The following is a 57671-nucleotide window of genomic DNA, read 5'->3' as shown; positions in this document are numbered from 1 at the left end:
TGGTCCCTGGGCATCGGCGCCGATGATTGCTCTGGTCGTCCGCGGAGCCGATTCCCAGCGGTGCAAGAGCTGGGCGGGGTTGTCCAGGTCAATGCCTAACAGGCTGACTAGGCGCACCGATGAAGGCGTCGCGGCGTCATCACCAATACCACCGGTGTGCACGATCGGGGTCAATGACCGGGCCGCCGTCCGCGCTAGTGGCAGGGGCAGGGCATCCAACAGAACCTCGGGGCAGGGCTGGGACGCTGATGCGAGCGACCCCATCGTGGGGTCATCAGCGTCGATGGTAAGGACGGACACCGTTTCTTCGGGCAGCCGGCTGGGGTTGGTGTCGGTGGCGATGACGAAGACTCCGCAGCCGGGGCCACGGGCTAGCAGATCGATCATGCCCGGCAGAGTCCGCCATTGCTGGGCGCCGTCGATCAGCACGAAGAGGTGCTCTTCGAACACCACGTTCCGCCCAGTGTGTGTCAAGGCGGCCCGGGTGTCGATGACCGCTTTAAGCCAGGCCAACCGGGCTATCCGGGTGTCGTCACTGTTCCCAATCAGGGTGTGTGCGCTGTCATCTCCGTCGGTGTGTGGTAACCACCGCACCCATTCCCATTGATCGGATGCTCGGTTATCGCACAGCACCACGATTCGGGACTCCCGAGGCGAGCGGGCGGTCGCCGTTTCAATCAGGATGCTGCGAGCCAACGACGCGGTCGCGGGTGCGGGGCCAGCTAGCCCTAGCACTCCCTGAGAGAGGTCGACGGTGATGGGCGTTGGCGACATGGTTGGTTTTGGTGATTCGTCCTTGGCGCTGTTGTTCTCAATACGCGCGTGGAGAGGTTGTTGCCCGACGCCGATCCTGACGGTGGCGGCATCCGCGTCACTGGGGCGTCGTTCCCAAAGCCTAGCTGTCGGCAGCGTCGCGGTATCGATGGCTTTAACGGGGTTGGAGGCCAGGTGCCATGCGGCCTGGCGCTGGGAGGTGGTGATCGTCGCGAGTTGTTCGGCTGCAGCTTTTGCTTCGACGCGCCAACTGGTTGTGGTCCGGCGTCCGCGGCTTTTGGCCAGGCGTTGGCTGGTCAGATAGGAACCGACAACCATCACGGGGGAAGCGGCGGCCATGATCAGCATGGTCGGCCGTTGCATGACCATCGCCAGGACGACCGCCATCACTACCGGGACAATAGCCGCGATCCACGGCATCGGCGTGCGGTCCGTGGAGGCGGGTTTGTCACCCGGTAACCACAGCACAGGCTCAGTTCGCGGTGGCAGGATGCGTGAGGCTCGGTTGAAGGCCAGGAACCCCGCGCCGTCGGGGTGGATATCAGCATCAGCGACCGGAACGGTGCCGAGCCGGAAGATCGTGGAGCCGATCTGGAAGAAATCCTCGTTGCTGATAGCTGTGGGTTCAGTGATCGTCTGCCCATTGACAATCACGGGCCATTGCTCGCTAGCATCTGGGCGCAATACCAGCAGGACAGGTGCTCCCTTTTCGTCTCCTAGCCGGGCCGTCACGTGATGGCTGGGCAGGACGGTGGCATGCTGGGCGTGTACGAACGGTTCGTTTAATCGCAGATCGGCAGTGTCGGCGTTGCCGATCCGCCAACCGGATGCCGGGATCAACGAGGGGACGATCAACACGGTTTCACCAGCAAACGGGCCGGAGACCGCTTCCAACCGGATTCCCTCAGACCCGGTGCCAGTCTGAGGGTGGGCGGGCGACGGCGCTCGGTGCCCGCTCGGCCGGTCGGTCAAAATTGCGCCGGAACGCAGCGACGACTCGGACACCAAGAGGCCCGGTGCGTCTGCGAAGGCTTGGGACGGTAGGTCCAGGGCCGCTGCGACCTCGGCCACGGTGGTATCGGGGGACACCTTTACCACAACGTCCCGGTGTGACGCGGTAGGGCTGGTTGTGTCGGGGGAGGTGGTGGACGGGCCGGTGACGCTGAGCCGCAGGTTGGTCATGGGCTAGCGCTCAGTCTGCGACGGCGCCGAGAATTCTCGGGTGGACCGGACCGTTGCACGACGGACAAAAACCACGATCCCGGTACCTATCAGGAGCATCGCCACTGCGACACCAGTCACCGGTAGTGGGTTGTTCACGCCGGTCGAGGCGAGTTGGCCTCCGGCACCGTGCCCGGAGGGGCCACCTTCGGCCAATTGGCCGGTGATGGTCATTAACGCTGAACTCATCGCGGTGAAGACCCCGACCGGGGCGGTCTGAGTGATCGCGACTCCTGGGACGGTGATGCCCTGATGGATAACTTTAGTCACGGTCGAAGAATTGGTCACCGAGGGCCGTACCACTGTTTGGTGGGAGTTGGTGATTTGCTGAACCACTGTCGAGGGGTCAGTCTCCACCCCGATGACAACGGTGCTGCTGGCCTGGTCGCCACTGGAGTTGACCACCACATAGGAGAACTGGTCCAGGCCGGTGAAGTCTGCATTCGGGGTGTAGGTCGCGGTCCCGTCAGGGTTGCAGGTCACCTGACCGTGGGCTGGCGTTCCGCATGTGGATACGGTCAGCTGACCACCGTTGGGGTCCACATCGTTGGTCAAGACGTTCACCGTGCCCGTGGTATTGCGTTTCATCGACAGGGTATCGATGGCTGCGATAGGCGGTTTTGAGGCTGCTTTCACATAGCTCAGGGTCAGGGTCGCCGGCTTGGAGGCCTGCCCAAAGGGGTCGGTCACCGTAAAGTCGATAGTGACCGTTCCGGTGAAATCCGGGGCCGGTGTAAAAACAAACCCGCGGACCGGATCTAGCGACACCTGCCCGGCGCCGGGGGGATTGACACCGACAGCGTTGAATGTCGGGCCTGCAGTAGCCGAGCATCCCGGACAGGTGTAGGTGATGTCAGTGAAGGGTACTGTCGCCTGGGTACCCTCAGAAAAGGGCACATCATAGGTGCGTGAGTCGGCCGTCGGGGGCGCCGGCGGGTTCATCGTCACGTTGAACACCAAGTCGATGGGGACCGACGAGCCAGCAGGGGTCACCTCGATCATCACCGGCTGTTGAGCCGTCGCGGGGTTGTATCCCAGCGAGGTGAAGGTGATCGTCCCGTCTGGGGCGCAGGTGACCGATAACTCTGGACTGGTCGGGACTTTGGGGCACGCCGTGATCGTCACCCCGGAGGTAACGGAAGACTGTGTCGAACCGAGATAGTCCACGGAGACCGCAGTTACTAAGGGATTGCCCCCGCCACCCGAGCCGCCACCAGGGGCCGCAAAAGCTGGAGTGCTGACCGGGCCGAGCAGAAACCCTGCCGCCACTAAACCGATGACGCCCCAGCGGCGCAGTATCGACAACTTCATGCTTTCCTCATTCCCCCAACGGACAGCAACCTCATTATGACGAATGAGGTGAGTCCGAGGATGCCCAACCATTGGCGGCATATCGCGCCGCGCACCACCTTACCCAGTTAAGACGCTGCTTGTGAAGCAATTATCCTTCTTCAGGAGAAAGTCATAGCAAAAAGTCCAGACGAAAACGCAATTACTTGGTGGTACGTTTCGCGTTTGTTGGTGACGCGCGTTTGTCCTTTACACTGAGAATCATCTCAACGCACATTTGTCACGAGATCATTGGTGCTACCGGGCTCGATGCTTGATAGGGGAGGTTATGGACACTGTGCAGCAACGGAACCGCTCATCGGTTTCGGGTGCGGAAATGCTCGGCTCGTTACGCAACAACGAGTTATTTCCTGACACGGAGATTCCCTCCAACGATCGGAAACGAGCACTCCAAAGCTCTGAGTCGTTTCTGCCCGAGCTGGAAGAATCAGGCAATAGTGTCACCCCGCTGTGGAGGAGGCCAGCCATATTGGTCTCCGCGGGCATGGCACTGGTGGTTCTGATCGTCGCGGCGGTCCTGATCATTGCCCAGGTCAATTCCCAGAAGCCACCAGCCGTATCGAACCTGACAGCGACACCTGGTGCGGCGAATGTTGATCTGCGCTGGGACGGACCCGACGTCCCTTACAGCGTGTTGCTACTCAAAGACAACAAGATTGTCGCGGACCTGACGTACCTAGTTCGCGGACGCGAAGCCTGGATTCCGAAAACTGCGGCTCTTGCACCAGCGGGAGCCTGCTATCTCATTCGGCCAGCCACGGTTGCCTCCACCACGGCGGCACCCTCCACTGACACCGACCTCGCTACACAGGGCGCAGCGAAAGTATGCCCCAAACCCTAACCCTTCCCGCTACGACCGGAAAGCTGTCACCGCGCATGAATGATCACACCAAAACACGGCATAGCGCGGCTCGCGCCGCGGGCGTCGTCGCACTCGCAGTGGTCGGGTTTCTCCTCGCCGGGTGTACCCCGCAGGCCTCGACCCCGGCGACTTCGAACCAGAGCACCAGCGAACTCACCAGCACCTCCCCGGTTACGGCCAGCGCCAGTGCTACCCCGAACGGAATCGAGAAACTAAACGGGTCCGACATCGTGGCACAAACCATCACCAACGCGTTGGTTGCCAAGTCCGTGCACCTCACCGGTTCCTTCACCGCACCCGCATCCGCCAATACCGCTACCCCCAGCCCAACCCCGGCGCCCCACTCCGAGGCGGTCACCATCGACCTGACCGGCTCTGCAACCAAATTCACCGCAACCTTCATCGTTGGGGATCGCAGCATTGAAATGCGCCGTCTCAACAACGTCATCTACATGAAAACCAACCAACAAGCAGCGCTCCAACTCGGCGAACCACGCCTGGCCCAAGGATTCGTCAAATACGGTGTAGAGGACCCCATGGTCAAATCCTGGCTCGCCTTCACTGACGCACCGACCATGATCAAAAACATCCTGCAAGCCGACGTACCCGGACTCACCTATACCACCGGATCGGTCACCACCTCGGGGAATGTCCCGGCCATTCAGGCCCTCATAACTGAAAACAATCGACTTGCAGGCACTTTGCTGGTGGCAACCACCGGGAAGCCATACCCGCTCAGGCTCACCATGGCGGATGAGACCGGAACCGCTGACTTCACCATGACCGGCTGGGCAATGCCGCCGGTCGTGACCACACCCGCCGCGAACGAAATGGCGCCCTAATACTATTTTTCAGATTTTCTCACGTTTAGTCTTGTGAAATTCATATTGATCGGGTTAACGTGAACAAATCAATAGATTAACGTCCGGCTCTTTGGGGGCTGGTTCACCGTTTGGTGACCGAAAGGGATACACATCATGGCCGAGTACAAAGTTACTTCTGAGCAGCTTTCTCATGTTTCGACGCAGCTGTCGTCGGGGTCTGCGGATATTGAGGGGAAGTTGTCGAATCTGAACGCGCAGGTCAAGGCGTTGATTGATAACGATTGGCAGGGTGGGGCATCGACCTCGTTCAATGACTTGTATGAGCAGTTTCATCGTGCGGGCATGGATTTGAAATCGGCCCTGGATGGTATTTCTCACCAACTTGGTGCTGCGGCTCGTGAGTACGAGCAAACCGAACACAACGTGACTAGCGGTTTCCGCTCCTAACCCACTGGTGCCGCGGCACATCATGCCCCCAGAACGATCCAGGAATGATCAGAAGGGGACTGGTGACGTCGGTGATGCCCATAGGCGTCACCGGCGAAGACCGTCACCGCTGGTGTGGTGACGTTAGTGTTTTTGAATTTGCCCGTACCGTTTCTCAGCCTAAAAATGTTTGTGGTTATCCGTGTCGGGTTTGAGGCGAGAGGAACTTGCGGGTTTGAGTGTTGGGGGTGTTTGAGTGAGTGAATTTCAGGTCGCTTCGGAAGCGATACGTGGTGCCGGGTCGGGCACCGGATCGTTGGTGGCTGAGTTCGAAGCACGATTGACGCAGTGTAACCAGGTCGCTTCGGCGTTGGTTGGCGGGTCGTGGTCTGGTCCCGCTTCGGAAGCATTCGGGACTGGGTGGGCTGAATGGTCTCAAGGTGCTGCGGAAGTCCATCAAGCCTTGGCTGGAATCGCCCGCCTGTTAGGCGAAGCCGCGATCACTTACGAAACCACCGAATCCACGGTCACCAATGCCTCCGCTAGTTCTTCGGTAGTTTCCGCCACTCCTTCACTTGGCTCTTCTGCGTCGGTGGGTGGCCGGTGGTGACGCGGTTTGAGATCGTGACCGAGGACTTGGAACACACCATTGGGTCGTTGTCCTCGATGGCAGTGTTTTGCGAGTCTCTACTGGCCGAGGTCGACAAGTTAGCCGCTGCGGTGTCTGATCATTGGTCGGGTGAGGCGCATGCCCAGTTCCTGGCCTTGCACGCTGAATGGGCTCACGGCGCCGCAACCATGAATGAGGGCTTGAAAAAGATTCACACCGCAGCTTCGGTGTCGTCGGCGAATTATCAGGGCGCGATCAATGCCGTGTCGAAGGGCTGGTGAGGTTTTCGTGGTTTCTTTGGTTATTGATACGCAGGCGTATACGGATGCGGAGTCGGCGGCTTCGGGTGCTGCGGCGGTGGTGTCGGACGCCTTGGCTGCCGCGGCTGCGGGGTTGTCTGGGTCGGCTCAGATGGGAGGTTCGGATCAGAACGGTCGTTCCTGGGCTGCTGATTATGACCACGCTGCGGCACAAGTCTTTCAGTGCGGTGCGACGTTGCAGGAGGCGTTGGGTCAGGCAGCAACGAATCTGGGTAAGAGTGCTTTTTATTATTATCAGGCTGAACACGCGAATGCTGGGTTGATGTTGGGTGGGTTGAGTTTGCCGGCGGCGTATCCGCCGTCGATGTGTTTGGCTGTTCCGTCCGCGTCTGGGGGGACCCCGAATTTCCCGAAGACGAATCCGGTCTTCGAATGGTTCGAACAAATGGTCGCGAACCTGATTGGTGATCTGTGGCCTGATGGGGATCGTGACAAACTTGATGCCGCCGCGAACACCTGGGATGCTCTGGCTGCCGGGTTTGGTACGGCGGCGACTGACCTGGAGAAGATCAGTACGGCTCTGGGTGGGGTGTCGAGTCCGGAAATCCCGAAAGTTGATGCCGCGGTCGCTAATCTGAAAAGCCTTGCTACGAGCCTGGAGACCACGGCGAGGGCGTTAGGACAGGCTTGTCGGGATCTTTCCGGGAAAATTAATTATGTCCATACTCAAACCGAGATCACTCTTGGTATCACGATCGCGGCGGTGGGGGTGACTGTCGCGGCCGGGCTTGGACTGACGGTTTTCACTTTCGGGATCTCTGATGTTGCTGCTGGTGGTGCGGTCGCTGGTGAAGCGGCTGGGGCTGCGGCGACTATTACTGGGTTCATTGCTGAGTTCGCTGCGTTCGTTAGCAGTACGGTGGGTGGAGTTGTTGCCGCGGGTGCTGAACTTATCGGGGCTAGTGCTGGGGCGGCTGCGTTGGTTGGGTCTACCGTCGGGGAAGCGACCGCTGGGGCTGTGTTGTGGGGTACTGCGTCTGCGGCTGAGAACACTATCGTTACCGCGATCACTGAGCCTGGTGCGAGCCTGAGCGACGCGTATGTTAACGGATTCATTACCGGTGCCATCCCTGGTGGTCTCCTCAAAGGCGCCGGAGGGCTCGCTGGTGCTCTGGGCACCAAAACCGCCCTCGACACAGCTGAGCAAGCTAACCTGATGAGTGAGCTTGAAGCCCAGGGGGTAAAGTTCAATGCAGAAAAGATCGTCAATATCTTCCGTGATCCCCATGGGAAGGTCATCTTCCTCGAAGAAGGAAATAATGCCTCAGGTCTTCAGCATATCTTGAATAAACACGGTACGCAGTTCGCGGCTGAAGGGATCTCCGAAGGAGAGATCTCTTCAGCTATCGAGACCGCGATCACTCAGGGCAAGATCGTGGGTACGCAAGGAAAAGGCGTCACCCCGCGTATAATTTATGAATACATCTTCAACGGAGAGATCCATAAGATGGCTATTACAGTTTCAGGCAATGGATACATTGTCGGAATAAACCCGGGCTAGAAGGCGACGTTATGAGATCAAATAATTTCGATAATAATTTGCCTCTCGACGTCGGTGTGGATGCGGAGGTCGGGTGCTGGGGTGTGTGGATCACGGGTCAGGGTCAGGCGAATTATGACATTGGCGGTAGTGAACTTGGGTTGGATGCCGGTTTGGTAAGTGACATCAACGATTGGGCAGATGAGCTTACTAAGGCTTTCAATTGGGATGATCCGGCAGCGACAGGACCAATGCGCACAGGGTTCTTGGAGGATGGTGTAGAACTCGGGCGGCGGGTGAGGCAGCAGCTTCCGCCCGCGTGGACAGTTTGGGTGCGTGATCCGGAGACCTACAAACGTATTGAACTGCCTTCTGTGTCATAACAGCCAAGGACGGCCTCCTGAAAGGATGCCCATATTGGAAATGGTCGTCCGATAATGGGTTCGACCCTAACAAAGCAACCCTTCCGAACACTCTAATTCGTTGATCGTGATCTTCAAATATTGTGCATGGGTTTTTGAAGGAGGTGCGGTGATGAATATTCGTGAACTCAATGAGCGGTTAGTCAAGATGGACCGGCGGCCGGTGAATGACACTCCCGGCGTGTTGGATCCCTACGGCAATAATTTGTGGCAGCGCGAAGACGGTAAGTGGGTGATCGCCAGCAGCGACGATCGCGGTGGCGTGGCCTATCACCATGGGCCGATGAAGCCCGGTGGTGGGGCGGATATCATGACTTTCGATACCGCTGATGCGGCTTGCGACTACATCTGGAAGAAAGCAACGGCTCCTCGTCCGGTGGTGGAACCTTCCAAATACACCCCGGAGGAGAAGGAAGTCCTACGGAAGAAACGCATTGAGCGTTACGAAGCGGGGTTGAAGGCTGCTACGGAAACCACTGAGAGAGACATTCGTGAGCTCAATGAGAAGCTCGTGCGGGCCGGTGAACGGCCGATCAATGATTGGCCGGTGAAGGCTTCTGCCGAGGGCTTCGACCCGTCTGCCCTGAGTTTACGCCAGTTCCCGGGGAAGGGCTGGTACATCATGATCGGTGATGGTAGCGATGGTAGCGATTCCGTGCAGGAATCAACCAGACTCTTCGCCACGACCGCGGACGCGTGCGACTACATTTGGCAAGAAGCCACCGGTTCCGTCGAAAAATAGCGTCTTCAGGGTCCAGGGTGGAAGAAGACGCAGCGACATCCAACTCCCCTCCACGAGGGTAAAGGCAACGCCGTGAATGTCAACGAACTGAAGAATGCAGATGCGATTCGTGTTATCCCCTTAGCCCCGAGCTCCTCCGCGTCGCTGAGCAGAACGACAATGTTATTGTCCTCGGCCTGCCAGGGTATCTGTTGGTTCTCAAGCTGTAGGGGTATCTTGACGGTTGGTTCATTGAAGATCGAGGACAGAGTTTCGCCGTTTTTTGAGGGGCGAACGCGACACGATACCAGCCATCGAAATGGAAGCCTCCCGGTATTCACTGCCCTGGATTAGTTGAAACACCCCAAACCCGAATCCCACATCGAGTCGACTCCGGAGAGGGTCTGTCGTGAGAAGTGAACTCGGCGAGTTAGAGCCGCGAAATATCCGCCGCATTCGGCTTTTATGAGGCGCGCTCGAAAGACGAATTCAAAAGACAACAATCACCGGCTAAACCTGAAGCCCTCGAAGTGGTTCGTTACTATGGAAAGCTACGCCTTTAGCAGTTCCATGCAGACCTACCTTGCCTCGGCGTCAGGACTTTTAGCGAAGAGACAGCCCCGGATGCTGTGTGGCACCGAGTGTTCTCCGCCAACGATGACTCATCCTAGATGACGGAAACAGCAGCATTGAAGTACCTTGCGTATGTTCTGTTGCCTGATAGTTGTTGTTGGAACGTTAAGATGCGTGATCGATGATTGTGTCCCGACGCTGTCTGGCAATTGTCGTGTGACCGCGCGATACCCTACAAGCACTCAATTGCTATGCGCAAAAATCCGGGATTTCCTGCATTTCTAGTCTAAGTCGCACCTGTTCTCATCGTCCTTCCGCAATTGGTCATTCATTATCGACAGCCGGGCTGCGGCGCCGTCCAGGTCGAGGCCGATTTCTACCCACTGATGACACCGTATGGGGAACCTCTTGCGGGACGGCGATGGCGAGTGTTGAAGGTGGTGAGTGCTTCGGTGTTGCTGGCGGCTGTGATTATGGGTTGTGTTCGTGAGCGTCGGTTCGTTCATAGTTGAGATTGCCTTCTTCTGTGGCGCTAACTGATCTTTTGCGGGGTTTGTGAAACGCGTAGACAACAGCCCAGGCAGCAATGATGGTGACCAGGACAATTGTCGGTAGAATTATTGCGTTTGATGCCAGCGGGCTCGCAGCCCCGTCCCCGGCGAACATGAGTGGCAGATCGATGATGTTGATGGCGATGAAACCGGTCAGCAGTCGGAGGCTACCTCGATAGTACGCCCAACAAGCAATACAGAAGGCCAGTTCGATGGCGAAGTCCAGCCACGGTATGGATTGAAGGTCCAAGCCAATACCTGGTGTCGGCATCCAGGGTGCGATTTGGATGTTCGGTTCATGTTGGATCACGTCCAGAACAATGTGGCTGACGAAGACCCACCCGAAAATGGTCGCCACGTCCTTACGTTCGAAAACAAATCGCAGGAGTGCCCAGAGGAGGACGCCACCGACGATACCGGTGAGGAGGCTGTGCGAGTACGGCAGATACTCCAGGTGAAGCATGCCTCCCGCGTCGACAGTGGAATGCTCAATGCCAAGGTAGTTGAAGATTACCCATAACAGTTCACTGCCTTGCGCGGCCACCATGAGACCGATCAGTGAAGCGGACGGGTTCATTCTCTTAGCAGCCAGAGCAATAGCCGTGTGAGCCGGTGCGTACATGATGAGCATCTCCAATACGAAATACGAGCAACTCTGGTCTCAGCCAAACTGGCCCAACCCTATCAACGTTGACTGCGCAGAGCCACGCACTCCGCAGGGGAACAGATTATGGAATGCTGGCGTTGCTTTGCTAATGAGTCACGAGTGCTTAGGCGGTGGCTTTTCCTTTAGTCCTGCCATCCAGGCCCGAACGCGTAAATTTCGCTGAGTTGAAATTGAGCATGAAGTGGTTTGATCCAGGGGCACGCCCGACAATGACTACATTGAGCAGTCCTTGGAGTCGACGTGACAACCATGGTGAGGAACATACCTCTGCCCCGGACACCTCGGACTCTGATCGCGGTTGTGATTCTCCTGACCGTGACCCTGATCACCCGAGGAGTGGCACTGTTCAACAACCGGACGATCACCTTCCAGGCCACGCCCAATAAGGTCGCGCTAAACGACGGCGTTTGCCTCACTAGGGCGGGCGAGAGGCAGGAACTGTGCTGCATCGGGAGCTTCACCAAAGACAGTCACGCCGTCGAGGGCGACAAGGTCGACGTCCAGGTCGTCCGCGATGCCGTATACGCTGGCGTGCAGGTCTACCTGATCACCGACCAGTCCAAGTAGGGATGCAGGCAGGAACCTCACGGAAGTCATTATCCGCCGTGGTGATGCACCCTACGCCAGGCTCGACAGGCCAGTCAGCGTCAATCCAAGAGTTCATGCGCTCGACGAGAGCTCCACGACTGTCCTGAACGACGTTAGGCACGACCCCGGAGTTCTTGTGGCTCACGGTCTCACCGAAGCCAGGTGATTGCGGACCGCGCCATCCGAGACATCGAAGCGCAGCACTTCCGATGATTGGGAGCCCGACTGGCCGAGACGCCTCATCGGGCCGCTTCTGTGCCTGCCGAGTGCCGGGAAGCGGCCCCGCGGGGTCAATGGCTGCTCCGACTGGCCCGCTGTGGCTCCCGAGCGTAGCCCTCGGACAGGGAGGGTACCACCGGGGGCAGAGTTGGAAGGTGCTCTCGAAACTTCCACCATTTCAGATGTACTAGAACACCTGACATCGGTTGAAACTGATGTGGGTGGCGAGTTTGGATAGCGTCCATCTCCTTCTCCGTCAGCGGCGCTCGGATGGCTCTCGTTGGGTTCGACAGCAGCCCTGGCTCAAGTTCGGACACCACAAACTGCTCTCATTCGCGGTGCTCGTTTCGCCCTACCCCATACGAAACTCGGCTGTTTAAGGCGACGTTGGGCGTCCAGCTTCGGTGCATTAAGTCCATCAGCAGAAACTGCAGGTCAGCGTTCTTTGTTCTGTCCCCTTGCAACCCGATTGCGCCTTTGGGGCTGGAGGGGAGGCAGGGCGCGTCGCCTTCTCCAGCGATGCCCGGAGACGCCCGCCCCGCGAGCGAATCTCGCGACGAAGGTGAGTTCCGTTCGGGTTAGAGGCTTAGCAGTGTGCCGCCGTCGACACCGAGTATCTGCCCGGTGGTGAATCCCGCCATAGGTGACGCGAAGTAGGCAACTGCTTCCGCGATCTCCGGTAGTTGGCCCGGGCGTCCCGTTGCGACCAGACACGGAGCTGATCGCGACGATTCGCCCACCTGGGCGGGGCCTGACGGGCAGCAGAGCTTCACTCATCAGCAGCACGGGGGCTGCCACTCCGTCATCGGGAAAGTGCGCAGCGGCAAGGATTTTCCTCGTATCGACAAAGGCAGCGACCGATTCGGGTAACTCGGAGGGTGCTAGCAGATGAGCGGCCAGACCCACGGCCTTTGCGGAGGCTACACGACGTGTTATCTCGGCCGCACCGGTCTCCGACGTCGTGAGTTCTAAACCGCCGGCCTGGGTGAAGCCAACCCCGGCGGCTAAGTAGCTCGCAGCTGAGGTTTGGGCGAGTTCGGTTAGCAGTGGGAGGTCGTTATACAGACCCACGAAGCCCGGAGCGAAAGTTGTTGATCCCAGCGGACTGTCAACTGCTTGCTCCAGCACCGTCACCCGTACGCCGTCGTAGGCCGCAAGTTCGTGGGCAAGGCTGACCCCGACAATGCCAGCGCCAACGACAATAACTTCCCGAGTTGCCTGCATGCCTACCTCCGTGAAGCGCCGTCGGATTTCTTCCAGTATGAGGATGGCTGGATGGTCCTGCAATTTAGCTCGACTGCCAGTTCGATTCCGCCGATTTTCTGGAGAGATCCTCGTGGCAAAATTTGAATTTTCGGAGTACTTATTCACTCAGAGTGAAAATAAAGATGATGTTGAATATCCGGGAATTTTGGGCAAAATATTATCGGAACCTCCTGACTGCATTTTCGCCTTGCTTTTAAGCGATAGGACGTTCAGAATGAAGCGACGGGCTGGGGTGCCTGTTTCCACAGCGAAGCCACAGTCGCTTTGCGTGGATGTATCACTTTAAGGGGATTACACCGATGCAACGGCACTTAGCGAAGCCTAAAAATAGGCATTTTTTCAGGCAACGAATAGTCAGTCCGATTGTCTCCCTATCGTTGGTCGCTGCGGCCACTTTTGGGCTCGGCGTAGCGACCGTCGTAACGACGGCCGAGCCGGCTGCTGCGGATGCGTATTCTTCCCCACAGACTTACAACGCTCAGGCCGATTCCTATATCACCAGCCTGAGCGCCGCTCTGGTGGCTCTCAACGGCAATATCACGGTGACCAAGTCGATTGCCACTGCGCAGAGCGTCGCTCAATCCTCGGCGGCGGTGCAGTTGCTTTCCGGTGCTTTGCAGGGCGTGACCGTTCCCTTGACGGCTGCCTCCCAGACGTCTCCACCAGACCACACCACGCCGTCGACCGCTGGGTTGAACAGCTTCGGTATCCCTGGCGCCTTGACGATTGATGCACTGGCAGGCACGGCGCTAACCCACGGTTATGCCAGCGCCTGTCCCAGCCCGACGACGACTCCGCAGGCTGATGCGGACCTCGCCAAATTTACCCAAGCCCCCGGACACCCCCCGATCTTTGCGGCAGGCTCGCGTCTGCTCTCCAAATCGATTGGCAAGATGGCTGGGATGGACGTACTTAACGGCATCATTATGGATGCCGGTGCTTTCACTAACTACGATGTGACTTCGCTGGCTCCCATCGGTGCTGCAGCTGATTCCTTCGGAATTCAGTCGACCTCCACCGCTGAAGTTGCAGGCATCAGCATCCTGGGCGGAGCCGCCGCTTTCTCCTGGAGCGGGTTCTACCCTTATGTGAAGGCAGTTGCCGGTGGCACCCCTGGGACGGCGAGTACCGACTACGCACTCCCTGCGGTTCAGGTAAAGATTGCGGGAATAACTCAGAACCTCTCACCGGGACAAACCTACGGCTTCAACATCCCCCTGGTTGGTGGGTTCTCTGTAACAGTTGGCCAGCCGACTCAGAATGTTGTCAGTGCCGATGGAACTCACGCCGAAATCACTGTTCCGCTGCTGAAGATCACGGTTAACGCACTGGGCCTGGCTTCCACTACCTATGACATCCTGCCAATGCACGCGGTGGCCAATATGACTCCGGGGACAACTGCCCCGGGAATCCAGTGTGATCCGGTACTCACCTCGATCAGCCCGAATCAGGGTCCGACGACGGGCGGCCAGACCGTGACTATCACCGGTCAGAACTTCGCTCAGGGAGCCACCACGGTGACAATCGGTGGCATCACGATCCCGGCTAATCAGGTGACTGTTGCTTCTGATGGCAAGTCGCTGACTTTCGTGACCCCGCCTCACGCTGAAGGTCCGGTGCCGGTAACGGTGACCACCCCAGAAGGGACAACTTCTCCAGGGACCTATACCTATATACCGCCTAAACCGGTGATTACCGGGCCGACTAATGGCTCAAATACCTCTGATACCACTCCTACAATCACTGGCTCTGGCTATGTCGGTTCGACCGAAGTAGTCAAGGACGGCAACGGCAATACTGTCTGCACCGCGACAGTGGTTCCCAACCCAGCCGATCCGAGCAATCTGAGTAATGGCATTTGGAGCTGTACGCCAACTACTCCGATGCCGGCCGGAAGCAACACGATCACCGCCACCCAGACCAGTCCGCTCGGGAACGTCTCGGTCTCCAATCCAGTCACCTTCATCATCAATGCACCAGGCACAGCTGCTTTGACGACGACGAAGTCTGCTGCGTTGGTGGATGGTAATGGTAATGGTTTGGCTGATGTGGGTGAGTCGGTGAACTATACGATTACGGCGAAGAACACTGGTTCGGTGTCTTTGAATAATGTGGTGGTGTCTGATCCGAAGATTACGGGTGCTCCGAATAATGGGGTGTTGACGTGTGTTCCGGGTTCTTCGGGTTCGTTGGCTCCGGGTGCTTCGATGGTTTGTACTGGGTCGTATGTGGTGACTCAGGCGGATGTTGATGCTGGTTCGGTGGTGAATACGGCGTCTGCGACGGGTGTGAATCCTGCTGATCCTTCGACGCCGCCTACTTCTACTCCGGGTTCTTCGACGGTTCCTGCGGATACTGCGGGTGCTTTGACGACGACGAAGTCTGCTGCGTTGGTGGATGGTAATGGTAATGGTTTGGCTGATGTGGGTGAGTCGGTGAACTATACGATTACGGCGAAGAACACTGGTTCGGTGTCTTTGAATAATGTGGTGGTGTCTGATCCGAAGATTACGGGTGCTCCGAATAATGGGGTGTTGACGTGTGTTCCGGGTTCTTCGGGTTCGTTGGCTCCGGGTGCTTCGATGGTTTGTACTGGGTCGTATGTGGTGACTCAGGCGGATGTTGATGCTGGTTCGGTGGTGAATACGGCGTCTGCGACGGGTGTGAATCCTGCTGATCCTTCGACGCCGCCGACGTCTACTCCGGGTTCTTCGACGGTTCCTGCGGATACTGCGGGTGCTTTGACGACGACGAAGTCTGCTGCGTTGGTGGATGGTAATGGTAATGGTTTGGCTGATGTGGGTGAGTCGGTGAACTATACGATTACGGCGAAGAACACTGGTTCGGTGTCTTTGAATAATGTGGTGGTGTCTGATCCGAAGATTACGGGTGCTCCGAATAATGGGGTGTTGACGTGTGTTCCGGGTTCTTCGGGTTCGTTGGCTCCGGGTGCTTCGATGGTTTGTACTGGGTCGTATGTGGTGACTCAGGCGGATGTTGATGCTGGTTCGGTGGTGAATACGGCGTCTGCGACGGGTGTGAATCCTGCTGATCCTTCGACGCCTCCTACTTCTACTCCGGGTTCTTCGACGGTTCCTGCGGATACTGCGGGTGCTTTGACGACGACGAAGTCTGCTGCGTTGGTGGATGGTAATGGTAATGGTTTGGCTGATGTGGGTGAGTCGGTGAACTATACGATTACGGCGAAGAACACTGGTTCGGTGTCTTTGAATAATGTGGTGGTGTCTGATCCGAAGATTACGGGTGCTCCGAATAATGGGGTGTTGACGTGTGTTCCGGGTTCTTCGGGTTCGTTGGCTCCGGGTGCTTCGATGGTTTGTACTGGGTCGTATGTGGTGACTCAGGCGGATGTTGATGCTGGTTCGGTGGTGAATACGGCGTCTGCGACGGGTGTGAATCCTGCTGATCCTTCGACGCCGCCTACTTCTACTCCGGGTTCTTCGACGGTTCCTGCGGATACTGCGGGTGCTTTGACGACGACGAAGTCTGCTGCGTTGGTGGATGGTAATGGTAATGGTTTGGCTGATGTGGGTGAGTCGGTGAACTATACGATTACGGCGAAGAACACTGGTTCGGTGTCTTTGAATAATGTGGTGGTGTCTGATCCGAAGATTACGGGTGCTCCGAATAATGGGGTGTTGACGTGTGTTCCGGGTTCTTCGGGTTCGTTGGCTCCGGGTGCTTCGATGGTTTGTACTGGGTCGTATGTGGTGACTCAGGCGGATGTTGATGCTGGTTCGGTGGTGAATACGGCGTCTGCGACGGGTGTGAATCCTGCTGATCCTTCGACGCCGCCGACGTCTACTCCGGGTTCTTCGACGGTTCCTGCGGATACTGCGGGTGCTTTGACGACGACGAAGTCTGCTGCGTTGGTGGATGGTAATGGTAATGGTTTGGCTGATGTGGGTGAGTCGGTGAACTATACGATTACGGCGAAGAACACTGGTTCGGTGTCTTTGAATAATGTGGTGGTGTCTGATCCGAAGATTACGGGTGCTCCGAATAATGGGGTGTTGACGTGTGTTCCGGGTTCTTCGGGTTCGTTGGCTCCGGGTGCTTCGATGGTTTGTACTGGGTCGTATGTGGTGACTCAGGCGGATGTTGATGCTGGTTCGGTGGTGAATACGGCGTCTGCGACGGGTGTGAATCCTGCTGATCCTTCGACGCCTCCTACTTCTACTCCGGGTTCTTCGACGGTTCCTGCGGATACTGCGGGTGCTTTGACGACGACGAAGTCTGCTGCGTTGGTGGATGGTAATGGTAATGGTTTGGCTGATGTGGGTGAGTCGGTGAACTATACGATTACGGCGAAGAACACTGGTTCGGTGTCTTTGAATAATGTGGTGGTGTCTGATCCGAAGATTACGGGTGCTCCGAATAATGGGGTGTTGACGTGTGTTCCGGGTTCTTCGGGTTCGTTGGCTCCGGGTGCTTCGATGGTTTGTACTGGGTCGTATGTGGTGACTCAGGCGGATGTTGATGCTGGTTCGGTGGTGAATACGGCGTCTGCGACGGGTGTGAATCCTGCTGATCCTTCGACGCCGCCGACGTCTACTCCGGGTTCTTCGACGGTTCCTGCGGATACTGCGGGTGCTTTGACGACGACGAAGTCTGCTGCGTTGGTGGATGGTAATGGTAATGGTTTGGCTGATGTGGGTGAGTCGGTGAACTATACGATTACGGCGAAGAACACTGGTTCGGTGTCTTTGAATAATGTGGTGGTGTCTGATCCGAAGATTACGGGTGCTCCGAATAATGGGGTGTTGACGTGTGTTCCGGGTTCTTCGGGTTCGTTGGCTCCGGGTGCTTCGATGGTTTGTACTGGGTCGTATGTGGTGACTCAGGCGGATGTTGATGCTGGTTCGGTGGTGAATACGGCGTCTGCGACGGGTGTGAATCCTGCTGATCCTTCGACGCCGCCGACGTCTACTCCGGGTTCTTCGACGGTTCCTGCGGATACTGCGGGTGCTTTGACGACGACGAAGTCTGCTGCGTTGGTGGATGGTAATGGTAATGGTTTGGCTGATGTGGGTGAGTCGGTGAACTATACGATTACGGCGAAGAACACTGGTTCGGTGTCTTTGAATAATGTGGTGGTGTCTGATCCGAAGATTACGGGTGCTCCGAATAATGGGGTGTTGACGTGTGTTCCGGGTTCTTCGGGTTCGTTGGCTCCGGGTGCTTCGATGGTTTGTACTGGGTCGTATGTGGTGACTCAGGCGGATGTTGATGCTGGTTCGGTGGTGAATACGGCGTCTGCGACGGGTGTGAATCCTGCTGATCCTTCGACGCCGCCTACTTCTACTCCGGGTTCTTCGACGGTTCCTGCGGATACTGCGGGTGCTTTGACGACGACGAAGTCTGCTGCGTTGGTGGATGGTAATGGTAATGGTTTGGCTGATGTGGGTGAGTCGGTGAACTATACGATTACGGCGAAGAACACTGGTTCGGTGTCTTTGAATAATGTGGTGGTGTCTGATCCGAAGATTACGGGTGCTCCGAATAATGGGGTGTTGACGTGTGTTCCGGGTTCTTCGGGTTCGTTGGCTCCGGGTGCTTCGATGGTTTGTACTGGGTCGTATGTGGTGACTCAGGCGGATGTTGATGCTGGTTCGGTGGTGAATACGGCGTCTGCGACGGGTGTGAATCCTGCTGATCCTTCGACGCCTCCTACTTCTACTCCGGGTTCTTCGACGGTTCCTGCGGATACTGCGGGTGCTTTGACGACGACGAAGTCTGCTGCGTTGGTGGATGGTAATGGTAATGGTTTGGCTGATGTGGGTGAGTCGGTGAACTATACGATTACGGCGAAGAACACTGGTTCGGTGTCTTTGAATAATGTGGTGGTGTCTGATCCGAAGATTACGGGTGCTCCGAATAATGGGGTGTTGACGTGTGTTCCGGGTTCTTCGGGTTCGTTGGCTCCGGGTGCTTCGATGGTTTGTACTGGGTCGTATGTGGTGACTCAGGCGGATGTTGATGCTGGTTCGGTGGTGAATACGGCGTCTGCGACGGGTGTGAATCCTGCTGATCCTTCGACGCCGCCTACTTCTACTCCGGGTTCTTCGACGGTTCCTGCGGATACTGCGGGTGCTTTGACGACGACGAAGTCTGCTGCGTTGGTGGATGGTAATGGTAATGGTTTGGCTGATGTGGGTGAGTCGGTGAACTATACGATTACGGCGAAGAACACTGGTTCGGTGTCTTTGAATAATGTGGTGGTGTCTGATCCGAAGATTACGGGTGCTCCGAATAATGGGGTGTTGACGTGTGTTCCGGGTTCTTCGGGTTCGTTGGCTCCGGGTGCTTCGATGGTTTGTACTGGGTCGTATGTGGTGACTCAGGCGGATGTTGATGCTGGTTCGGTGGTGAATACGGCGTCTGCGACGGGTGTGAATCCTGCTGATCCTTCGACGCCGCCGACGTCTACTCCGGGTTCTTCGACGGTTCCTGCGGATACTGCGGGTGCTTTGACGACGACGAAGTCTGCTGCGTTGGTGGATGGTAATGGTAATGGTTTGGCTGATGTGGGTGAGTCGGTGAACTATACGATTACGGCGAAGAACACTGGTTCGGTGTCTTTGAATAATGTGGTGGTGTCTGATCCGAAGATTACGGGTGCTCCGAATAATGGGGTGTTGACGTGTGTTCCGGGTTCTTCGGGTTCGTTGGCTCCGGGTGCTTCGATGGTTTGTACTGGGTCGTATGTGGTGACTCAGGCGGATGTTGATGCTGGTTCGGTGGTGAATACGGCGTCTGCGACGGGTGTGAATCCTGCTGATCCTTCGACGCCGCCGACGTCTACTCCGGGTTCTTCGACGGTTCCTGCGGATACTGCGGGTGCTTTGACGACGACGAAGTCTGCTGCGTTGGTGGATGGTAATGGTAATGGTTTGGCTGATGTGGGTGAGTCGGTGAACTATACGATTACGGCGAAGAACACTGGTTCGGTGTCTTTGAATAATGTGGTGGTGTCTGATCCGAAGATTACGGGTGCTCCGAATAATGGGGTGTTGACGTGTGTTCCGGGTTCTTCGGGTTCGTTGGCTCCGGGTGCTTCGATGGTTTGTACTGGGTCGTATGTGGTGACTCAGGCGGATGTTGATGCTGGTTCGGTGGTGAATACGGCGTCTGCGACGGGTGTGAATCCTGCTGATCCTTCGACGCCGCCGACGTCTACTCCGGGTTCTTCGACGGTTCCTGCGGATACTGCGGGTGCTTTGACGACGACGAAGTCTGCTGCGTTGGTGGATGGTAATGGTAATGGTTTGGCTGATGTGGGTGAGTCGGTGAACTATACGATTACGGCGAAGAACACTGGTTCGGTGTCTTTGAATAATGTGGTGGTGTCTGATCCGAAGATTACGGGTGCTCCGAATAATGGGGTGTTGACGTGTGTTCCGGGTTCTTCGGGTTCGTTGGCTCCGGGTGCTTCGATGGTTTGTACTGGGTCGTATGTGGTGACTCAGGCGGATGTTGATGCTGGTTCGGTGGTGAATACGGCGTCTGCGACGGGTGTGAATCCTGCTGATCCTTCGACGCCGCCGACGTCTACTCCGGGTTCTTCGACGGTTCCTGCGGATACTGCGGGTGCTTTGACGACGACGAAGTCTGCTGCGTTGGTGGATGGTAATGGTAATGGTTTGGCTGATGTGGGTGAGTCGGTGAACTATACGATTACGGCGAAGAACACTGGTTCGGTGTCTTTGAATAATGTGGTGGTGTCTGATCCGAAGATTACGGGTGCTCCGAATAATGGGGTGTTGACGTGTGTTCCGGGTTCTTCGGGTTCGTTGGCTCCGGGTGCTTCGATGGTTTGTACTGGGTCGTATGTGGTGACTCAGGCGGATGTTGATGCTGGTTCGGTGGTGAATACGGCGTCTGCGACGGGTGTGAATCCTGCTGATCCTTCGACGCCGCCGACTTCTACTCCGGGTTCTTCGACGGTTCCTGCGGATACTGCGGGTGCTTTGACGACGACGAAGTCTGCTGCGTTGGTGGATGGTAATGGTAATGGTTTGGCTGATGTGGGTGAGTCGGTGAACTATACGATTACGGCGAAGAACACTGGTTCGGTGTCTTTGAATAATGTGGTGGTGTCTGATCCGAAGATTACGGGTGCTCCGAATAATGGGGTGTTGACGTGTGTTCCGGGTTCTTCGGGTTCGTTGGCTCCGGGTGCTTCGATGGTTTGTACTGGGTCGTATGTGGTGACTCAGGCGGATGTTGATGCTGGTTCGGTGGTGAATACGGCGTCTGCGACGGGTGTGAATCCTGCTGATCCTTCGACGCCTCCTACTTCTACTCCGGGTTCTTCGACGGTTCCTGCGGATACTGCGGGTGCTTTGACGACGACGAAGTCTGCTGCGTTGGTGGATGGTAATGGTAATGGTTTGGCTGATGTGGGTGAGTCGGTGAACTATACGATTACGGCGAAGAACACTGGTTCGGTGTCTTTGAATAATGTGGTGGTGTCTGATCCGAAGATTACGGGTGCTCCGAATAATGGGGTGTTGACGTGTGTTCCGGGTTCTTCGGGTTCGTTGGCTCCGGGTGCTTCGATGGTTTGTACTGGGTCGTATGTGGTGACTCAGGCGGATGTTGATGCTGGTTCGGTGGTGAATACGGCGTCTGCGACGGGTGTGAATCCTGCTGATCCTTCGACGCCGCCGACGTCTACTCCGGGTTCTTCGACGGTTCCTGCGGATACTGCGGGTGCTTTGACGACGACGAAGTCTGCTGCGTTGGTGGATGGTAATGGTAATGGTTTGGCTGATGTGGGTGAGTCGGTGAACTATACGATTACGGCGAAGAACACTGGTTCGGTGTCTTTGAATAATGTGGTGGTGTCTGATCCGAAGATTACGGGTGCTCCGAATAATGGGGTGTTGACGTGTGTTCCGGGTTCTTCGGGTTCGTTGGCTCCGGGTGCTTCGATGGTTTGTACTGGGTCGTATGTGGTGACTCAGGCGGATGTTGATGCTGGTTCGGTGGTGAATACGGCGTCTGCGACGGGTGTGAATCCTGCTGATCCTTCGACGCCGCCGACGTCTACTCCGGGTTCTTCGACGGTTCCTGCGGATACTGCGGGTGCTTTGACGACGACGAAGTCTGCTGCGTTGGTGGATGGTAATGGTAATGGTTTGGCTGATGTGGGTGAGTCGGTGAACTATACGATTACGGCGAAGAACACTGGTTCGGTGTCTTTGAATAATGTGGTGGTGTCTGATCCGAAGATTACGGGTGCTCCGAATAATGGGGTGTTGACGTGTGTTCCGGGTTCTTCGGGTTCGTTGGCTCCGGGTGCTTCGATGGTTTGTACTGGGTCGTATGTGGTGACTCAGGCGGATGTTGATGCTGGTTCGGTGGTGAATACGGCGTCTGCGACGGGTGTGAATCCTGCTGATCCTTCGACGCCGCCGACGTCTACTCCGGGTTCTTCGACGGTTCCTGCGGATACTGCGGGTGCTTTGACGACGACGAAGTCTGCTGCGTTGGTGGATGGTAATGGTAATGGTTTGGCTGATGTGGGTGAGTCGGTGAACTATACGATTACGGCGAAGAACACTGGTTCGGTGTCTTTGAATAATGTGGTGGTGTCTGATCCGAAGATTACGGGTGCTCCGAATAATGGGGTGTTGACGTGTGTTCCGGGTTCTTCGGGTTCGTTGGCTCCGGGTGCTTCGATGGTTTGTACTGGGTCGTATGTGGTGACTCAGGCGGATGTTGATGCTGGTTCGGTGGTGAATACGGCGTCTGCGACGGGTGTGAATCCTGCTGATCCTTCGACGCCGCCTACTTCTACTCCGGGTTCTTCGACGGTCAAGGTGAATAAGGGCACTACGCCTCCGGTGAAGCCCAGCACGCCGCCTACGGCACAGCCAACCACTCCGGGAACGCATGCTCCAGGAGGAGGCACAGGCAACGAAGAGCCGCCGCTGGCAAATACCGGTGCAGCAAACTACTTGTTCCCGGCTGGAATAGCGGGTCTGATCGTGGTCGCTGCTGGCGTACTCTTGCTGATCGGAATCCGGCGCCGACGGAACGATCATGAACTCATCCATGAAGGGCAACTCGATGAATAAGGTGATCCGCAAAGCGGCCTGAGCAGCTTGATAGGCGGGAAGGGGGTTCCGGATCCAAGGATCTGGAACCCCTCTCGCTGAGTGCTCCAGGCCTCAGTCAGAGGCGTTGGCTCTTAGCAGGGTTGATGTGTTGTTATTGAAAAGGACTCGGCATCATCAAGAAAGCGATGGCCGGGCAAGGGGAAGGATAGACCGAAATGGGTACAACAATGATGAAGAAGAGCCGGGCAGGCCAGCTGGCCGCCGGGGTATTGGTAGTTGCAACGGGGTTCTTGCTGGCGGGCTGCACGCCGGGCTCGGATCAGCCCTCGGGGAGCGGAAGCCCAAGTGGTACCTCATCTTCGGCAGCGAGTATTCCCTCCACCGCTATTGCTGGCCAGGATGGAGTGGCGGGTGCTATCGGGGATCTCAGCGAGAAGAGCTGTGTGTACGCGGATGGCGCCTGGAACTTCACTGGGACCCTGAAGAACTCCCAACAGGAAGCACAGCTCTATTCGGTGCAGGTCTTGGTGAGCAACACCAAAACGACGAGTGTTGTAGCCTCGCAGGTTTTGTCGGAAAAGCTAGACGCCGGTAAATCGGCGAAGCTGGATAAGAAAGCCATTATTAAGACCAAGGACAACAATGGTCTAAGCTGCACGGTCAGTGTGATCCGCAAGAAGGTGTGACCCCGTTTGTTCGGGCTAGTAGCTAGAGAGCCTCTGGGCCAAGTCCAATGATGATCCGCTGGGTGTTGGCAGGATCCTGAGGGTCGTACCAGACCTGTACAGGATCGCCAGCCCGGGGGAGCGCAGTATGCGGGAAGGTTCCCTTCTTCTCCACCCAGCGTTCCACCCGGTTGTGATCGGCGAATTTCACGGTAAACCTGAGATAGGGCATGCCGTTAATCTCGGTACCGGTGGGTAGCACTTCGGTGACTACCCCCGGTACCTTGATGCCGTCGCTGACGATTTCATTCACTCGGCGTGCTCTAGCTCGAGAAACCACGATCGCTCTGAGCAGCCCTAAGAGCATAAGCAGTGCGATTCCTGCGAAGATCGCGGGCAATAAGAGTGGGATCCGATAAGCTGTCCATTCCCAAAATCCCCAATTCTCGGACGGGTCGCCTGTAGAGAAGCCGAGTTTGTGCCCGACAGCTTGGGGAGCAGTCCAGCGTTTCTGGGCGAGGAAAAGCCCGACTGCGATGCCCAGTGTTCCGGTGAACATGGGGCCGACCAGTCCGGCAGCGAGCCCAAAGACCCGGCCAAGCCGTGCAGTAAAAATAAATCCAGTGATGGAGCCGGTGAATACCCCGACAAGGAAGAGTATCGGGATGCCAAGATCCAGCTGACTATCCCAGCCTTCGCCTACCTGATTGAGCGACATCAGCCGGAAGGTATCGCCTACCTCAACGAAGCCGTAGCCAGCAAGGGCCCAGAGCGCTAAATGAATGATGCCAACGACGGCGGCAGTCACCGTATTTCTGCCGCTCCGGTGAGCGCGTGCTTCTCGTTCGGCTCGTAGCGCCCGGGGATCAACGGTACTCATGTCTGAGACTCTAGGTGAGATTGGCTGTTCGAACTAGGCATTTGAGACAATATTGAATTAAAAATTCAATAACAGTGACCCTATCCATAGCCTTCGGTGGAATAATTTTCCACACCGAGAGGCTCAGGCAAGAAACCGGAGAAGGGTAGTGCCGAAGATGAAGGACCTGTTGAGCGGATCTGCCCTGGGAGCAGCTCGGGCGATCCGCGAATCCAAAATCAGTTCCAGGGAACTCACCGAAGCTCAGCTAGAGCGCATTGAAGCGATCAATCCCAAGATCAACGCCTTAGTAGAAGTGCATCGTGAGGAAGCCTTAGCTGCGGCGGAACAGGCCGATCGATTACTGGCCTCCGGTGCAGAACTCGGGGCCCTACACGGAGTACCCATCAGCATTAAGGAAGCTTTCCAGGTCAAGGGCTTTCATTCGAGCTGGGGAAATCCGGTGTTCAAGGACGCAGTTTTGGATCGGGACGCCACCGTGGTGAGCAGACTGCGAGATGCCGGGGCCATCGTGCTCGGCACCAGTAACGTGGCCTTCATGCTCGGGGATTTCGGTCAGAGCAGCAACGAGGTCTATGGGCGGACTAATAACCCCTGGGACTTGGAGCGGGCACCCGGCGGATCCAGCGGTGGTGCAGCGGCTTCTGTGGCTGCTGGCTTAAGCTTCCTCGACTATGGCTCCGACCTGGCTGGGTCGGTCCGGATTCCGGCAAGTTTTTGTGGAGTCTACGGACTCAAACCGAGCGTGGGGATAGTCCCGGCCACAGGCTTCCAGCCTCCTGTGCCGCAGGCGCTACCCAGCGATCACGTCTATCAATCCGCCCACGGTCCAATAGCCCGTTCGCCGCAAGATTTGCGCGCGGCCTTGGCGCTAACCGCCGGACCTGAGGCACCGACGTCGAAAGCTTATCGTTGGGCCTTGCCGCCTAGCCGGCATCGGGAGCTAAAGGAATTCCGGATCTCTGTAGTGCTGGACCATCCGGCTGCTCCGGTATCGAGTGAAATCGGTGGGCTGCTGTCCAACGCTGTTGACCTGCTGGCTGCGGCCGGGGTCAGCATTCATCAGGGCTGGCCGGAGGGCTATGATCCCGAGCGCGGAGCGGAGAGCTTCAGCTTCCAGTTAGGAATGTTTTTCGCGTTCCAAGGTGAGCCTGATGACACCTCGCTAGCCCAATTGGTGGAGCAGGAAAACAGGAGAATGGCCGCCAGATCGCAGTGGCAGCGGCACTTCGAGGGATGCGATGTGTTCCTGAGCCCCAGCAATTTCACCGCAGCATTTCCGCACGACGAGCGCTCGTTCGGGGAAAGGACAGTGTGGACACCGGAAGGGGAGCAACCCTATGCCGCTCAGCCGTTCTGGATCGCTCCGGCATCACTGACCGGGCTGCCCGCGCTTAGCGCTCCGATCGGACGAACCGCGCGTGGACTTCCGGTTGGAGCTCAAATCGTCGGGCCGCTCTATGAGGACGATACTGCGATCAGCTTCGCTGAGCTGGCCGCCGAAGTGCTAGGCGGCTTCGAAGCCCCACCTGAATAACTCCTCCGGAATAAGACGCCGGATCAAGCCTGCTCGAGCACCGAGAGAATATTTCCAGCAGGATCCTTGAACCAAGCAATTCGAGGTCCGCCCTGGCGCATGATGCCGTCCTCATCGACCCCAGGATAGCTCTCGAACACCACACCCCGTTCGCGTAACTCAGAAACAGCCGTCTCGATATCTGAGGTGGGGAAGTTCAAAGCCGTGTAACTGGCCGGTTCATGCTGCGGTTTGGGATAGATTAAGTGCTCCCGACCACCGCCCAGATCAAGGTGCAACATGCCATTTGACTCGGTCACGGAGAGCCCGAGCTTCTCGGCATAGAACACCTTGGCTGCTGCAATATCATCGGTGGAAAAACCGCTGAAGGTCTTTGAAATATCGATCATGGTCACTCCCAAGAAGATTTGATAGCTTCAGCTTAGACCCGTGGCAGCTCCAAAGGCCCTGGTACGGATAGGCTTTTGGGATGGCGAATTCCACTGACTTTGAGATTGAACGCTTGCGTCGCGCCCCGGACATCGAGGCTGCCAATCTGTTCGCCTGGGATGCTTCAGACCTGCTCCTCTTAGATGAGGCAGCGGACTACCAGGATTTGATGGGCGACGACGGCGTGGTAGTTCTGGGAGACGCTTACGGAGCGCTGAGCCTTGGCTTAGCGGAGCGGTACGGTGTGCCACGGCTGAGGGTCTATCAGGATTTATCTACCGGGGAGGAAGCGCTGCGCAATAACGCGCACCGATTCCAACGTGAAGTCCGGTTCGATCAATTGCCTCTCGGCGAGCAGTTACTGAGTGGAGCCCGGCTGATATTGCTACAGCTGCCACGTTCGCTGGTGGAGCTGGAGGAGTTGGTGCAGAATATTGCGCTTTATGCTGCTCCGGATGCTGTTCTCCTGGCGGGCGGCCGGATAAAACATATGACCCTGGCCATGAATGCCGTGTTGGGAAGGTATTTCAGCGAGGTTCGGGCAGGGCTGGCTAGACAGAAATCTAGATTGTTGACTGCCCGGGTGCCTCTTTGGCCCTCGGACCCTCTTACTTTCCCGCAGCAGCGCTACCTGGAAGAGTTAGACCTCCAACTTTGTGCTCACGGCGCGGTATTTTCCGGTACCACATTGGATATCGGCACCAGATTCCTGTTGGAACAAGTGACGCCGGATAGGCTGCCGACGCGGGGGACCGGGATCGACCTGGGCTGCGGTAGTGGGGTAATCGCCGCCACGGTGGCCCGCCGAAGTCCCGAGCTAAAAGTGATCGCCACGGATCGTTCCGCTGCCGCGGTGGCCTCCGCCGCAGCCACTGCGCAAGCCAATGGCATCTCCCTAGAGACCCTGCGGGATGACGCTGCCGCCAGCCTGCCCGCGTTCTGCGCCGACGTGGTCCTTTTGAACCCGCCGTTCCACGCCGGTGCGGCGGTGCACTCCGGGGTGGCCCTGAGGCTTTTTGATGCGGCAGCAAGGTTGTTGAAGCCGGGAGGGCAGCTCTGGACGGTTTACAACCGACATCTGTCCTATCGAGCTGCCCTGCAACGGAGCGTGGGAAGCACCGAACTAGTGGCTCAGAACCAGAAATTTGTGGTCACGCTTAGCCGATCACCGGGTCGAGAATAACCACGGTTAGGTTTCGCTCAGTTCTCCAACACGGCACGCAGGGTGTGCTCACCCAATGCCAGAAACTCTGGGCTGTCATCGGATTGAGTCAGCATCACGGTGGCTAAGTTCAGCGCCCAGCCGCGCGCGCGTTGCCAGAGTGCCGCATCGGTGCCAATCCGTTCGTCGAGCTTAGCCCGAAAGCGGTCCCGGTCAGATCGTTCAAAAAGTATCCAGGCCGCGGCAAAATCAACCGCCGGATCCCCGCAGCCCATATCGCCAAAATCGATAATTGCGCTGACCTGCCCGGCTAGGACCAGGATGTTGGCCGCATGCAAATCACCATGCAGCCAATACGGTTCTCGGTGCCATTCGGGAACCCGCAGAGACTGCTCCCAGAGCGCGATTATCTCGCGGTGTTGGGCGAACCTTGGGGGAGTGACCCGGTCCCGAAAGGCTCGGTCCCGATTTCGCAGTGGTACCCCGCGCACCGGATTCCTCGGTGCACCTGTGGCTGCCGGGCGATGAATGGAGATCAGGAAATCAGCCAATTGATCCACCAGACCACCGTGTTCGCGCGGGGCGGAAAGGATGGCTGCCTCGCCGTCGAACCACTGGCTGACAGTCCAAGGCCAGCCAAAAGTCTCACTCGGACGCCCTAGCCGGAGTGGCACTGGGAGATTGAGGCTGGTCAATTCGGCGATCTGCGGCAAGAATAGTTGTTCATTACGTATGAGTTGCACTGAGATCTCGCGACGAGGCAGCCTGACCACGAAATCTTTGCCGAGTCGAAAGACCCCGTTGTCCCAACCATTCGCTAGTGTGTGAACTGGCAGGTGTGCTAGATCGGGTTGTTGTTCGTGAAGTAGTTGGGTAACCAGCATTTCATTGAGCGGTACCTCGGCAGCTGGCATATTGGCCATAGGGACGATTCCTATCAGTTGCTTCAATTAGGGCTGAGAATACCTTGCCGCAGCGGCGGCCGGGGATTCCGATCAGTAAGGACAAGGTTAGATTGCCAGAGACTAAGGCACTGATTCGCAGACGGGGCACGAATCTGCCGCGCATGGGTGAGTTTAATTTTTCGGTTATCTTGGACGCGATCCGTCGGAGTCCGGATGGCTTGAGTAGGGTGGAGCTGGCCGGCATCGTCGGTCTAGCCGCGCAGACAGTATCCAATATCTGCCGCCGGCTGCTAAACCAGAATTTGATTGTCGAGGCGGGGAAGTACGGTCATGGCCCGGGAAAGCCACGTACCATCCTCAAGCTGAACCCCGCCGGGATGTACGCGATAGGTGTGCATCTGGATCCAGTGGAGACCAACTACGCATTGCTCGATTTGACCGGTGCCGTAGCGGTTCACCGGACCTTACCAGCCCGCCCTGATGGTGAGCCTGCCGAGGTTATCCAGTCGATTGCGGCGGAAATTGAGTCAATCATCGTCGAGGCCGGGATCGATCGCAGCAAGGTTGCTGGGGTGGGCGTTGCCGCTCCTGGGCCGATCGATGGCGCAGAGGGCTCGGTTATCAAACCCCCGCATATGCCACGCTGGGGCAGAGTTGAATTGCGTGAGGAGCTACATCAAGCTCTGAAGCTGCCGGTACTCCTAGACAAGGATGTCACCGCAGCGGTAGCAGCAGAGATCTGGGCCGGTGGACTTTCTGGTACCGGAAGCTTTGCTTTCGTCTACATGGGTACAGGCATTGGTGCAGGCCTTGTACTGGACGACGATGTGGTGCGTGGCAGTTCAGGAAACGCCGGAGAAATCGGTCACATCATTGCTGATCCCGATGGCCCTCCCTGCGACTGCGGTCGCCGTGGTTGCGTCAAGGTCACCTGCATGCCGGAGAACATCCTGGCGGAAGCCTTGAAAGACGGAATTACTGCTGTCACCGGGCTCAAGGACGCCTCCCTGCAGGAGAGCATGGCTGCTCTCAGCAAAGCAGCTGCGGACGGCGACGCCAAGGCCAATGCGTTGCTGGATCGGGTTGCAGAGCGCTTCGGTACCGCAGTTTCTGTGCTGACGAACTTGCTAGATGTGGATCACGTGGTCTTTGGTGGACCATTCTGGCTTCACTTCGAAGCTAAATTCCTCGACAAATTGCCGGCTTTGCTCAACGAGCTCAGCGTGATCTCCAAGGTGCACGGACTTGAAGTAGTGGGAACCAGTGTGAGCCATGAGGTTGGTGCCGTGGGCGCTGCCTGCCTGGTGCTCGAGGACACCTTTGGTCCGAACGCAAATAGCCTGGTACTGGCCGAAGGCGAATAACGACCGCAAGACCTTTCCGCCTGGGATCTCCGAAAGGAGATCCCAGGCGGAATCGTTTAAGCTGCGGTTCGCACTCCTTAGCTGGCAGTCTTGCCTAGCCCAGGCCCAGCAGCTCCACCGAACTGACTCGCATCTCCATTTTGCGTACCTTGCCCGTCACCGTCATTGGAAAATCGTCCACCACCAGCACATAACGGGGGATCTTATGACGAGAAAGCTTCCCTTCGCAGAATGCGGCTACCGCCTGTTGATCCAGAGTTTCGGCACCCGGCTTGAGCTTGATCCAGGCACAGAGCTCCTCGCCGTATTTCTGGTCTGGTACACCCACCACCTGGACGTCGGCAACGCTGGGATGGGTGTACAGGAATTCTTCGATTTCCCGAGGGTAGAGGTTTTCACCGCCACGGATCACCATGTCCTTGATTCGGCCGACGATGTTCACATAACCGTCCTCACGCATCTCGGCCAAATCACCGGTATGCATCCAGCGAGCCTCGTCGATGGCTTCTGCGGTCTTGGCCGGATCGGTCCAATAACCCAACATGACCGAGTAGCCCCGAGTGCAGAACTCGCCCGGGGTGCCGCGGGGGACCGTTAGCCCGGTGAGTGGATCGACGATTTTCACCTCCAGGTGCGGGTGAACCCGACCCACCGTGGCGGTTCGCCGTTCCACGTTGTCGTCCGGACGGGTCTGCATCGATACCGGTGAGGTCTCTGTCATCCCATAGGCGATTGCCACCTGATCCATATGCATTTCACTCATGCACCGCTTCATCACCTCCACCGGGCAGGGCGAGCCCGCCATGATCCCGGTGCGGAGGCTGGAAAGATCGTAGGAGTTGAAATTCGGTAGATTCTGCTCGGCGATGAACATTGTCGGCACCCCGTATAGGGCCGTGCATTTCTCATCCTGCACTGCCTGCAGGGTTGCCGCCGGATCGAAGGACGGTGCCGGGATCACAATGGCTGCGCCGTGGCTTGTGGCACCAAGGTTGCACATCACCATGCCAAAGCAGTGGTAGAACGGCACCGGCACACAGATCCGGTCCTGCTCGCTGAGCAGAATGGTTTCGGTGACAAAATAACCGTTGTTGAGGATATTGTGATGACTCAGGGTGGCACCCTTGGGGTAGCCGGTGGTGCCCGAGGTGTATTGGATATTGATCGGATCGTCGGCGCTGAGCTGCGTCATCCGCTTTTCTAGCTCCCCGGTAGGCACGCTGCGGCCAGCCGTGATCAGCTCCTGCCAGCTTGGGTCGGCGATATAAATCACCTCTGTCAGTTCGGGACACTCCGGTTGGACCGCTTCGACCAGCTCGCGGAAGGCTGAGGCCTTATAAGACGTCTGTGCAATCAGCATCCGCATTCCGGACTGTTGAATTGCATAAGCCAACTCGTGCTGGCGGTAGGAAGGATTAACGTTGACCAGAATGGCACCGATCCTCGCGGTGGCATATTGCACCAGAATCCATTCGGCACAGTTGACCGCCCAGATGCCAACACGGTCGCCTTTGGCCACCCCGCGGGCTAGTAGGCCCGAGGCCAGCTCGTCCACCGCGGCGTTGAGCTCACGATAAGTCCAGCGCCGTTGCGTCTCGACCTCCACAAGCGCCTCCCGGTTGGCAAATTGCCGGGAGATGCGCAGGAAGTTCGCGCCGATGGTCTCGCCAAGAAGGGCGGTGCTGGAGACACCGGAAGTGTAGGAAAGCGTCGTTGCAGTCATGGTTCTCACGCTATAACGAGCAGACCCAGATGGGTAGGACTGCCCATTGCGTTGCAGGTCTGTGGTTGGATTGAATGAGACTGGACGAGCCTGACCGAAGGGAAACAGTGGAACAGCAGGGGAATCAGATGACGGCCACAGCGCGGGTGGAGACGTCGGATCTGCAGGGAGCGCAACGCCTACTAGCCGCGATCTCACGCAGCTTCGAAACGAAGGTAGTTGGTCAGGCCAGGCTCCGGGAGACGCTGTTGATCGGTTTGATGACCGGCGGGCATATTCTGCTGGAAAGCGTGCCCGGATTGGCCAAAACCACGGCAGCGCAGACCCTGGCGGATACCGTAAGCGCCCAGTTCCATCGAATCCAATGCACCCCGGACCTCCTGCCCAGCGATATTGTGGGCACCCAGATTTACGACGCCGCCAAGGGAGTTTTCAGCACCCAATTGGGGCCGGTGCACGCGAACCTGGTGCTGCTGGATGAGATCAACCGCTCCAGCGCCAAGACACAGAGCGCGATGCTTGAGGCCATGCAGGAGCGGCAGACCAGCATTGGTGGAGTGGTCTACCCGCTGCCGGACCCCTTCCTGGTCTTGGCCACTCAGAACCCGATTGAGCAAGAGGGCACCTATGTGCTGCCGGAAGCTCAGATGGACCGTTTCATGCTCAAGGATGTGTTGGACTATCCAGACCCGGCGGAAGAAGCCGAGGTGATCAGGCGGATCGATGCCGGAGTGTTCCTGGCCGAGGCGAAGCAGACCGCCGTCGCGGACCTGGAGGATGTACGCAAACTACAGGCGCTCACTCATCGGGTCTATATCGATCCAGCCATTGTGCGCTATATCGTGGGTCTGGTCTATGTCACCAGGCACGCCGAGCAGTACATTGACCCGCAGTTGGCTGAATACATCGAATTCGGTGCCAGCCCGCGCGCCAGCATCGCCTTTTCCCAAGCTGCTCGAGCGCTAGCCCTCTTGAACGGCCGGGACCATGTGATTCCGGAGGACGTAAAGTCGCTGGCGCATCGAGTACTGCGGCACCGAATCATCCTGGGCTTCGCCGCCGTCGCCGAGCAGGTGCGGGTGGAGACGGTGATCGATGCGGTGCTCGGCTCGGTACAGACTCCCTGATCGAATGGCACAGCTCTTACAGAAGGTGAAGTCGAAGATGTTCATCTTCGCCCACCGCAAGGCGCGCGGCATGCTAGACGGTGAATACGATGCGATTTTCCGCGGCCGCAGCCTGGACTTCGACGATTTGCGCGCTTACGTTCCGGGTGACGAAATCCGGGATATCGACTGGAAAGCCACAGCCCGGCACGGCGCACCCCTGATTAAGCGTTATGTGGCCGTGCGGAAACAGAGCGTTCTACTGGTAGCAGATACCGGACGCAATATGGCTGCCGTGGCGGGTGGCGGAGAGCCCAAAAAGGACATCATGGTGATGGCTCTGGGGGTGATCGGTTACCTGGCATTGAAGCATAATGACACCGTGGGCTTGGTGTACGGAGATGCTGACGCTACGACGGCGATCCCCGCCAGAGGTACCGAAGGTCACCTTGAGTCAATACTCCAGCGGGTCGATTCGAGCACCACCCTGGAAGCGGGGAGCTCAAACCTCATCGCTCAATTGGAATACATCGCAAAGAACATTCGGCAGCGACGACTCATCTTTGTGGTGGCCGACGAACATCCGGTAAGCCCTGAACTAGAGCGCTTGCTGCGTAGGCTTCGCGCTCAGCATGAACTGCTTTGGCTGGTTATCTCCGATGCCGACCTGGCACATGGTGAGGCGCTGCTCCGGGAGAGCTTCGATGTGCACCGCAGGGACACGGTGGTTTCTCTGCTGGCCAAGGACCCGCAACTGGCCGCAGCCTACGCTGAAGCGGTGCAGAAACGTCGCGAGGACATTGAGCAGCTCATGTCCCGGCAAGCCATTCCCCTGGAATGGTTGGGACACAGCGAAGAGGTCATGTCCACCTTGTTCTCGCTTCTAGAGAGGCAACGACGTGCCCGGCGATAGCAGCGGCTTCTTCCCACCCTTGGATTACGCGATGCTCTGGCTAGTGCTGGGCATTGCGCTCTTAGCGCTGGTTGCCGCTTGGTACTTCTCGGTGTTCTATGCGACCAGGAAACGTTTGCCGGTGGGGGAGATTCCGATGCCACCGCGAAAACTGCTGTCCCTGCGCGCCAGATATCTTGCGCAGATCGATCAGATTGCGGCACAACACCAAGCGGGGCAGCTCAGTGCCCGGGCCGCCCATCAGAAGCTCAGCGTTGCGGTACGAGGCTTCGCACAGGAACTTACCGGAGTGAAGACCGGTCGGATGACCTTGGCCGAGGTGCGTTCCGCGGGACTTCCCTTGGTAGGGGATGCCGTAGAAGTTTTTTACCCGGCTGAATTCGGTGTTCAGGACGCCCAAAGCCTGGGCCACTCGGCAGATATTGCTCGGCAGCTGGTGTCAACATGGTCCTAATCCTGGGGTGGCTGATTCCACTCGGCTTAATCGCCTTGGCGGCAGTGGCTTATTTCGCCCTGCGCCGTGGCCGGAATGAGCGGGAGCCAATCCCCGTTGCGCACGCCGAGCGGCTCACCGCCTTGCCGGCCTACGCAAAGGCACTGGCCCGGCGTCGACTATGGATTTTGGTGGCCGTGCTATCGCTTCTGGTGCTCGTGCTGGCGAGCCTGCTGGCCGCCGCAAGGCCCGCCGAGCAGAGCAATATCAGGCCGGAACAGAGCAATCGAGACATCGTACTGTGTCTCGATGTCTCTGGCTCGATGGTGGACACCGATGTGAAGTTGGTGGAGGTCTTCACCCAATTGGCCAAGGACTTCAACGGCGAACGACTGGGAATGGTAATTTTCGACTCCTCGGCCGTGCAAGTCTTCCCCTTGACCGACGACTACGAATTCATCAACGAACAGCTCGCCGATGCAAAGAAATCGCTCACCGAGCAGAGCAACAGTACCGGCTTCTTTGAGGGCACCTACAGCGGTAAAGGCTCCTCGCTCATCGGTGACGGGCTGGCCACCTGCGTCAATAGTTTTCCCAAGCTAGCCTCCGAGCAGCGCTCCCGATCAATTGTGCTGGCTACCGACAACATGGTGGCGGGCAAGCAACTCTTCACCCTCCCGGAAGCCGCAGCCCTGGCTACGAAGGCCAGTATTCGGATTTACGGGATTAACCCCAACGGTCCAGACGGTGCTGCGGCCAGGGTTACCGCGGGGGAGCAGATGAAGAGCGCAGTGCGGGGCACCGGAGGCGAGTACTACGTGCTCAGCGATACCGCCGCAGCCGCGGATATTGTGCAGAAGGTTCAAGCCACAGAGGCCAGTAAGCTGCAAGGTCGGCCACAGCTAGTGACGCATGATCGACCGGAGGTCTGGTTGTTAATCGCAGGCTTGGCCCTGCTGAGCTTGCTCTTCGCGGCCTGGAGGTTGCGCCGATGAGCTTCGCCCCGGTGATCTTTTGGTGGTTGTTACTGCCGCTGGCCGCAGTGCTGATGGCTGGCTGCCTCTGGTTGGCGCTGACCGGCGTCGAACGGATCGCTTGGCTGCGCCGCACCGCGCTGACCTTGTTATTGCTGCTCACCCTGCTGCGGCCCGGCGTTGGTACCGTGGATCTCAGCGCGGCATCGGCACAACTCGATGTAATTTTCGTGGTGGATACCACCAGCTCTTCAATGGCTGAAGATTATGCCAAGGGCAAGCCCCGGTTGGACGGAATGAAGGCGGATATGCTGGCCATCGCGGACAAGCTCCCGGGAGCGCATCTCTCGCTCATCAGTTTCGATCAGGACGCTGTGGTGAAACTCCCACTGACCAGCGATCGGAACGCCTTCGACAATGCGGTGGATATCTTGAGTCCGGAAATCACCCTTTACTCGCGAGGCTCTTCCGTCACGGTGGCGGCAAAGACCCTGCAGAGTAGGCTGGCGGCTGCACAAAAATCGCATCCCGAGCGGGCCAGGGTGGTGTTTTATCTGGGCGATGGCGAGCAGACCGCCAGCACCCCACCGGCGCCCTTCCAACCTCAGCAGGGCTTGATCTCCGCCGGCGCGGTGTTGGGCTATGGAACGGCTGCGGGCGGCAAGATGAAGGAGAATACGGGATTCGGCGCGGCGCCCGGGCCGGGCTATATTCAGGACAATTCCTCTGACGGGCACGGTGACGCAATATCTAAGATCGATGAGAACATGCTCAAACAGATCGCCCAGCAACTCGGGGTTCCCTATCAGCATCGTCAAGCCGGCGATGGCGTCGATTCGGTAACCGGGTCGGTGGCCGGTGCAGCGTTAAAATTGGATGGTTCCTCGGGCTCGCGCGCCCAATTCGAGCTGTATTGGATTTTCGGCCTGGGGGTGCTGGCCTTGGCCGGTTGGGAGCTGTTCGATACGCTACGACAATGGCGGAGTATTCAACCGCGTCGAAAGAAAACGACTGAGCAGGTGGGCCGATGAGCACGAGCCTTGCCCCAGAGAAGCTCCCTGCCGAGCAACCTGACCGCGTCGCGGAGCGACCCAAGAGGTTGCTGTGGCGGCGCAGAATGCTGATCTTCTCAATCCCCTTGGTGCTTCTGGTATTGCTCTTCGCAGCGAAGCTTCTGAGTGTGCCAATGGCGTCGGCACAACTGAGCTCAGCCTTTGCTAAAGGCGACGCTGGGGGAGTGCACTCCGCAGCGGGAGTGCTGAAAATCGCCAACTTTGTGGAACCCTATAAGGCTTGGTTCAACGATGGTGATGGCTATTTGCTGCAGCAGGATTTTGAAGCGGCCAAGCCGCAATTTGAGGAAGCCCTGCGGTTGGCTTCAGCCGATGACTCTTGCAAGGTTCGGGTCAATCTAGCCTTCACCCTGGAGAAGCTGGGGGACGCAAAAAAGGCTGCGGGCGACGAAAGCGGTGCCAAGGCGCTCTACGATCAGGGCGTCAAGGTGACTGATGAGGCCCCGCAGGGCTGTTTCCAGCAGGGCGGCAACGGGAACCAGCAGGGCGAGGGCCAAAATCTGAAGGATGCCAATGAACGACTCAAGCAGAAGTCGCAAGGCACCGGTCAGAGCCAAACGGACCCTTCCTCATCCACTCCGCAACCCAGCACCTCCGGTGATCCAGCCAAAATTGATCAGCTCAACCAGCAGCAAAAACAGGCGCAAAAAGATCGCAACGACGGCAAGCAGGGCGGCAGCGACGTCGGTAATCTGCCCCAGGATCCCAATGGGAAGCAGTGGTGAAGTAAAGCCTGCGCAAGGCCGCCGGAGCACAGCGTAAAGTAAGGGCATGACTTCTTACGGGCTGCCCTGGATCACCGTTATTTTTGCTGTTTTGGCTGGCCTGATTCACGGCTATTTTTGGCTTTTGGAGTCGGTGCGCTGGCGTCAGCCGGCGGCTTGGAAGCGCTTCGGCGTGAAGGACCAGGAAGAGGCAGAGGTGCTTGCACCGATGGCTTTCAACCAGGGCTACTACAACTTGGCCATTGGGCTGGGTAGCATCGTCGGTGCCATTCTGCTCTGCACCGGGGGTGCCGGGACCGTGCTTTTCGGCGCCGGGCTGGTAGCCATGGCCTGCTTCACCATGGTGGTTGCCGCCGTCGTACTGCTGATCAGCAAACCCGGCTTCGTTCTCCCCGTACTGATTCAGGGCGTTGCCCCCTTGATCGCATTATTCGGTTTTCTCGGCTTGCACACCTCCTAAACCGCACTTTCGGCACGTATACGTGCGTAAAACTTTGTCTTAATTCGACAAATACTTGTTCAGCCGCCCATGGCTTCCTAGAGTGGGAAACGTCATACTTGTCAGCGACCCCCGCTCCGGGGGTGTGGGTGCCCCCGTGTGGGCCTGACATTTGCACAGTTCATTAGTTGGTGCTGCCTCGCTGGCGCGCCGTTATACAAAGGACCGCAAATGTCTCCTCCCAGTATTCTGTCCGAGCCTAGGGAACGGGTTTCCGGGCAGCATAGTGCTCCGGTAGCGCTTTCCTATGAATTGTTCCCACCGCGTTCCCCCGCCGCCGTCGATGGCCTCTGGGCCACCATTCGTGAGCTGGAGAGCACCAATCCGGACTATGTCTCGGTGACCTATGGGGCTAATGGCTCCAATCGGGATACCGCGGTGGAATTGCTGCACCGCTTGCTAAGCCAGACCACGCTGCGACCGCTGGCCCACCTCACTTGCATCGGCAATACCGCCGATGAGCTGGCCGGAATCATCGCCGATTTACTCGACGCCGGAGTGCGAGGCATTCTGGCTTTACGCGGGGACCATCCGAGCGACGGCAGCGAGGAGCACCCACCCGGAGCGCTCAACTTCGCCCAGGACCTGGTGGAGCTGATTCGCCGGGTAGAACAGCGGCGTTCCGCGATGCTCGCGGCAGGCAAGGTAGCGATCGGTGTGGCCGCCTATCCAACCCGGCATCCCGAATCGCCCAGCGAGCAACACGATATTGAGGTGTTGCTTGCTAAGCAGCGCTCCGGTGCGGACTTCGCCATTACCCAGGTGTTCTTCCACCCGGAGCAATACGCGGATCTGCTGCTACGCGCCCGCAGAGCCGGGGTGAGTATCCCGATCATTCCCGGGGTGATGCCCTTCACCAGCCTGAAGCGCCTGCAACGGTTGGCCCAGCTCACCGGCGTGCAGCCCGCGCCGGAACTGTTGGCCCAGCTAGAAGCGGCGCGCGACGACGGCGAACGCCGTCGGGTGGGGGTGCGCGCCACCGTACAACTCGCCAAAGCAGCCTTGGACGCCGGGGCTCCCGGCATTCATCTCTATACCTTCAACCAACATCAAGCGGCGCTCGATGTACTGGACCGTCTGGACCTATTCCGCCCGGTTCCGCCCGCTGCCCGCCTGAGCCAACGCCCCACCGACCACCTTGTAGAGGACCCGAAATGACTGAAACCATCAACTTTCCCGCAGCCTCGATCCTGGGTTACCCCCGGATCGGTCGCCGTCGAGAGCTCAAGAAAGCCGTAGAAGCCTACTGGGCCGGCAAAATCGATGCGGCTACGCTGGATGCGGCCGCTAAACAGGTGCAATTGGCGGGCTTTGAACGGCTCACCGGGCTGGGCCTGACCGAGCCGGCAGCCGTTCCCGGAACTTTCTCCTATTACGATCAAGTGCTTGATGCGGCCACCCATCTCGGCGCCATTCCGGCCCGGTTTGGCCAGTTGCTCGATGCCGAGGGGCAGCTCAGCATCGACGGATACTTCACCTTGGCCCGCGGAAATGCCGAGCAACAGCCGCTAGAGATGACCAAATGGTTCGATTCGAACTACCACTACCTGGTTCCGGAGATCGGCCCGGAGACCAATTTCTCGGTCACCTCTCAACGGATTGTCGAAGAGTTCAAATTCGCGCTGGCGAACGGCGTGCAAACCCGACCCTATTTGGTGGGTCCGGTGACCTTCCTGCTGCTGAGCAAGGCTAGCGACGGGGCTCCGGAGGGCTTCTCTCCCTTGTCTAAGTTGGCTGAGCTATTGCCTGTCTATGCCGAATTGCTGCAGAATCTTGCGGCTGCCGGCGCGGGCTGGGTGCAGCTTGACGAGCCTGCTTTGGTGGTGGATGGTGAGTTCTCCACCGATGAGCTGCGGACGGCGCTGGAGACCGCTTACACCACATTGGGGGCGACCCCGGAGCGGCCGCAGATCCTCCTCAGCACCCCCTATGGCTCACTCGGCGAGCTGCTGAACAATGTTGCGGCGGCACCGGTGGAAGCGATTCAGCTGGACCTTTTCAAGGGTGAGCTACCCGCCGAGCCAGCCGCGCTGGCTTCGGCTCTGCAAGGCAAGACTCTGGTGGCTGGTGTGGTGGATGGACATAACATCTGGCGCAATGACCTGGCCGCCGCCGCCGCGAAATTGGATGTGCTTAAGGCTGCGGGTATCCAGTTAGCTGTTTCAACCTCGACGTCAACCTTCCACGTCCCGCACGATGCCAGCGAGGAAGTGCAGCTGGACGCGCAATTGCGCAGTTGGTTGGCTTTCGCCGATCAGAAGGCTGCGGAAGTGGTGACGCTGGCCAGCTACCTGGCAGATCCGGCGTCAGCGGAATCGGCTATTGCCGAGGCCACCGGCGTCATCGCTTCCCGGGCTCAGGCTGCCGGAGTTCGCCGGGAAGAGGTTCGTTCCCGCACCGCAGCGCTGGGCGCCGCCGATTTCCAGCGTGAGGCCTATGCTGCCCGAGCCGAAGCACAGCAGCAGGAACTCCAATTGCCGGTGCTGCCGACCACCACGATCGGCTCCTTCCCGCAGACCGGCGAAATCCGTTCCGCCCGGGCTCGAGCCAATAAGGGTGAGCTCAGCTCGGATCAGTACCGGGAACTCATGCAGGACGAGATCCGTCGGGTGGTGGACTTGCAGGAAGGGCTGGGCTTTGACGTGCTGGTACATGGCGAACCCGAGCGCAACGATATGGTGCAGTATTTCGCCGAGAACCTTGAGGGTTTCGACGTCACGGTGCACGGTTGGGTACAGTCCTATGGCAGCCGCTGTACCAGGCCTTCAATCCTCTGGGGTGATGTCACTCGGGATGCTCCGATCACGGTTGAATGGGCGGCCTTTGCTCAGTCACTGACCGAGAAGCCGATGAAGGGCATGCTGACCGGCCCGGTCACCATCCTGGCCTGGTCTTTTGTGCGGGATGATCAGCCCTTGCGGGAAACCGCGAACCAGGTGGCTCTTGCCCTAAGGGATGAGATCTCCGATCTGGAACGAGCCGGAATCAAGATCATTCAGGTCGATGAGCCGGCCCTGCGGGAATTGCTTCCACTGCGCAAAGCGGCCCAAGCCGATTACCTGGATTGGTCGGTGCAGGCTTTCCGGCTCGCCACCTCCGGTGCAGCCACCGGAACCCAGGTGCACACCCATCTGTGCTACTCCGAATTCGGCGTGGTGATTGATGCCATCGATGCTTTGGATGCGGACGTGACCTCCATTGAGGCCGCGCGCTCCAAGATGGAGGTGGTCAATGACCTGGAGAACCATGGCTTCGGTCGAGGTGTTGGTCCCGGCGTCTACGACATCCACTCGCCGCGAGTACCCGGGGAAGCCGAGGTCACCGAGTTGCTGCGCACCGCCGTCGAGCATGTGCCAGCGCGTCAGCTCTGGGTCAATCCGGATTGTGGCTTGAAGACTCGCGGCTATGCCGAGACCGAGGAGTCATTGCGCAATCTGGTGGCAGCTACTCGCGAGGTACGCGCCCAGTTGGTCTAAGCACCAATCGTTTTAACCGCCGAGTGTGGAGATCTACACGTTAAACCTTGCGAATAACGTGCAGATCTCCACACTCGGCGGTGCTTTTAGTCGGTTTTTCAGTCCCTCGCGATGGCCTCGGCGAAAGCTGTGCCTAATAACTCCACGAATAGTCCCAGCGTGGCTGCGTTCTTTCGGGCCGGGCTTTGCGCCGCGGCTGTGTTCTTGGCAGCGGGACTTTCTTGCGGCATCAGCGCAAAAACCGTCCTGGCCAACCTGATCTCCGGCACATCCACCACGACGAAGCGCTGCTTACTGTGCCGGAGCACCAGTTCCGGAACCAGGGAAGCGCCCAAGCCCGCCGCACTCAGGGCCAGGCTCGCATTGAAATCGTCGCTATAGGCCACCACTTGGGGGTGCAGGTTGCAGGAGGCGAAGAGCCTCTCGATCACGGTGGCATCCGGAGTGCCGGGATGGTGCATTATCCAGGGCATCTCGGTGAGTTGCGAGGCTGACATCTGAGAGCCCTCCCGGATGCCCCAGGAAGCCGGCAGCACCACCCGGAATACATCGTCTGCCACCCATTTGCGATTCAGGGTGTGTGGCCAAGCCAAACCGCTCTGCCCCACTTGGTACACCAGGGCGATGTCCAGTTCGCCGCCACCGCGCAGGCCCTGGATGGTCTGCGCAGGTTCGCCCACCCGCAAGCTCAGGCCCAGACGCATGTCTTTCCACGCCGTCGTCTGCAGGACCCGGGGGAGCACATAGGTGGCGAGCGAGGGGAAGATGCCTAGCCGAAGTTCCTCCGCGGCGGTACCGGGAGTCTGACTGGCCGCGGCCAGCAACGCTTCGAGATCGGTGAGTACTTTGGCTGCATGCCGGGACATCACTGCGGCTGCCGCGGTGGGATGCGCTGCCCGGGCTGAGCGTTCAAAGAGTACGACGCCGGTCTCCCGCTCCAAGGCTGCCATCTGCTGCGAGACTGCCGAGGCGGTGTAACCCAGTTGGGCCGCGGCCGCGGCGAAGCTTCCACGCCTGGTAACTTCCAACAGAGTCCGCAGGTGCACGGGGTTGACCATGGTGCTCCTTTGTTGTGTTCCGATACTCCCAAGACACTCTAGTCACGACACGCCAGGGCGGTCGTGACACGCCCGAAATTTTAAGTGGGTAAGTACTCCACAGCTTGTGGACATCGGGTCTTAAAAGCACGGATTCTCGCGGATTTTTTTGAGCTGGCCTGTGGACTATCGGTGCATAAAATGACATACTTGTAATACATCATGTTGGGGTCCAAGCAATCGGACTGCACTATATGTAGTATCGACTTACGGATCTGGATCGGAGAGCCAAGTGGCTTGAGGGACAGCAAAGTGATACCTGAAGAAGTCAAAAGTGGTCGGCTTGCCGGCCGCGTGAAGGGGACGAAAAACCATGACCGTCACGGTTTACACCAAGCCAGCATGCGTGCAGTGCAACGCAACGTATCGGGCACTGGATAAGAAGGGCATTACTTACCAGAGTGTCGATCTCTCCCAGGATCCTGATGCGCTGGAGCGCGTGCGTGCTCTCGGCTACCTGCAGGCTCCCGTGGTAGTCACCGAGCAGGATCACTGGTCGGGTTTCCGTCCGGACAAAATCGAAGAGCTGGCTCAGGCCGGCGGACTGAGCGCCAGCTCGGTCGCTTAGTGTGCGACGGCGTCGCTGAGGTCGGTTTCCGGCGGCGCCAGCCGTTACAAAACGGTGGTCAGTATGAATTCAAGCAGTAGCAACATCATCTATTTCTCCTCGGTCTCCGGCAATACCCACCGCTTCGTTAACAAGCTCAACCTCTCAGCGGCCAGGTTGCCGGTATTGACCAAAGAAGAAACCCTTCTGGCACTTCAGCCCTATGTTCTGGTTCTTCCCACCTATGGTGGGGATTCCGGGCACGGGGCAGTGCCTAAGCAAGTGATCAAGTTCCTCAACGTCGAGCAAAACCGATCACTGATCCGGGGCGTAGTAGCCGCCGGAAATACGAATTTCGGGGAGACCTATTGTCTTGCCGGCGATATCGTCGCCAGCAAGTGCCAGGTACCCCTTCTTTATCGATTCGAACTCATGGGCACAGCGGAAGATGTGGACCGGGTTCACCAGGGATTGGAACAGTTTTGGACACGACAGTTGCAGATGCAGTGATTCAGCTTCCTGAGGAGGCGGCAGTGGACAGCGCGCCAGCCAAGAGCAAGGCCGAGGTGCCCACCGCTTATAAGGGTCTGGGCTATCACGAGCTCAACGCAATGCTCAACCTCTACGATGCGGATGGCAAAATCCAATTCGATGCGGATCGTGAAGCCGCGCATCAATACTTCCTGCAACACGTGAACAACAACACGGTGTTCTTCCACGACCTGGAAGAGAAGCTCGATTACTTGGTGAAGAACCAGTACTACGAGCGGGAAACCCTCGATCAGTACACGATGAATTTCATCCGGGACCTGTACAAGCGCGCCTACCAGAAGAAGTTCCGCTTTGAGACCTTCCTGGGTGCCTTCAAGTTCTACACCTCCTATACGCTGAAGACTTTTGACGGCAAGCGCTTCCTGGAGCGTTACGAGGACCGGGTGTGCATGGTTGCCTTGCACCTGGCCCGCGGCAACGAAGATCTGGCTAGCAAATTGGTCGATGAGATCATCGATGGCCGTTTCCAGCCCGCCACCCCGACCTTCCTGAACGCCGGAAAAGCCCAGCGTGGCGAATTGGTCTCCTGCTTCTTGCTGCGTATCGAAGACAATATGGAGTCGATCGGCCGTTCCATCAACTCCGCGCTGCAACTGTCCAAGCGCGGCGGCGGCGTGGCTTTCGCGCTGACCAATATTCGCGAGGTTGGCGCGCCAATCAAGCAGATCGAGAACCAGTCCTCCGGTGTTATCCCGGTGATGAAGCTTCTTGAAGACTCCTTCTCCTACGCTAACCAGCTCGGCGCGCGTCAGGGTGCTGGAGCGGTGTACTTGCACGCTCACCACCCTGATATCAACCGCTTCTTGGATACCAAGCGGGAGAACGCGGACGAGAAGATCCGCATTAAGACCCTCTCGCTCGGCGTTGTGGTGCCGGATATCACCTTCGAACTGGCCAAGCGCGATGAGGATATGTACCTGTTCTCGCCGTACGACGTCGAGAAGGTCTACGGCATGCCGTTCTCCGATATCTCGGTAACCGAGAAGTATTACGAGATGGTTGACGATTCCCGGATCAAGAAGACCAAGATCAAGGCCCGTGAGTTCTTCCAGACCCTCGCCGAGATCCAGTTCGAATCCGGTTACCCCTACATCATGTTCGAGGACACGGTGAACCGGGCTAACCCGATCGAGGGCAAGATCATCATGAGCAACCTCTGCTCCGAAATCCTGCAGGTTTCCAAGCCCACGGTCTACAACGATGACCTCTCCTATGCCGAGACCGGTAAGGACATCTCCTGCAACCTGGGTTCATTGAATATCGCTCGGACGATGGATTCGCCGGACTTCGGTAACACCATTGAAACCTCGATCCGGGCGCTCTCGGCGGTCTCCGATATGTCGGATATCAAGTCGGTGCCGTCCATCGCCAAGGGCAACGCGGCTTCGCACGCCATCGGCCTGGGGCAGATGAACTTGCACGGCTACCTGGCCAGGGAGCGCGTGCACTACGGCTCCGAAGAGGGCTTGGACTTCACCAATATCTACTTCTACACCGTGGTCTACCACGCCCTGCGGGCTTCTAATTTGCTGTCCATCGAGACCGGCGAGCAGTTCGGCGGCTTCGAGAACTCTAAGTACGCCTCCGGTGAGTTCTTCGATAAGTACACCGACCAAGAGTGGGTTCCGCAGACCGAGCGGGTTCGGGAACTCTTCGCCAAGGTGCACATTCCCACCCAGGAAGATTGGCGCGAACTCAAGGCCTCCATCATGGAGCACGGCATCTACAACCAGAATCTGCAGGCTGTGCCGCCCACCGGTTCGATCAGCTACATCAATAACTCGACCTCATCGATCCACCCGGTGGCCTCGAAGATCGAGATCCGCAAGGAAGGCAAGATCGGCCGCGTTTACTACCCGGCTCCTTACCTGACCAACGACAACCTGGAGTACTACCAGGATGCCTACGAAATCGGCTACGAGAAGATCATCGACACCTATGCTGCGGCAACTCAGCACGTTGATCAGGGCCTGTCCCTGACCCTGTTCTTCAAGGACACCGCTACCACCCGCGATATTAACAAGGCTCAGATCTACGCCTGGCGTAAGGGCATCAAGACGGTTTACTACATCCGGCTCCGGCAGTTGGCTCTGGAGGGAACCGAAGTAGAGGGCTGCGTTAGCTGCATGCTCTAAACCCAAGCAGGCACTTACCAGAGGGTACGACGGCGGCGCGAACCGCCGTCGTAGCTCACCTTTAGAATTTGAACGAGAGTAGGAAGCTCACAGTGATTGAAAAGCTGAAACTGGTCGATCACGTCCAGGCGATCAACTGGAACCGGATTCCGGATGAAAAAGATGTTGAGGTCTGGAACCGGCTGGTCAATAACTTCTGGCTGCCGGAGAAGGTTCCGCTGTCTAACGATGTGCAGTCTTGGGCCACCCTGACCCCGGACGAGCAGCAGCTCACCATGCGGGTATTTACCGGTCTGACGCTACTGGACACCATTCAGGGCACGGTGGGTGCGGTCAGCTTGATCCCGGACGCGATCACCCCGCACGAAGAGGCGGTGTATACCAATATCGCCTTTATGGAGTCGGTGCACGCCAAGAGCTACTCCTCGATTTTCTCCACGCTGTGCTCCACCAAGGAGATCGACGAAGCCTTCCGCTGGTCGGTAGAGAACGAAAATCTGCAGAAAAAAGCGCAGATCGTGATGGATTACTACCAGGGTGATGACCCGCTCAAGCGCAAGGTTGCCTCCACCCTGCTGGAGTCCTTCCTGTTCTACTCCGGCTTCTACCTGCCGATGTACTGGTCCTCCCGGGCCAAGCTGACCAACACAGCAGATCTGATCCGTTTGATCATTCGTGATGAGGCCGTACACGGCTACTACATCGGCTACAAGTTCCAGAAGGGCCTGGAAAAGGTCTCCGAGGAGAAGCGCGAGGAGATCAAGGCTTATACCTTCGATCTACTCTACGAACTGTACGAGAACGAGGTGCAGTACACCCACGATCTCTACGATTCCGTCGGCCTGGCCGAGGACGTCAAGAAGTTCCTGCACTACAACGCCAATAAGGCGCTGATGAACCTGGGCTACGAAGCGATGTTCCCGGCCACCGTGACCGATGTGAACCCGGCGATTCTGTCCGCTCTTTCACCGAACGCGGACGAGAACCACGACTTCTTCTCCGGCTCGGGCTCTTCCTACGTGATCGGCAAGGCCGTGAACACCGAAGACGAGGACTGGGACTTCTAAAGTTCTTTCGGAGCGCTGGGTCTCCCGAATAATTCGGGAGACCCAGCGCTTTGCGGTTTAACTCCAACTTAGGCAAACCTAAGCGCATATGAAAAGATGGAGCTTCAAGCCAGCGAAGGGAGCAGATAGCAACGGATGGACTTCTTCACCTCCTTACCCTTCGGCCTGGCATTCCTGTCCTTGTTCTGCATTGTGATGGCGCGTGCCAACGCGACCTATTGGCTTGCGCGGGGCGCAGCGGCCGGAGGCCGGAAAACCAAACTCCGGAAATACCTGGATTCCGCACCAATGGCCCGCGCCGAGGCGATCATCGCCCGCTGGGGTGCTCCCGCCGTCGCACTCTGCTTTTTGACCATTGGATTGCAGACCGCAATCAACTTGGCTGCCGGGGTGGGCAGAATGCCGTATCCCAGTCGGTATCTACCGGCGGTGATCACTGGCTCGGTGATATGGGCGCTGCTCTACGCGACCGTGGGGCTAGCGGTTATTGACGCGGCGATTGCCGCCATCGGAGGCGAGCCCACCGCCTTGCTGATCCTGCTGGGGGCAATGGCAGTGATCGTGGTTGGTGTGTTGATAGCGCGCAAGGCATCGACAGCCAGACGGTAAGATCGATCAAGTGCAGACCGAGGAAAACTCCTACTACGTCAGACTAGGCGAAGGCCAGTACCGATCGACGATCCACGCGCAGGGCGCCTGGAACCCGCACGAGCAGCATATGGCGCCGGTTTCGGGGATCTTGACCCGCGAGCTGGAGGCCTTTCAGCCCCGTGAAGATTTGCGGATGGCCCGGATCAGCTTCGATATTTTGGGGCTCATCCCGGCTGGCGAGTTCAGCGTCGAATGCAAGGTACTTCGCCCCGGCAAGACCATCGAACTGGTCCAGGCGGAACTGATTGCGGGCGGCCGGGCTGCCGTTCGAGCCACCGCCTGGCGGCTGCAGCGTTCAGATACTTCTGCGGTAGCCGCTCTGGCGGATACCCCGATGCCTGCCCTCGCGCAGACCAGCGGGGAACAGGACATGACGGTCTGGCCCGGCGGCTATATCCGTTCCCTGCAATTGCGTGCCGTGGCTGGTTTAGTACCGGGCCGCGGGCAGGCATGGCTGCATACCGAACACGAGATGGTCGACGGCGAAGCTACAGCTGATCTGGTCAGGCTAGTTGGTCTGGTGGATACCGCCAATGGGGTTGCCCCACGCGTTGATCCCAGCACGGGTGAGTACCTCTACCCAAATACCGATCTATCGATTCATCTTTACCGCCAGCCGGCGGGCAAATGGCTGGGACTGGACACCTCGGTGACCTTCGGTGATGACGGAATAGGTCTAACATCCTCGATACTCAACGATGAGCTTGGTCCTTTCGGGCGGGCCGAGCAGATCCTCACCATTCGAGCGATTCGGGCCTAAGCTTGCCTTTTGGCAGTGGCATTCTGGAAAGGTGTGAGGGGCGCTGATTGAACTAATCCGGCCGGAAGCTTCAGCTGGTGCTGAAGCTGATTTGCAAGGTGGTTTGGAGCTACTCAACCAGGTTCGTACCGGAGAACGCGGAGCCACTTTGCGACTCTACCGGCCCGAACCGACGATGGCTTTCGGCCAGCGTGACGCCAATCTGCCGGGCTTCGAAGCGGCCTCTCGGCTCGCTGCAAGCCATGGCTTTGCGCCTTTGGTGCGAAAAGCTGGAGGCCGGGCAATGGCCTATCATCGTGGCTGTCTGGTGGTGGATCAAGTGCAGCCGGAGAGCGATGCCATGCTCGGCTCGCGGAGCAGATTCGCTACCTTTGGTGAACTTTTCGCGGGTGTCTTGCGCTCAGTGGGTGTAGCCGCTGCGGTAGGGGAGATTCCGGGGGAGTATTGCCCGGGTGAGTTTAGTGTTCACGGTTCCTTCCCGGCGTCGAATCCCAAAACCCAGATCAAACTAGTGGGCACCGCTCAGCGCGTGGTTGCGGGTGCCTGGCTATTCAGCTCCGCGATCGTGGTGCAGAATTCAGCACCACTGCGGGAGGCGCTCATCGACACCTATCGCGAACTCGGTCTAGAGTGGGACCCACAGACAGCCGGGGCAGCAGAAGACCTCCAGCCCGGGCTGACCGTCGAAACGGTCGAAGCGGCGGTGCTGGAGGCCTACGGGCTGTGAAATTATTCGGCTAGAGCAGCCGTTAGACCGCGATCCGCTCTTTGACCTGAGCCAGCGAGGGATTGGTGGCCGAAGAGCCATCCGGGAAGATCACAGTGGGTACCGTTTGGTTACCGTCGTTGAGTTTTTCGACCAACTCGGCGGTGCCTGGCACCTCTTCGATATTCACTTCCGTGTAGCCAATGCCCTGGGCATCAAGCTGCGACTTCAGCCGACGACAATAGCCGCACCATGAGGTGGAGAACATGGTGATCTTGCCGGTCTCCGGGGTGTAATCCTCAGACATTTCGCTCCTTTATCAAAACTTCCATCAAATAGAACCGGCCGAGGCCCGTTACTATTCCTGGTTTAGTCTTCCTCTTCGGCGTCCCAGCGCTGGAAATCCAAGGAGAGATAAAGGGCCAGAGCGGCTGAGTTGCTGTCCTTGACGCGGACCGCCACCTCTTTATACCCGGCATTGAAGAGCTTGTCCGTGGAGATCAGTACTAGGCGTTCGGCAAGTCCCTGGCGGCGATGGTCCCGGTCGGTGAACAACTCAATCAGGAACGGTGCCTCTGGTGTTCCTTCGTGACTCGACCGCTCAACTACCAGAATCCCGGCAATAATCTTGCCCTCCTGGTCCACTGCGAGCTGAGAAGCGTCGGTGAGGAGGGTGCCGTACTTGCCGCCAAAACTTGCCTCGATATTGGCCGTAGCCGCTTCCAGCGTCTGTTCCGCCAGCCCCTTGTCATAAGCGCTGAAGTACAGCTTCCCCAAGGCTTCCACGTCCTGGGTTGATGGCGAACGGGTGGTGATGCCTAACTCAAATTGCAGGGGAGTGGTCCGCGCAATAAGGATGACTTTGCTGCTCATGGATCGCTCCTTTTCTAGGGATGACGTCTCTATACAGCCGAGGGCTCGGTGGCGATACAGAGACGTCATCGAACTCTACTGCCATGCTAGACGGATTTAGCGCCGCGGTGCTACGCCATGACTTGAAACTAGCTGGGAAAACCCTGGGGGATGGTCTGGACAATCCTGTGATTCGAATATATATTCGAATCATTCAGAAGAGAAGCGTTCGATGGCGGGGAGGGACCCAGTGGGTACATTCAGTGAGGCGGTAGACATCCAGAGCGGTCCCGGCTGTCGTCCGGTCGAATTGCGTTGGCGCGGGGAGCGTTACCAGGTAGTTTCCGGACGCCGTAGGCCTTTTGTACTTTCTGGATACCTCGGAGCGGAGGGGCGGCTGAATACTACCGAATATGAACTGTGGGAACTGGAGGTTACCCACCCGGAGCGCTCCCGTCGAACCATGAAAGTGACCCATCGGGTGGGTGGCAGTCGATGGCGATTGCTTTGTCTGGCGGACGATAGGCAACAACGCTCGGCGGTTGGATTAGCCCGCTAGGAAGCTGCCCGGCGGGCGAAGTTCGGGGCATGCTCGGGCCGTGGGCCAAAACCAATGAGTCTGGGAGGCAGTTTCTTCACGATGGGAAGATATTTGGCTGCCAGTAGCATGACTTTGGGGAAGCCTCGGGAGTTTCCGTGGATAACAGGTTCGAAAACGGCTCGATGCAGAAGCCTTTGTACTCCTTGGATGACAATCATCGGGAACTGACGACGGCGCTGCACTGCCGCGAGATCTCGCAGGGTCACTTCTCGGCACCGGAGTGGCTCCGCGAGTATTCTGCCAGCCGCAACAGCATCCTGGATGGCTAGGTTGATTCCTACTCCACCGGCAGGTGACATGGCATGTGCGGCATCACCTAGAGCTATAAATCCCGACTTATACCAGTGCGGCAGCCGATTGAGTTTGACGTCGAGGAAGTGCACATCGTGCATGCTTTTGATCTCGTCCAAGCGGTCAATCAGGTCTGGTAGAAACTCGGCTACACGGTTTCGAAAACTCTCGACTCCTGCTGCGCGCAGGCTGGGATCGATACCTTTGGCTCCGAAGTAGGCGATCTGAAAGTAGTCCGGCCGGGTTAATGACAGGCCAAGGCCAGTTTTCCCTAACCGTGGGATCAGTGTACTTACCGCACTTTGTTCTTCGGGACGGCGTGGCAGTCTGAACCACCAGGTGTCGAAAGGTACCGAGAATTCCCTGGGGACTAGCCCCGCTGCATTGCGGAGAACAGAGTGTCGTCCGTCGCAGGCTACCGTCAGAGTGGCCTGGATCTGCCCCTCGGTACCGTCTGCAGCTCGGTAGCTGATCCCGCAAGCCGAGGCTTGTTCGATGAGCACCCCGGTCGCGGCGGTATTCATCATTAAGGTAAAGGTGCTTTCCTTAGCCGCTTCATCCGCTAGTAAGTTCAATAAATCCCACTGTGGCACCATGGCGACATAGTTGTAAGGAGCCTTGAGTGAGTCGAAGTCGCCAAAGGTGAGGGTGTTTCCGCGTCCATCAGGAAGTTGCACATTTCCCAATTTGCTCTGTGGGAGAGCCCTGAATTGCGGGCCAAGACCTAGTTCATCCAGCACCCGGAGAGTGGCCGGATGAACCGTGTCTCCGCGGAAGTCTCGGAGGAAATCGCCGTGTTTTTCCAGAACAGTGACCTTGAGACCGGCGCGAGCCAGGATGAGGCCCAGCATCATGCCGGCTGGTCCGCCGCCCGCTATGACGCAATCTTGCTCAATCATTCGAAACACCTCGAATTCATCGATTGATGAATTAATTACACGCCTCAATACAGGGTTTGTCTAGGGTTGCTCTGCTGTTGCTCTGCTACAGAGGCCGTCCCAACTTGTGCCTTCTATAACCAGGTCCCACCGAGTCGATGTACCCGAAGGGGCCTGGCATCTGACCCCAATGAGTACCTCGAGTCAGCGGGGTGGGGCGGGACGGGGTGAAGCGGAGTGGGAGGATGAACTCATGAGCGAAGCGATCAAGCCAAAAGGGAAGCCGGAATTGGTGCTGGAGACAAGTCGCTTAGTGATGCGTCCTTTGGGAGCCGAACACCTGAATGACTTAGTTCGGATTTATTCGGATGAGGAGGTCGCCAGATACATCGGCGGTGCAGCGCTCGATGAGCCGGGGACTAGGGCACAACTGGAGAAGTTTGCCGCGGAATGGGGCAAGAGGGGAGTGGGACAGAGCGCCGTTTTTGAAAAATCCAGCGCTCGAATGATTGGCCGGATCGGACTGCATTACTGGGATCTTTGGGACGAACTCGAAATTGGCTACGTCTTGGAAAGCGGCGCTCAGGGCAAAGGGTATGCCGCCGAAGGTGCTGGCTGCTGGCTTGACTGGGCGGTCGAAAATCTCGAAACAGAGTATTTGACCGCCGTGATCCATCCCGATAACGCCCCTAGTGCGAAAGTTGCCGGGAGGCTTGGCTTCGAATTCTCCAGAAGAGACCTGACGCCTAGTGCGGTGGCTGTGGATATTTATCGCAAGAACCTGCGCTGAGCATCCCTCATAGCTTGGCGATGAGATTATTCTCCAATAAGTCCGTCGATTGATTCCCTGATCAGATCGGCGTGACCATTATGTCGGGCATACTCCTCGATGAGGTGGACCAGGATCCACCTCAGGCTTGGAGCCCGGCCATCCGGCCAGGTTCGTTTTGCCGGCTGGCTCAGACCGCCGTCGTCTATTGCTTGGTTAATGGCGATCCGGGAGCGAGACACGGAAGTCTGCCACAGTGTTCTCAACTTCTCGGGTGCATCCTGGGCAGCCGAATTCCATTCCCAGTCGGGATCAGCGTCCCAATCAACGGCGTTCCATGGCGCCAGGGGAGCGATGCCTAGCAGCGAAGTGGAAGACCAGTAATCTTCCACGTAGGCCAGATGTTTGAGCATTCCGCCAAGGGTCATTGCAGAGGCAGCAGCGGTGACATTCAAGCTCGCAGCATCCAAGCCGGAGCACTTCCAGGTGAACGTGGCGCGCTGATAGTCCAGAAAGCCGAGAAGGGTGGCAGCTTCGCCCGCCGCCAACGGTGGTTCGGGGCGACCTTGTTCATCCAGAGAGGTCATAGCTGCTCGGCATCCGTGAAGTCGATGCGCATCACGAAGCGACGGGGACTGGGATGGCTTACTTCGGTGAACCCGGCATCGGCAAATACATTGCGACTGCCAACGTGAAGCTCACCCCAGGTAATCTCCTGACCAGGATGGGTGATCATGGTGTACGCCTCGAGTGCCCTGGCACCACGATTCCTAGCAAAATCGATACTGGCTCGGGCTAGGGCATAAGTAACTCCACGTTTACGGAAACCCTTGCGGGTGACGAAGCACGTAACGCACCAGATCGACTCATCTGTCTTGTCCTCATCACGGCCTGTCCATGGAGTGCGAGTCAAAAGCAAACGGAGGTAGGCGGTGCGGGGTTCGATGGCACACCAGCCGACCGGTTCCTCGTCGAGATAAGCCACTAGGCCGCTGGTATACGGGGAGCCTGGATTGTCACAGGCGCTCTGCTCACGCAATCGCTGAGCACGCTCGGACTGAGGAACCGTTTTCCATTGTGAGTCTCGGGTCTTATAGTGCTGGCAATAACACCTGCCGGGATAATCTGCAGTGCCGAAAATTGCCAACAGATCCTCCCACGATGCCTGGTTGGCAGGGAGGACTCGGAACTTATTCACCTCAAGGTATTCGGTAACTTCGGTTTTCATACCAACCCTGCCTGCTTGGTTCGGTGGCAATCTGGGCTATTGCCTATGCCTATGAACGGGACATTAGCATCCATTGAGGACAACTACGGTCCGCTACTTGCCGTCATCCCTTGAACTGTCGATATTGGATGGTGGCCGGGACCCTTCAGCGCGGAGTAAAGTTTTGCCGCCAATTGTGCAAACTTATGATTATTTCTCCTTGACTTTAATCATTATTAAGCAATACGATCAATTCACTGTGATGCGGGTCACAGACTGACCGACTGCAACTATCCGGAGTTCGGATACATAGAAGTACCGAAATGGACCATTTCGTGGCGCGCAGTGAAGTTATCCATTGCTGCGACCGGGTACGGCCCAGCTCTTTCATGAAGCTGCAATTCTGACCGTAGTAGGAGAACTCATGTCTTATCGATCCAAAATTCGTAGATCAGTAGCCCTGGGAGGCGCTCTAGCGCTCACCTCGGGGCTACTACTTGCCACAGCTCCGCTAAGTGCCAGTGCCGTGCTGCCGGCGAGCAATTACAAGGTCACCATGGGAGCGCTGAGCGACATTCCCCACACTGGGGATACCCCGGCTGGCTCCTACATCGACAAGGACGGTACCTACTACGCCCAGCTTGCAGCTGCGCTCTACGGTCCGAATGATCCGCGGTGGTGGAGATTCTCTTCAGGCGGAAACTTCAACACCTCCACCGATAACAGCACGATCAACTCGATGCCGGATAACGCGAACACCACTACTCGCTGCAATACCAGCCCCACCGGTCTCGAGGCCAGCCCGAATCCTGCAAACGCGAGCGATCAGCGCAACTACTGCGACCTGATGGGAGTATGGGTCGATCCCGATACCGGAGATTGGTACGGGCTGGTGCACAACGAATTCACCATGTCACCTTTTGGCGAGGGTATGCACTACGACGCAATTGACTACGCGGTCTCCACCAATCAAGGCAAGGATTGGACGATCAAGGCGCACATACTCACCTCTCCTTACAGCACAACCCGTAATGACACCTCAGCCTTCCCGCAGCAGACCTATTACTACGGCGAAGGTGATCCACGACTCTATGTCGATACCGCCTCCGGATACTTCTACGTCTACTACAACTCGCGGTCCATCCAGAAGCCTGGAGTCTCCGGCACAGCGTGGAATAACTTCGAGCACGTTGCGAGAGCGCCGATGTCGGCAAAATTTGCTCCCAGTTCCTGGAACAAGTGGTACAACGGCTCTTGGTCGCAACCGGGCATCGGGGGTAAGGAAAGCAATATGGTCCCGGTTGATGCCGCCCATCCGACCGGCTATACCCCGGTGGACAAGGAATACAACCCGGCAAATCCGGGGAGCAACGATCAGCAGGTAGCGGCTGGCACCATGCCATCGAGATCCCCGCTCAACACGATGAATATCATCTACGATGCCTATCTTGGCTTGTATATCGGTGAACCCGAAGTGCTTGATCAGAACGTCGGTGCTCCTCAGCAGTTTTACGCTACCGACAATCTGGTGACTCAGAAATGGTCACTGATCGGCGATACCGGAAGCTTCAAGACGGCGTCCTGGTACCGCTGGATGCTTGATGCGGCCAATCTGACTAATCCATACATCACCGGAAAGAACTTCCAGTCCTATTTCCTCTATGGTGGACAACCAGGGGGACAGGCAACGATGTCCATTGAGCAGAACCAGATGCCCGAGCAGCCGGCGAACGTGCTGCCGGTGGATCAGAACAAGAACTACCAGATTAGTGCTGGCAACAATAGAGTCTTGTCGGCAGTGGGTGTCACTTCGGCAACTACCTCCACCGCCGGCTCGACCGGTTCTGGATTGGACTCATGGAAGTTCGTCTACGGTGCAAGCGAGGGTACTTACACCATCGTTAATTCAGCCACGGGCCGGGTTCTTTCGGTGGCATCTGGAACCACCGCTGCTCGTGCCTGGGGTGCAGCGCCGATCACGACGGTGAGCTGCGGTGCTCCAGCGGTGACTCAGCAGTGGTTCATCGTTGCCAATACCGACCCGGCTACCGGCAATGCAACAGGTAGCTATCACCTGGTCAACAGGTATAGCGGCTTGGTGCTTGCGCTCTCAGACGCGGCGGGTAGGCTCTCCGAAACCACCCCGACTAGGGCTTGGACCAACGGTACCGGGAACGCCGTGGGCGGCACTCGGACCGGGGCGGAGCAGACGCTTTCATTCACGGAGGCTGGGCAGCCTGCCATTGATTTGGCTCTAGGCAAGCCGACGACGGCTTCCTCCTCAGAGGTGAAAGCCGGGCAGATATTAACTGCCAATATGGCCACTGATGGGAACCTCAGCACCCGTTGGTCCAGTGCCTCTGCGGACCCGCAGTGGTTACAGGTCGACCTCGGTTCGGTGCAATCTATTGGGCGAGTCAAGCTGAGTTGGGAGTATGCCTATGGCAAGGCCTATCAGATTCAGACCTCTAATGATGGGGTGAACTGGAGCACTATCTATTCCACGGGCGCCGGAGTTGGTGGGGTGCAGGACCTGAAGAATCTGACCGGAACGGGCCGTTATGTGCGGATGTATGGCACGACGCGCGGCACCCCCTACGGTTATTCCCTGTGGGGATTCGAGGTCTACGCCCCGGCAGATCTTGCAGCAGGTCGGCCGACCACGGCCTCCTCGGTGCAGTCGGGTACTAGCTACACTCCGGATCTAGCAACTGATGGGAAATCAAATACCCGTTGGTCGAGTGCCCCTTCGGATTCGCAGTGGTTGCAGGTTGACCTGGGCTCGATTCAAGCCATCTGTGAAGTGAAGCTGAGTTGGGAGTCTGCCTATGCCAAGGCTTACCAAGTCCAGACCTCTAATGATGGAACTAACTGGGCCACGGTCTACATGACGGGCAACGGTGCCGGGGGAGTGGAGGACCTCAAGAGTCTGAATGGCTGGGGTCGGTATGTGCGGATGATTGGTTCGACCCGCGCCACCGGCTACGGTTATTCACTCTGGTCCTTTGAGGTCTATCGCTCTTAGAAACCGCCGCAATGGTAGCGGGCTCTGTGGAACATGCTCTTTGATCATCGTTCCGCAGAGCCCAGCCTGTGTCCGCAGCGAGGACCTCAACCTTTGGCTTGACAGCTCAGTCTCCTTTTGCGGGCGTTCTATGACTTGAAGTTAGTAGCCTGGAGATCATGTCCGATTTGTGCCCCCCCTGAGAAAGACTCTCTGGATGGGGCAATGCGGATGGCGTCTAATCCAAGCCAGCCAGACCGCTGGGTGAAAGAGCCTGTCTCAATTTCTGTTTGTCTAGCAAGCCGCGTTCCGTCACGAGCGCTGCGATTGTCCTGTTGTTAGCCAGTGCCTCCTTCGCCAATTCTGCAGCTGCTGTATAGCCAATGAGCGGGGCGAGACCGGTGACAACACTGATGGACTCAAGCATGCGCTTCTGGAGCACAGGGGTGTTTGCGCTGATGCCATCGACGCAATGAGTACGTAGTTGACGGCATGCGGCGGTGAGCCAAGCGAGGGACTCTAGAAGCGCGTCGGCAATAACAGGTTCAAAGGCGTTGAGCTGAAGCTGCCCAGCTTCGACAGCCATGGTTATTGTGGCGTCAGCGCCGATGACTCGGAAGGCAACCTGATTGACCATTTCCGGGATCACCGGATTGACCTTGCCAGGCATTATGGACGATCCCGCTTGGACCGCCGGTAAAAAGATTTCGCCAAATCCGGTTTGTGGTCCGGAGGAGAGCAGACGAAGATCGTTGCAGATTTTGGAGAGTTTTACGGACGCCCTTTTCAGCACGCCGGAAACGAGCATGAACACCCCGGTGTCACTGGTGGCTTCAACCAGGTCAGCCGCAGAGACGAGTTGCAAACCCGCAAGGGCATTCAGCTCTTCAAAAATAGACTCACGGTAGCCAGGCGGGGCGGTGATTCCAGTGCCAATAGCGGTGGCTCCGAGATTGGACTCGCGGAGATGGGGCAAAAGCTCCAGGAGGCGATGCCTGTCTTCCCGAAGAGTCACGGCGAAGGCTCCGAACTCCTGGCCCAGCGTCATGGGTACGGCGTCTTGTAGTTGAGTCCGCCCGACCTTAATGATGCTCGCGAATTCCTCAGCCTTGGCTGCGAAAGCGTTGCTGAGTCGTTCATGTTCTGCACAAAAGACGGTCAGCTCGAGCTGCAGCGCTATTTTGATGGCGGTTGGATAGGTGTCGTTGGTCGACTGGCTGTGGTTCACGTCATCAATAGGGTGCAAAGCTGAATAGTTGCCCTTGGTTAGACCCATCAGTTCCAGTCCGCGGTTGGCTATCACCTCGTTCACATTCATATTGGTGCTGGTCCCCGCGCCGCCTTGAATTCTGTCCACCACAAAGTGCTCGTCGAGGGATCCTTCCATAACTTCGCGGGCGGCCACCTGAATGGCCGCCGATCGATCTGGTTTCAGAAATCCGAGCTTTTCATTGGACCTGGCGGCAGCGCACTTTATTGCGCCGAAGCCCCATAGCAGGGATCGCATACTCCCGATCGTGCGTCCGCTCACAGGAAAGTTCTCTATTGCACGAAGAGTGCTAATGCCCCAGTACGCATCGGCGGGAACCTCTCGATCTCCCAGGCTGTCATGTTCCCATCGGAGGTTAGCTTGCGATGACTCTTGCTTGGTCATGGTCTGGATAACCTCTCCGAGCTGTCGGGCTTTTCCCATAATTGCGACTGCGGCTAGCCAAGGGAGCGGCTGTC

The 57671-nt window shown here is 57.8% G+C and carries 47 protein-coding genes (1 of these 47 running past the window's edge); 32 read left to right on the top strand and 15 right to left on the bottom strand.

Annotated features, from left to right (window positions below; genetic code table 11):
• Together FHU41_RS03545 and FHU41_RS03540 are read right to left on the bottom strand one after the other, a co-directional pair.
• A protein-coding gene (locus FHU41_RS03545; RefSeq protein WP_179388250.1) for a type VII secretion EssC family protein crosses the window boundary here: on the bottom strand, positions 1 to 1956 show its beginning. It extends 2484 nt beyond the left edge of the window; the window shows 1956 of its 4440 coding nt (coding positions 1-1956); it begins with the start codon at positions 1954 to 1956; the stop codon falls past the left edge of the window.
• 3 nt (positions 1957 to 1959) lie between these two features.
• Positions 1960 to 3306: an Ig-like domain-containing protein gene (locus FHU41_RS03540; protein WP_179388249.1), complete on the bottom strand. Its 1347-nt coding sequence runs from the start codon at positions 3304 to 3306 to the stop codon at positions 1960 to 1962.
• A 523-nt stretch (positions 3307 to 3829) separates the two neighbouring features.
• On the opposite strand from FHU41_RS03540, the gene FHU41_RS14855 reads away from it, so the two are divergent.
• The 8 genes from FHU41_RS14855 to FHU41_RS03500 all read left to right on the top strand — a co-directional run bounded on the left by FHU41_RS14855 (position 3830) and on the right by FHU41_RS03500 (position 9031).
• Entirely contained in the window at positions 3830 to 4186 is a 357-nt protein-coding gene (locus FHU41_RS14855; RefSeq protein WP_218846924.1) for a hypothetical protein, read from the top strand.
• Between the two features lie 35 nt (positions 4187 to 4221).
• Positions 4222 to 5049 (top strand): hypothetical protein, encoded by an 828-nt coding sequence (locus FHU41_RS03530; RefSeq protein ID WP_179388247.1) that lies wholly within the window; start codon positions 4222 to 4224, stop codon positions 5047 to 5049.
• A gap of 135 nt (positions 5050 to 5184) precedes the next feature.
• Positions 5185 to 5478 (top strand): WXG100 family type VII secretion target, encoded by a 294-nt coding sequence (locus tag FHU41_RS03525; RefSeq protein ID WP_179388246.1) that lies wholly within the window; start codon positions 5185 to 5187, stop codon positions 5476 to 5478.
• Positions 5479 to 5713: 235 nt separating this feature from the next.
• Positions 5714 to 6067: a WXG100 family type VII secretion target gene (locus tag FHU41_RS03520; RefSeq protein WP_179388245.1), complete on the top strand. Its 354-nt coding sequence runs from the start codon at positions 5714 to 5716 to the stop codon at positions 6065 to 6067.
• Positions 6064 to 6348: a WXG100 family type VII secretion target gene (locus FHU41_RS03515; protein WP_179388244.1), complete on the top strand. Its 285-nt coding sequence runs from the start codon at positions 6064 to 6066 to the stop codon at positions 6346 to 6348. The genes FHU41_RS03520 and FHU41_RS03515 overlap by 4 nt, the downstream gene beginning before the upstream one ends.
• A gap of 79 nt (positions 6349 to 6427) precedes the next feature.
• On the top strand, positions 6428 to 7888 hold the full coding sequence (locus FHU41_RS14850; RefSeq protein WP_218846922.1) for a WXG100-like domain-containing protein: 1461 nt from the start codon (positions 6428 to 6430) through the stop codon (positions 7886 to 7888).
• An 11-nt stretch (positions 7889 to 7899) separates the two neighbouring features.
• Positions 7900 to 8250, top strand: a complete 351-nt coding sequence (locus FHU41_RS03505; protein WP_179388243.1) for a hypothetical protein — start codon at positions 7900 to 7902, stop codon at positions 8248 to 8250.
• Between the two features lie 151 nt (positions 8251 to 8401).
• Entirely contained in the window at positions 8402 to 9031 is a 630-nt protein-coding gene (locus FHU41_RS03500) for a hypothetical protein (RefSeq protein WP_179388242.1), read from the top strand.
• A gap of 1023 nt (positions 9032 to 10054) precedes the next feature.
• Here FHU41_RS03500 and FHU41_RS03495 read toward each other — a convergent pair.
• Positions 10055 to 10771: a hypothetical protein gene (locus FHU41_RS03495; protein ID WP_179388241.1), complete on the bottom strand. Its 717-nt coding sequence runs from the start codon at positions 10769 to 10771 to the stop codon at positions 10055 to 10057.
• A gap of 270 nt (positions 10772 to 11041) precedes the next feature.
• Between FHU41_RS03495 and FHU41_RS03490 the strand changes: the two genes are divergently transcribed.
• A complete protein-coding gene (locus FHU41_RS03490; RefSeq protein WP_179388240.1) occupies positions 11042 to 11368 on the top strand; it encodes a hypothetical protein in 327 nt (108 codons plus the stop codon).
• A 675-nt stretch (positions 11369 to 12043) separates the two neighbouring features.
• On the opposite strand, the gene FHU41_RS15465 is transcribed toward FHU41_RS03490, so the two are convergent.
• A complete protein-coding gene (locus FHU41_RS15465; protein WP_425503237.1) occupies positions 12044 to 12832 on the bottom strand; it encodes an NAD(P)/FAD-dependent oxidoreductase in 789 nt (262 codons plus the stop codon).
• Positions 12833 to 13251: 419 nt separating this feature from the next.
• Here FHU41_RS15465 and FHU41_RS03475 point away from each other — a divergent pair, with 419 nt between their 5' ends.
• Both FHU41_RS03475 and FHU41_RS03470 read left to right on the top strand, forming a co-directional pair.
• Positions 13252 to 22980 (top strand): DUF7507 domain-containing protein, encoded by a 9729-nt coding sequence (locus FHU41_RS03475; RefSeq protein WP_179388239.1) that lies wholly within the window; start codon positions 13252 to 13254, stop codon positions 22978 to 22980.
• A gap of 197 nt (positions 22981 to 23177) precedes the next feature.
• The gene (locus FHU41_RS03470) at positions 23178 to 23648 is read left to right on the top strand and encodes a hypothetical protein (protein WP_179388238.1); all 471 of its coding nucleotides are present in this window, start codon (positions 23178 to 23180) and stop codon (positions 23646 to 23648) included.
• Positions 23649 to 23670: 22 nt separating this feature from the next.
• Here FHU41_RS03470 and FHU41_RS03465 read toward each other — a convergent pair whose 3' ends face one another.
• A complete protein-coding gene (locus tag FHU41_RS03465) occupies positions 23671 to 24507 on the bottom strand; it encodes a DUF3592 domain-containing protein (protein ID WP_179388237.1) in 837 nt (278 codons plus the stop codon).
• Between the two features lie 157 nt (positions 24508 to 24664).
• On the opposite strand from FHU41_RS03465, the gene FHU41_RS03460 reads away from it, so the two are divergent.
• On the top strand, positions 24665 to 26044 hold the full coding sequence (locus FHU41_RS03460; protein WP_179388236.1) for an amidase family protein: 1380 nt from the start codon (positions 24665 to 24667) through the stop codon (positions 26042 to 26044).
• Positions 26045 to 26067: 23 nt separating this feature from the next.
• On the opposite strand, the gene FHU41_RS03455 is transcribed toward FHU41_RS03460, so the two are convergent.
• Positions 26068 to 26433 (bottom strand): VOC family protein, encoded by a 366-nt coding sequence (locus tag FHU41_RS03455; RefSeq protein WP_179388235.1) that lies wholly within the window; start codon positions 26431 to 26433, stop codon positions 26068 to 26070.
• 80 nt (positions 26434 to 26513) lie between these two features.
• Here FHU41_RS03455 and FHU41_RS03450 point away from each other — a divergent pair, with 80 nt between their 5' ends.
• A complete protein-coding gene (locus FHU41_RS03450) occupies positions 26514 to 27656 on the top strand; it encodes a class I SAM-dependent methyltransferase (RefSeq protein WP_179388234.1) in 1143 nt (380 codons plus the stop codon).
• Positions 27657 to 27673: 17 nt separating this feature from the next.
• On the opposite strand, the gene FHU41_RS03445 is transcribed toward FHU41_RS03450, so the two are convergent.
• Positions 27674 to 28558: an aminoglycoside phosphotransferase family protein gene (locus FHU41_RS03445; protein WP_179388233.1), complete on the bottom strand. Its 885-nt coding sequence runs from the start codon at positions 28556 to 28558 to the stop codon at positions 27674 to 27676.
• 143 nt (positions 28559 to 28701) lie between these two features.
• Between FHU41_RS03445 and FHU41_RS03440 the strand changes: the two genes are divergently transcribed.
• Entirely contained in the window at positions 28702 to 29904 is a 1203-nt protein-coding gene (locus FHU41_RS03440; protein ID WP_179388232.1) for an ROK family transcriptional regulator, read from the top strand.
• Between the two features lie 94 nt (positions 29905 to 29998).
• On the opposite strand, the gene FHU41_RS03435 is transcribed toward FHU41_RS03440, so the two are convergent.
• Positions 29999 to 31627 (bottom strand): AMP-binding protein, encoded by a 1629-nt coding sequence (locus FHU41_RS03435; protein ID WP_179388231.1) that lies wholly within the window; start codon positions 31625 to 31627, stop codon positions 29999 to 30001.
• Positions 31628 to 31755: 128 nt separating this feature from the next.
• Between FHU41_RS03435 and FHU41_RS03430 the strand changes: the two genes are divergently transcribed.
• The 9 genes from FHU41_RS03430 (at position 31756) to metE (ending at position 40826) form a co-directional block, all read left to right on the top strand.
• Positions 31756 to 32754, top strand: coding sequence for an AAA family ATPase (locus FHU41_RS03430; RefSeq protein WP_179388230.1), 999 nt, complete (start codon positions 31756 to 31758; stop codon positions 32752 to 32754).
• A 4-nt stretch (positions 32755 to 32758) separates the two neighbouring features.
• Complete coding sequence (locus tag FHU41_RS03425; RefSeq protein ID WP_179388229.1) at positions 32759 to 33646, top strand: DUF58 domain-containing protein; 888 nt, start codon at positions 32759 to 32761, stop codon at positions 33644 to 33646.
• Positions 33633 to 34100 carry a hypothetical protein gene (locus tag FHU41_RS03420; protein ID WP_179388228.1) on the top strand — a complete coding sequence of 156 codons (468 nt, stop codon included), beginning with the start codon at positions 33633 to 33635 and terminating at the stop codon, positions 34098 to 34100. Before FHU41_RS03425 ends, FHU41_RS03420 begins: the two co-directional genes overlap by 14 nt.
• Positions 34091 to 35074 carry a VWA domain-containing protein gene (locus FHU41_RS03415; RefSeq protein ID WP_179388227.1) on the top strand — a complete coding sequence of 328 codons (984 nt, stop codon included), beginning with the start codon at positions 34091 to 34093 and terminating at the stop codon, positions 35072 to 35074. The genes FHU41_RS03420 and FHU41_RS03415 overlap by 10 nt, the downstream gene beginning before the upstream one ends.
• On the top strand, positions 35071 to 36084 hold the full coding sequence (locus tag FHU41_RS03410) for a vWA domain-containing protein (RefSeq protein WP_179388226.1): 1014 nt from the start codon (positions 35071 to 35073) through the stop codon (positions 36082 to 36084). Before FHU41_RS03415 ends, FHU41_RS03410 begins: the two co-directional genes overlap by 4 nt.
• Positions 36081 to 36851, top strand: a complete 771-nt coding sequence (locus tag FHU41_RS03405) for a tetratricopeptide repeat protein (protein ID WP_179388225.1) — start codon at positions 36081 to 36083, stop codon at positions 36849 to 36851. The genes FHU41_RS03410 and FHU41_RS03405 overlap by 4 nt, the downstream gene beginning before the upstream one ends.
• Positions 36852 to 36897: 46 nt before the next feature.
• Positions 36898 to 37311 carry a DUF1304 domain-containing protein gene (locus FHU41_RS03400; RefSeq protein ID WP_179388224.1) on the top strand — a complete coding sequence of 138 codons (414 nt, stop codon included), beginning with the start codon at positions 36898 to 36900 and terminating at the stop codon, positions 37309 to 37311.
• Between the two features lie 210 nt (positions 37312 to 37521).
• Positions 37522 to 38508 carry a methylenetetrahydrofolate reductase gene (locus tag FHU41_RS03395; RefSeq protein ID WP_179388223.1) on the top strand — a complete coding sequence of 329 codons (987 nt, stop codon included), beginning with the start codon at positions 37522 to 37524 and terminating at the stop codon, positions 38506 to 38508.
• On the top strand, positions 38505 to 40826 hold the full coding sequence (metE, locus tag FHU41_RS03390) for a 5-methyltetrahydropteroyltriglutamate--homocysteine S-methyltransferase (RefSeq protein ID WP_179388222.1): 2322 nt from the start codon (positions 38505 to 38507) through the stop codon (positions 40824 to 40826). The genes FHU41_RS03395 and metE overlap by 4 nt, the downstream gene beginning before the upstream one ends.
• A gap of 98 nt (positions 40827 to 40924) precedes the next feature.
• Here metE and FHU41_RS03385 read toward each other — a convergent pair whose 3' ends face one another.
• Positions 40925 to 41884 carry a LysR family transcriptional regulator gene (locus tag FHU41_RS03385; protein ID WP_179388221.1) on the bottom strand — a complete coding sequence of 320 codons (960 nt, stop codon included), beginning with the start codon at positions 41882 to 41884 and terminating at the stop codon, positions 40925 to 40927.
• 352 nt (positions 41885 to 42236) lie between these two features.
• Here FHU41_RS03385 and nrdH point away from each other — a divergent pair, with 352 nt between their 5' ends.
• The 7 genes from nrdH to FHU41_RS03350 all read left to right on the top strand — a co-directional run bounded on the left by nrdH (position 42237) and on the right by FHU41_RS03350 (position 48362).
• The gene (nrdH, locus tag FHU41_RS03380) at positions 42237 to 42491 is read left to right on the top strand and encodes a glutaredoxin-like protein NrdH (protein ID WP_179388220.1); all 255 of its coding nucleotides are present in this window, start codon (positions 42237 to 42239) and stop codon (positions 42489 to 42491) included.
• 63 nt (positions 42492 to 42554) lie between these two features.
• Entirely contained in the window at positions 42555 to 42980 is a 426-nt protein-coding gene (gene nrdI, locus FHU41_RS03375; RefSeq protein WP_179388219.1) for a class Ib ribonucleoside-diphosphate reductase assembly flavoprotein NrdI, read from the top strand.
• 56 nt (positions 42981 to 43036) lie between these two features.
• Positions 43037 to 45157 carry a class 1b ribonucleoside-diphosphate reductase subunit alpha gene (gene nrdE, locus FHU41_RS03370; protein ID WP_179389103.1) on the top strand — a complete coding sequence of 707 codons (2121 nt, stop codon included), beginning with the start codon at positions 43037 to 43039 and terminating at the stop codon, positions 45155 to 45157.
• Between the two features lie 92 nt (positions 45158 to 45249).
• The gene (nrdF, locus tag FHU41_RS03365) at positions 45250 to 46224 is read left to right on the top strand and encodes a class 1b ribonucleoside-diphosphate reductase subunit beta (RefSeq protein WP_179388218.1); all 975 of its coding nucleotides are present in this window, start codon (positions 45250 to 45252) and stop codon (positions 46222 to 46224) included.
• 135 nt (positions 46225 to 46359) lie between these two features.
• A complete protein-coding gene (locus tag FHU41_RS03360) occupies positions 46360 to 46833 on the top strand; it encodes a DedA family protein (protein WP_179388217.1) in 474 nt (157 codons plus the stop codon).
• Between the two features lie 10 nt (positions 46834 to 46843).
• The gene (locus FHU41_RS03355; protein ID WP_343046235.1) at positions 46844 to 47635 is read left to right on the top strand and encodes a thioesterase family protein; all 792 of its coding nucleotides are present in this window, start codon (positions 46844 to 46846) and stop codon (positions 47633 to 47635) included.
• 103 nt (positions 47636 to 47738) lie between these two features.
• Positions 47739 to 48362, top strand: coding sequence for a lipoate--protein ligase family protein (locus tag FHU41_RS03350; RefSeq protein WP_246279419.1), 624 nt, complete (start codon positions 47739 to 47741; stop codon positions 48360 to 48362).
• Positions 48363 to 48384: 22 nt separating this feature from the next.
• Here the strand turns inward: FHU41_RS03350 and FHU41_RS03345 are convergent, their stop codons facing one another.
• From FHU41_RS03345 to FHU41_RS03335, 3 genes are all read right to left on the bottom strand, one after another.
• Positions 48385 to 48648, bottom strand: coding sequence for a mycoredoxin (locus tag FHU41_RS03345; RefSeq protein ID WP_179388216.1), 264 nt, complete (start codon positions 48646 to 48648; stop codon positions 48385 to 48387).
• 62 nt (positions 48649 to 48710) lie between these two features.
• Positions 48711 to 49214, bottom strand: coding sequence for a GNAT family N-acetyltransferase (locus FHU41_RS03340; RefSeq protein WP_179388215.1), 504 nt, complete (start codon positions 49212 to 49214; stop codon positions 48711 to 48713).
• Between the two features lie 534 nt (positions 49215 to 49748).
• Positions 49749 to 50984 (bottom strand): FAD-dependent oxidoreductase, encoded by a 1236-nt coding sequence (locus FHU41_RS03335; protein ID WP_179388214.1) that lies wholly within the window; start codon positions 50982 to 50984, stop codon positions 49749 to 49751.
• A 232-nt stretch (positions 50985 to 51216) separates the two neighbouring features.
• On the opposite strand from FHU41_RS03335, the gene FHU41_RS03330 reads away from it, so the two are divergent.
• Positions 51217 to 51753: a GNAT family N-acetyltransferase gene (locus FHU41_RS03330; RefSeq protein ID WP_179388213.1), complete on the top strand. Its 537-nt coding sequence runs from the start codon at positions 51217 to 51219 to the stop codon at positions 51751 to 51753.
• A 26-nt stretch (positions 51754 to 51779) separates the two neighbouring features.
• Here the strand turns inward: FHU41_RS03330 and FHU41_RS03325 are convergent, their stop codons facing one another.
• Positions 51780 to 52319: a DinB family protein gene (locus tag FHU41_RS03325; RefSeq protein WP_179388212.1), complete on the bottom strand. Its 540-nt coding sequence runs from the start codon at positions 52317 to 52319 to the stop codon at positions 51780 to 51782.
• Positions 52316 to 52960 (bottom strand): GNAT family N-acetyltransferase, encoded by a 645-nt coding sequence (locus FHU41_RS03320; RefSeq protein ID WP_179388211.1) that lies wholly within the window; start codon positions 52958 to 52960, stop codon positions 52316 to 52318. The genes FHU41_RS03325 and FHU41_RS03320 overlap by 4 nt, the downstream gene beginning before the upstream one ends.
• Positions 52961 to 53363: 403 nt before the next feature.
• Here FHU41_RS03320 and FHU41_RS14845 point away from each other — a divergent pair, with 403 nt between their 5' ends.
• Entirely contained in the window at positions 53364 to 55964 is a 2601-nt protein-coding gene (locus tag FHU41_RS14845) for a discoidin domain-containing protein (RefSeq protein ID WP_218846918.1), read from the top strand.
• 217 nt (positions 55965 to 56181) lie between these two features.
• Here FHU41_RS14845 and FHU41_RS03305 read toward each other — a convergent pair whose 3' ends face one another.
• The gene (locus FHU41_RS03305; protein ID WP_179388210.1) at positions 56182 to 57597 is read right to left on the bottom strand and encodes an aspartate ammonia-lyase; all 1416 of its coding nucleotides are present in this window, start codon (positions 57595 to 57597) and stop codon (positions 56182 to 56184) included.
• Positions 57598 to 57671: the final 74 nt, after the last annotated feature.

It is taken from the genome of Psychromicrobium silvestre (assembly GCF_013408295.1).
GTDB lineage: Bacteria > Actinomycetota > Actinomycetes > Actinomycetales > Micrococcaceae > Renibacterium > Renibacterium silvestre.
This window is presented reverse-complemented; position numbering and strand designations above follow the sequence as displayed.

Bases quoted from the DNA above. Each gene is read 5' to 3' on its own strand.
- FHU41_RS03540 (WP_179388249.1), bottom strand. From the start codon at position 3,306: ATGAAGTTGTCGATACTGCGCCGCTGGGGCGTCATCGGTTTAGTGGCG.
- FHU41_RS14855 (WP_218846924.1), top strand. From the start codon at position 3,830: ATGGCACTGGTGGTTCTGATCGTCGCGGCGGTCCTGATCATTGCCCAG.
- FHU41_RS03530 (WP_179388247.1), top strand. From the start codon at position 4,222: ATGAATGATCACACCAAAACACGGCATAGCGCGGCTCGCGCCGCGGGC.
- FHU41_RS03525 (WP_179388246.1), top strand. From the start codon at position 5,185: ATGGCCGAGTACAAAGTTACTTCTGAGCAGCTTTCTCATGTTTCGACG.
- FHU41_RS03505 (WP_179388243.1), top strand. From the start codon at position 7,900: ATGAGATCAAATAATTTCGATAATAATTTGCCTCTCGACGTCGGTGTG.
- FHU41_RS03500 (WP_179388242.1), top strand. From the start codon at position 8,402: ATGAATATTCGTGAACTCAATGAGCGGTTAGTCAAGATGGACCGGCGG.
- FHU41_RS15465 (WP_425503237.1), bottom strand. From the start codon at position 12,832: ATGCAGGCAACTCGGGAAGTTATTGTCGTTGGCGCTGGCATTGTCGGG.
- FHU41_RS03470 (WP_179388238.1), top strand. From the start codon at position 23,178: ATGGGTACAACAATGATGAAGAAGAGCCGGGCAGGCCAGCTGGCCGCC.
- FHU41_RS03465 (WP_179388237.1), bottom strand. From the start codon at position 24,507: ATGAGTACCGTTGATCCCCGGGCGCTACGAGCCGAACGAGAAGCACGC.
- FHU41_RS03460 (WP_179388236.1), top strand. From the start codon at position 24,665: ATGAAGGACCTGTTGAGCGGATCTGCCCTGGGAGCAGCTCGGGCGATC.
- FHU41_RS03455 (WP_179388235.1), bottom strand. From the start codon at position 26,433: ATGATCGATATTTCAAAGACCTTCAGCGGTTTTTCCACCGATGATATT.
- FHU41_RS03450 (WP_179388234.1), top strand. From the start codon at position 26,514: ATGGCGAATTCCACTGACTTTGAGATTGAACGCTTGCGTCGCGCCCCG.
- FHU41_RS03445 (WP_179388233.1), bottom strand. From the start codon at position 28,558: ATGGCCAATATGCCAGCTGCCGAGGTACCGCTCAATGAAATGCTGGTT.
- FHU41_RS03440 (WP_179388232.1), top strand. From the start codon at position 28,702: ATGGGTGAGTTTAATTTTTCGGTTATCTTGGACGCGATCCGTCGGAGT.
- FHU41_RS03435 (WP_179388231.1), bottom strand. From the start codon at position 31,627: ATGACTGCAACGACGCTTTCCTACACTTCCGGTGTCTCCAGCACCGCC.
- FHU41_RS03430 (WP_179388230.1), top strand. From the start codon at position 31,756: ATGACGGCCACAGCGCGGGTGGAGACGTCGGATCTGCAGGGAGCGCAA.
- FHU41_RS03425 (WP_179388229.1), top strand. From the start codon at position 32,759: ATGGCACAGCTCTTACAGAAGGTGAAGTCGAAGATGTTCATCTTCGCC.
- FHU41_RS03415 (WP_179388227.1), top strand. From the start codon at position 34,091: ATGGTCCTAATCCTGGGGTGGCTGATTCCACTCGGCTTAATCGCCTTG.
- FHU41_RS03410 (WP_179388226.1), top strand. From the start codon at position 35,071: ATGAGCTTCGCCCCGGTGATCTTTTGGTGGTTGTTACTGCCGCTGGCC.
- FHU41_RS03405 (WP_179388225.1), top strand. From the start codon at position 36,081: ATGAGCACGAGCCTTGCCCCAGAGAAGCTCCCTGCCGAGCAACCTGAC.
- FHU41_RS03400 (WP_179388224.1), top strand. From the start codon at position 36,898: ATGACTTCTTACGGGCTGCCCTGGATCACCGTTATTTTTGCTGTTTTG.
- FHU41_RS03395 (WP_179388223.1), top strand. From the start codon at position 37,522: ATGTCTCCTCCCAGTATTCTGTCCGAGCCTAGGGAACGGGTTTCCGGG.
- metE (WP_179388222.1), top strand. From the start codon at position 38,505: ATGACTGAAACCATCAACTTTCCCGCAGCCTCGATCCTGGGTTACCCC.
- FHU41_RS03385 (WP_179388221.1), bottom strand. From the start codon at position 41,884: ATGGTCAACCCCGTGCACCTGCGGACTCTGTTGGAAGTTACCAGGCGT.
- nrdH (WP_179388220.1), top strand. From the start codon at position 42,237: ATGACCGTCACGGTTTACACCAAGCCAGCATGCGTGCAGTGCAACGCA.
- nrdI (WP_179388219.1), top strand. From the start codon at position 42,555: ATGAATTCAAGCAGTAGCAACATCATCTATTTCTCCTCGGTCTCCGGC.
- FHU41_RS03360 (WP_179388217.1), top strand. From the start codon at position 46,360: ATGGACTTCTTCACCTCCTTACCCTTCGGCCTGGCATTCCTGTCCTTG.
- FHU41_RS03345 (WP_179388216.1), bottom strand. From the start codon at position 48,648: ATGTCTGAGGATTACACCCCGGAGACCGGCAAGATCACCATGTTCTCC.
- FHU41_RS03340 (WP_179388215.1), bottom strand. From the start codon at position 49,214: ATGAGCAGCAAAGTCATCCTTATTGCGCGGACCACTCCCCTGCAATTT.
- FHU41_RS03335 (WP_179388214.1), bottom strand. From the start codon at position 50,984: ATGATTGAGCAAGATTGCGTCATAGCGGGCGGCGGACCAGCCGGCATG.
- FHU41_RS03330 (WP_179388213.1), top strand. From the start codon at position 51,217: ATGAGCGAAGCGATCAAGCCAAAAGGGAAGCCGGAATTGGTGCTGGAG.
- FHU41_RS03325 (WP_179388212.1), bottom strand. From the start codon at position 52,319: ATGACCTCTCTGGATGAACAAGGTCGCCCCGAACCACCGTTGGCGGCG.
- FHU41_RS03320 (WP_179388211.1), bottom strand. From the start codon at position 52,960: ATGAAAACCGAAGTTACCGAATACCTTGAGGTGAATAAGTTCCGAGTC.
- FHU41_RS14845 (WP_218846918.1), top strand. From the start codon at position 53,364: ATGTCTTATCGATCCAAAATTCGTAGATCAGTAGCCCTGGGAGGCGCT.
- FHU41_RS03305 (WP_179388210.1), bottom strand. From the start codon at position 57,597: ATGACCAAGCAAGAGTCATCGCAAGCTAACCTCCGATGGGAACATGAC.